This is a genomic window from Exiguobacterium sp. SH5S4 (assembly GCF_004337045.1).
In the GTDB taxonomy this organism is placed as follows: Bacteria; Bacillota; Bacilli; order Exiguobacteriales; family Exiguobacteriaceae; genus Exiguobacterium; species Exiguobacterium aurantiacum_A.
The window spans coordinates 1-54,167 of the sequence record NZ_SJUQ01000021.1 but is presented as its reverse complement, the minus strand read 5'-3'; the positions used below and the strand labels follow the sequence as shown (position 1 = coordinate 54,167).

Genomic DNA, 54,167 nt, shown 5'->3' with positions numbered 1-54,167 from the left:
TCATTCCGCCGACTTCCCCCCGGAGGGTTCCGTCGATTTCCTGCGCTCGACTTGCATGTATTAGGCACGCCGCCAGCGTTCGTCCTGAGCCAGGATCAAACTCTCCAAAGAATTTGATATAGCTCTTGAAAATGACGAAGCTTGCGCTTCAATCAAAACTTGTAAAACTTTTTTTGCCTCATCGTTCAGTTTTCAAAGTTCGTCAGTTAAGATGGTGGGCCTAAGTGGACTCGAACCACCGACCTCACGCTTATCAGGCGTGCGCTCTAACCGGCTGAGCTATAGGCCCATAATGAAAATGGTGCACCCTGAGAGATTCGAACTCCCGGCCTTTAGATTCGTAGTCTAACGCTCTATCCAGCTGAGCTAAGGGTGCATGGTGCGGTCGAGAGGACTTGAACCTCCACGGTGTTAACCACCACTAGGCCCTCAACCTAGCGCGTCTACCGATTCCGCCACGACCGCAGCGTATTAAATGTTACGAGGAATAAAAATGGTGAGCCATGCAGGGCTCGAACCTGCGACCCTCTGATTAAAAGTCAGATGCTCTACCAACTGAGCTAATGGCTCAAATATAAGCTGGGCTGGAAGGGATCGAACCTTCGCATGTTGGAATCAAAATCCAATGCCTTACCACTTGGCTACAGCCCAACGTAAATGGCGGTCTTGACGGGATTTGAACCCGCGATCTCCTGCGTGACAGGCAGGCATGTTGACCCCTACACCACAAGACCAGTATACGCGCTTAAATTTGAAATGGTGGAGGATGACGGGATCGAACCGCCGACCCCCTGCTTGTAAGGCAGGTGCTCTCCCAGCTGAGCTAATCCTCCAAAATGGTGACCCGTACGGGAATCGAACCCGTGTTACCGCCGTGAAAGGGCGGTGTCTTAACCGCTTGACCAACGGGCCATTTGTTTAATTGGTGTTTTCTAAAAAGTAAATGGCGGAGACGGAGGGATTCGAACCCTCGCACCGGTTTCCCAGCCTACTCCCTTAGCAGGGGAGCCCCTTATAGCCGCTTGGGTACGTCTCCAAAATAAAATGGCTCCGCAAGTAGGATTTGAACCTACGACCTACCGGTTAACAGCCGGTTGCTCTACCACTGAGCTATTGCGGAACGTTGCTTGAATTTTTCAAAGTAACGATTTAAATTGTAACCGCAAACCCGAAACGTGTCAATCACTTTTTTAGAAAAGCTTTAATTTTTCATGCCGCGCTCTTGGCGACTCCTATAAGATATCACGGTCAAAAACGACCGTCAACACTTTTCAATAAAAAAAGTTGAGCAAAATGAAACCACTTTGCTCAACTCCGACTTTCTTCTTACCTAAATATCGATTTATTGTTTTTTGGGCTCTAGCATCGTCAGGCTGATCCGGCCCCGGTTGGCATCGACTTGCTCGATCCAGACGGTAACGATGTCCCCGACCGCGACCACGTCGAGTGGATGCTTGACGTAACGGTTCGACAGCTTCGAGATGTGGACGAGCCCGTCCTGCTTGACCCCGATATCGACGAACGCCCCGAAGTCGATGACGTTGCGGACAGTCCCTTGAAACTCCATCCCGACCTGCAAGTCTTCTAAGTTCATGACATCCGTCCGTAAGAGCGGCTTTTGAATATCCTCACGTGGGTCACGGCCCGGTTTGGCGAGCGACTTCAAGATGTCTTCGACCGTCGGCAGTCCCGCCTCAAGCGTTTCGCTGAGCACTCGTGCGTCGACCGATTTCAACCGATCTCGCAACTCGGCCGTACCGACCGCCGCTTTCGAGACACCGAGTTCTTTCAATAGAGACAACGCCAACTTGTAACTCTCTGGGTGAATCTCAGTTTGGTCGAGTACATCGCTCCCGTTCGTGATGCGAAGGAAGCCAGCTGCTTGTTCATACGCCTTCGCCCCAAGCCGCGGCACTTTCTTAATTTCTTTCCGCGTATTGAAACGACCAAACTCATCACGATACACGACGATATTTTTTGCCGTCGTCTTATTGAGACCCGATACATAAGTGAGCAGTGACTCGGAAGCCCGGTTCACATCGACACCGACCATGTTGACGACGCTCTCGACGACGAACTCGAGTGAGCCTTTCAATTTGTTTTGACTGACATCGTGCTGGTACTGTCCGACCCCGACTGATTGCGGGTCGACTTTCACAAGCTCGGCCATCGCATCTTGGATCCGGCGGGCGATCGATACAGCCGAACGTTCTTCGACTTTCAACTCCGGGAACTCAGATCGCGCAATCTCGGAAGCCGAGTACACGCTGGCCCCGGCTTCATTGACGATCGCGTACGCGACCTCACGCTCGGCCGTCTTCAGCCAGTTCGAGACAAATTGCTCGGTCTCACGTGAAGCGGTCCCGTTGCCGATGACGATGACAGAGATCGGATAGCGTTTGATGAGAGATGAGAGTACTTTTTCCGAACCGGCCACGTCATGCTTCGGCGCCGTCGGATAGAACACGCCAACTTCTTCAACTTTCCCGGTCTCGTTGACGACAGCCCACTTGCAGCCGGTCCGGTAGGCCGGGTCGATGCCGAGCACGACGACTTCACGGAGTGGCGGCTGCATATAGAGCTGCTTCAAGTTCTTTGCGAATACGTCGATGGCTTGTTCTTCAGCCGTCTCGGTCAATGAACTGCGGATTTCGCGTTCGATGGCCGGGAAGACCGATTTCTTAAACGCATCCTTTATAGCGAGCGTCACAACATCCCGTTTCTCGGTCGGAAGACGATCGAACTTACTGAGTGCTCGTTTCAAGAACAACGTCTCGTCAAAGACAAGCTTCACTTGGAGCACGTCGGTCCGCTCGCCCCGGTTCAACGCGAGGATACGGTGCGGCACGATGCCGACTACTTTCTCCTCGTAGTCGTAATACTGGGCGAACACTTCTTTCTCGTCTTCTGCCGTCTTTTTCTTTTGTGAACGGAGGAGCGCCTCGTTCCGCACTTTCGTCCGTAGCGTCTGCCGGAGAGCTGCCTCTTCCCCCCACTCTTCCCCGATGATTGCTTGCACGAACGGAAGCGCCTCTTCTAGCGCCAGTTCACCCGTGAGTCCCTCCGCTTGTTGTATCGAATAAGCAGATGCTTCCCGGAACCAGTCCGCGAGCGGCTGCAGCCCTTTCTCTCGTCCTTGCTCGGCTTTCGTCCGGCGCTTCGGACGATACGGCAAGTAGATGTCGTCGACTTGTTGGAGACTCGTCGCGACCTCGATGGCTCGCGTCAGTTCCGGCGTTGCCTTCTCGAGTTCTTCGAGCTTTGCGAGGACGTCTGTTTTCCGTTTTTGGAGACTCTCTTCATATTGGAGTGAGTCGAGGATCGCTTTGATCTCCACTTCGTCCAAATTCCCCGTCATCTCTTTTCGGTAGCGGGCCATGAACGGGATCGTCGCTCCGTCCGACGCAAGTTGTTGTACCGTCTCGATTTGACTCGTCTTCAGCTTTAATTCGTTCGCAATCTTCGTAATCAATCGAATCACTTCCTTTTCTCTTCTCTATTGAAGTGTAGCAAACTCTGTAGAAGACGACAAAAAAACGATGACCGTTTAGTCATCGTTTGAGAATACTTCGTTGAGTGGGACTTTGATGGCCTCACGCAATTTCTCGAGCGCGCGTCGCTGTAGACGTGACACGTGCATTTGGGAAATTCCGAGGAGTTCACCCGTCTCTTTTTGACTCATGTTTTTATAGTAAGCACATTCTAAAATCGCTTGTTCCCGCTCATTCAAGACGCTGAACGCCTTTTCGAGAATGAGGCGCTGGTCGACCGACTCATACCCACGCTCTTGGCTGCCGACGAGGTCGAGCAGTGTGACCGTGCTACCTTCATTGTCCGCTTCGATCGAACTGTCGACCGAGAGCGCTTGGTAGCTTTTGCCCATTTCGAGCGTTTCGAGAATTTCTTCATCGGAAACGCCAAGGTAGTCGGCGATCTCATCGATGCGCGGTGACCGTTGAAGTTCTGTCGTCAGCTCTTCGACCGTCTTCTTGATTTTCGGTCCAAGCTCCTTGATCCGGCGCGGTACGTGGACGCTCCACGTCTTGTCACGGATGAAACGCTTGATTTCACCAATGATTGTTGGAACGGCGAACGATTCGAAACTGCGTCCGAACTCCGGGTCGAAACGGCGAAGTGCGGCGAGCAACCCGATCATCCCGACTTGCACGAGATCATCATGAATGGCCCGGCCACGCGAGAATTTCCGAGCGAGCGCTTCAACAAGGTCTGAGTATCGGTTGATGAGGAGCATCTGGACTTCTTCGTTTTGATCGTCCTGTTGATAGCGCTCAATCCACTCTAATACTTCATCATCACTGTGATGGCGTTGTTGAGATTTTGCTGGCACTCTGATCCACCTCGTCCCTGTTAAGGAGTTTCGTCATTGTCACTTTGACACCGTTGTCCTTGTTGATCGAGACGTTATCCATTAACGCTTCAATGAGGAAAAGACCGAGTCCTCCTTCGTGAAGCGATTCGATTTCCGCCGTCTCCTCGACCGGAGCTGCTTGGCGTTTCACGTCGTCCGCGAACGTCTTGCCCGAGTCTTCGATCGTCATCTCGAGGCGGTCGTCGTGGACACCGCACGTGAGCTTCACTTCACCATCTTGGTCTTCATAAGCGTGCTGAACAGCGTTGCCACATGCTTCCGAGACCGCGATTTTAATGTCCTCGATCTCATCATACGTATATCCCATACGGTTAGCGATTCCTGAGACGACTAAACGGACCACCCCGACATATTCCGGTTTGGCCGGGAACGTCATCACCGTCTGTTCGATGTTACTCATTTCGTGCCACCTCTTACGTTTGTATTGATCGACAATAACTTGTCTAGGCCTGTCAATTCAAAGAGACGGTTGACGCGATCGGTAACGCCGACGAGCGACAACTCTTTCTCGTTACGTTTGGCAATTTTAAGTGCGCCGACGAAGACGCCGAGACCTGTTGAGTCCATATAGTCGACTTCATCCAAATGAACGATAACATCTTGTTCCGTAATCGCCGGGTGCAAGACTTCTTTCAATTTTGGTGCGGTATATGTGTCTACCTCTCCAGAAACGTAAAGGTGTAATTGTTCTCCAATGACTTGCTCGCGAATCGCTAAATCCATTGTATATTCCCTCCTAATGTTACGCATAGAAAAATTGAGTACAATTAATAACAATTCCCTTATTTCAGGATTTAAACCCACTTTTATCGATTTTTTTGAAAAAAAACCGATACCCATGTACCGGTTTAGTTATATGTAAGCTAGAGCGGGATTAATCCCATACTGATCTCTAGCGCTCGGTCAACTTTGTGCATCGTCTCATCATCGAGATGAGTGACTTTATCCGTCAGACGACGCTTATCAATCGTTCGAATCTGTTCAAGCAAAATCACGGAGTCTCGTTCGAGGCCGTGCTTGACTTGATATACTTCCACATGAGTCGGCAGTTTTGCTTTCTGGATCTGAGCCGTAATCGCAGCGACAATGACGGTCGGGCTAAAGCGATTGCCGATATCGTTTTGAATGACGAGAACCGGACGAACTCCACCTTGCTCTGAACCGACTACGGGCGACAGATTCGCATAAAACACGTCACCACGCTTTACGATCACTCCGCTCACACCCCGCTTACTTGACGTAAGAGAGCATGTTCGGCTTCCGTCTCAATCATCAGCATCTCTTCTGCCATATTCAAATTAAACGCGGCCATCTCTTGATAGCCTTTCGCCAATTCTTCACGCAGTGCTTGTTGTCGATCAGCAATTTCCTTGGACAAGTACGTCACTACATCGTTCAATGACAGTGATTCACGATCTTTCATCGAAATCGGACTCACATGCTGCGAGAACCGATTTGGAACGGATACTAAAGAACCCGCAGTTCGCTGTTTCAACATCTTGCACCTCCAGAATCGTTTCGGTGATTGGCGGAATTTTTCCCGCGTTCTTTATCAATATAACACGCAAGAATGGGAAAATATAGAGATTTCACGAAAGAATTCAGATAATTTCACACGCTTTATGATTTACACGTAGCGCCGTGGCAACCGGCTCGTCAATTGACAAACGACCTCGTAATTGATGGTCCCGAGGTGCGCCGCGAGTTCATCGATGGCGACCGGACCGCCGATTAATGTGACAACGGTGCCGACCGGGAACTCGTGCGGAAGGCGGATCATGAACCGGTCCATGCAGACCCGTCCGACGATCGGGCAGCGAACGCCCTCGACGTCGACTTCGAAGCCGCTTGCCTTGCGAATCCAGCCGTCGGCATAACCGACCGGTACCGTCCCAATCCATTCTTCGGCCGTCGTCGTGTACGTCGCACCGTAGCTGACCGTCTGTCCGGCTTCAAGCGTCTTCACTTGCATGAGTCGACTCTTCAATGTAAACGCCGGTTTCAAGAACGCATACGACGACGCCATCTCGCTCGATGGGTATAACCCGTACAGCGCGATGCCGACACGGACAAGGTTATAGGGAACATCTTCTCCTGCCATCCGGATCGCCCCGGCCGAGTTCGATGTATGAATGTAGCGGAAGCGCGGGATGAGTCCGTCGATCAACTGACTGAACCGCTTTTGTTGCTCGTAATAGAGCGGGCTGTCCGGTTCGTCGGCCGTCGCGAAGTGTGTATAAATCCCTTCGACGTCAAAGCGGTCGTCGGCTGCGTCGAGAAGTGCGTCAAGTTCGGCCCGTGTCCGCAAGCCGAGACGTCCCATGCCCGTGTCGATTTTGACGTGGACGGTGAGCGGACGGTTGGTCACATACGTGCTCGCCTCACGTAACCAGTCGGCCGAGAACACGGAGAGCGTCACATCATGCTCGGCCGCGACTCCGGCGTATTCCGGGAACTGTGCTTCCATGACGAGAATCGGGGCGGTGATACCGGCGTCTCGAAGCTCGATTGCTTCTTCGAGCAAGGCGACTCCAAGCATCGTCGCCCCGTTCGCGAGTGCGATGTTCGCGACCTCGACGGCCCCGTGCCCATAGGCGTTCGCTTTTACGACCGCCATGAGCGCTTGCGGGATACGTTTTTTGATTTCGATGATGTTGTGGGCGATCGCCGCCCGGTCGATTTCAATCCAACTTGGACGAAACATGGTGATCCCCCTCTTCAATGATGACTTGTGCGATGGCGTACCGTTCGCTATGGCTAATGCTTACATGAATCCGGCCCGGGTGAGGCGCCGTCATATGCGGGCGTCCCGTCTCGTCGGGCAATACTTCGATCTGTTGCCACGACAAGCCGCGGGCGATGCCCGTCCCGACCGCTTTCGCGTAGGCTTCTTTCGCCGCGAACCGTCCGGCGACGAACTCGATTCGGCGTTCGTCTGAATACGTGAGGGCAAACCCGCGCTCTGCCTCTGTCAGCAACCGATTTATAAAGCGAGGTTGTTCGATCGAGCGAGCGATCCGTTCTAGCTCGACGATATCGATTCCGATTCCCGCAATCATAGGACACTCGCTCCTTTCCTTTTTCACTCGTTTCCTTATACAATTAAGAAAAGAGGTGATGCTATGTTTAGTCGTACTGAGAATGTTCAAACGTTCGTACGGGCGTATCCGCTCGTAACGCTGTTCATTGTAATCCAACTGCTCGTGTTTGTCATCGGTTCTTTAGTGCCCGACCTCCGTATCGTCGCGCTCGGAGGGTCGTTCCATCTCGCGCTCGCCCAAGGCGAGTGGTACCGTCTTGTGACAGCCAACTTCATTCACTTAGATCTCGGTCATTTGCTGTTCAACTCGTTCGCGCTCATCATTTTCGGACCCGCCATGGAACGCATGGTCGGTCATGTGAAGTTCGCCGTGTTCTATATCGTGGCGGGTGCGCTCGCCAACTTGCTGACGTTCTTCACGGTGAGTGAACTGTTCTACTTGCAAGCCGGTGCTTCCGGTGCGATTTTAGCGATTCTCGGCTTCTACGTGTTCATCGGCCGCTTCCGCCGTACGCTCATCTACAGTCAGGACGCCAGACTCGTCTATATCTTCGTCGCCATCAGCGCCGTGTTCACGCTCATCGGAGCGAACGTGTCACTTTGGGGACACGTGTACGGCTTCTTGGCCGGGTTCTTGCTCGCGATCCCGCTCTCTCGATTCACGGTGCCTTACTCGCGTCCGCTCCGTTACGGGAAGTACAAGCAGCGGAAGTACGCTCCGCCCGTCGTCCATTCGAGCAACAGTAAATGGATTTTCTACGTCATTATCGGGCTCGCCGTTTTCGGCTTGTTGGCACAGTTCTTATGAAAAAATGGCCAAGCGCTCAGCGCTTGGCCATTTGAGTTAGATCTGGTTTTTATGACGTGCGTCTTGGAGCGCGTCGACCAAGTCTTTGACGTCTTCGACGAGGTTTTGGATCGTATCTTGGTTTTCTTCGTACAACGCCTTCAAGTCCATGACGCGATCTTTCAAGCTGCTTTTCGATGAGGCTTGGAGCCCGACCGAGTGTGATTGCGTCGACGTGTCCGTCGACTTGAGTCGTGCTTTCATCCCTTTAAGCTGTTTGATCTGCTGATCGCGTGTCTCTTTGTGGAGCAGCGATGCGCTGGCACCGATGATGGCACCTGCCGCCAAACCCATCCAGAAGTAGTTCTTGTTCATAAAAAAATCCTCCCCTAACGTGACGTTATGTTTATTATAGGTTATCCGGTTCACTGACGACATAGTGTTTTATGATTGGACCGGCCCCTTTTTGTTCGACGGCTTCTTTCAACCGTTCTTGAAACAGTAAGTAGTCGGTCGAATCGCGAAACCGATTTCCTTCTTCAGTGAATTGAATGATGACAATCCCATGGTTGTCGTCCGGGTCAACGCCGAGCCGATACGCGGCAAATCCGTTGTGCCCAGACCCGAGACGGGACTTTTCTTTCAGCAATCGGTGGAACAAGAGCGACCGGGCGTTCGAGTCGACCGGGATGTTCGCATAGATGATATTCCCTGTCGCCGCGAATTGTCCTGCCGCTTCTTCGATTTGGAACGTCTTCCCGCTTTGGAACGGGGACTTGTCCCCTTCGGCAAGCAAGATTGTCTCGTTGCCGCTCGCGACGACGACGCCCGGTTCCTTGCGCAACCGGTCGGCGACACTGCCTGAGGCGAACGTCATAAACAGTTTAGACAAGTTCCTCACAGCCTTTCGCGAGCATGATGTCCTTCTCTGTGATGCCTCCTTCATCGTGTGTCGACACGGTGATCGTGACGTTGCGATACTCGATTAATATGTTCGGATGATGGTTGAGCGTCTCGGCCATATCGGCAACGAGATGAACGAATTGGATCGCCTCCGGAAACGTCTCGAGGCGATACGTTTTCTGTAGCTCCCCTTCGACGACTTCCCAGCCCGGTAATCGTGACAACTGTTCAGACAGTTCGGTCGATGACAAAATCATCAGCTGATTCCCCTTTCGATTGCAGTTCCTCTTACACTTACTACCCGACCAAGCTCGAAAATAATCTTTTTCGCATGCCGTAAAATGATTTAGAATAAGAAAGATAGCCAAATCATTCTTCACAAGAGAGAGGAGACTTCCCATGCGGGCATTGATCGTCATTGATTATACGTTTGATTTTATCGCAGACACGGGTCGTTTGACTTGCGGGAAACCCGGGCAAGACATAGAAGAACGAATCGTCCAGTTGATTGAAGAATTTTCAACAGAGGACTACGTCGTCGTCGCGAACGACGTCCATGACGCCGACGACACGTATCATCCTGAAACGACGTTGTTCCCCCCCCACAACATTCGGGGCACGGAAGGTCGCGAGTTGTACGGTGCCGTCAAAACTGCCGCCGAACGCGCCGACTATTGGATCGACAAGACGCGTTATAGCGCCTTTGCAGGCACAGACCTTGACCTTCGCCTACGTGAGCGCGGCATCCATGAAGTCCATCTCGTCGGTGTATGCACCGACATCTGTGTGCTCCATACGGCCGTTGATGCGTACAACCTCGGATACAAGATCGTCGTCCATGCGGATGCGGTTCAAAGCTTTAACCCGATTGGTCACGATTGGGCGCTCGAACATTTTGTCACGACCCTCGGAGCAACTGTGACCGGGAAGTGACGCCAAACAGAAAGGAAACTACAATGTTACATCGCAACTTAGCACTCCATACCGACCTTTACCTCCCACGCTGGATGTATATTTATTGGAAACAAGGCCGTCATAACGAAAAAGTCGTCTTCGACCTCTACTACCGCTCGAATCCGTTCAGCGGCGGTTACGTCGTCTTCGCCGGCTTGCAAAATATCGTGCACTATTTAGAGAACGTCTCGTTCACGGAAGCCGATATCGCTTATTTGAAAGAACAGCTCGGGTTCGAGGACGAGTTCGGCGACGTCCTCCGCAACTTCAAGTTCACCGGTTCCCTCTATAGTGTGCGCGAAGGTGAGATCATCTTCCCGCACGAACAAGTCGTCCGGATCGAGTCGACGATCTTCGAGGCGAAGCTGTTCCAGACGGCGCTCCTCAACATCGCCAACCATGAGTCACTCATTGCCTCGAAGTACGCCCGAATCCGTCAAGCCGCACCGAATGAGACGTTGCTTGAAGGTGGAGCCCGCCGTGCCCAAGGCGTCGACGCCGCCTACTACGGGACGCGCGCCGCTTACATCGCCGGCTTTGATGTGACGAGTCTCGTTTCGGCAGGACGGGATTTCGATGTCCCGACCGGAGGTACGATGGAGCACGCCGACATCCAGTTCCATGATGAAGAACTCGAGGCGTTCCGAACGTTTGCCGAGATGTATCCGGACAACACGAGCCTGTTGATCGACACGTACGACACGCTCAAATCCGGTCTCCCGAACGCCATCACGGTCGGAAAAGAACTCGAGGCGAAAGGACATCGCTTGAAATCGGTCCGTCTCGACTCGGGTGACCTTGCCTACTTGTCAAAACGGGCCCGGAAAGCATTGAACGCGGCCGGTCTCGACTACGTCAAAATCGTCGTCTCAGGTGACCTCGACGAGTACGTCATCCAAGACTTGCGGATGCAAGGCGCCGAAGCCGACACGTTCCTCGTCGGGACGCGCGGGATCACGGCTTACGAACAGCCGGCCCTCGGGATGGTGTACAAGCTCGTCGCCCGTGAAGGGGCCGACGGCGAGTTGAAACCGGTCATCAAAGTGTCGTCCTCAAAAGTGAAGACGACGACCCCGCACAAGAAAGAACTTTACCGGATTATCGATAACGAGACCGGCAAGTTCAAAGGGGATTATATCGCGCTCGCCGACGAACCGGTCGAGACGTATACGGAGATTGACTTGATCGACGTGCGTGACCCGGCGTTCCGGATCAAGACGCGCAACTTCAGCGTCAAACGTCTGCTCGAACCGATCTTCCTGGATGGGAAGCGCGTGTACGACTTGCCGAGTGCGAAAGACATCCGCCAGTATCACCATGAGCAGATGAACGGGCTGTGGGAAGAGTACAAGCGACTTCGCCTGCCGGAAGTGTATGCGGTCACGTTCAGCAAGCCGCTGTGGGACTTAAAACTCGAAATGATCCGTCAAACACGGATTCCAAAATAAACAAAAGGTTACAGGGAGCAGTTCAGCGTCCCCGTAACCTTTTGTTTATGCCGTCGTCATTTCGTGCGCATGGAGTTTATCTTCTTTTCTCCGAAAGTAAAGTGCGATCGAAAGGGAAATCAAAATCAAGATGAAATAGATGGTCCGCTGCCAAAACGTCGCCTCCGTGTCCCCCTGGAATAAGGCGATGATATAGTCACTCCCACTCACGAAGAACAGTCCCGCGAGCAAAAGAAAGATGCGATACCCGGCTCGACTCCGTTCTTGCTTTACTTTGAAGAAAAGGACACCGTAATAACCGATTGCCAGAATCGTGATATATCCGATTATGCCAACAATCCAACTCATTCTGATGCCTCCTTATCCTCTGATATTTACGTCGCTTCTCCGTTATCGTAACACAATCTTCGAATCAGACTATGTTAAGATGAGTTAAAGAAAACGTGGAAGGGATCGATATGATGAAAACGTTCCGTCTGGTCCAAGTCCGCCTCGTCCAAGACGAGTACGGCAACGAGTTGAACCTCCCGATCGAGCTGCTCGACGGGTTGATCATCTCGAAAGAACATGATAATGAATGGCTCCTCGAAATGCTCGTCCCGACCGAATTTGCCGTCATGCTCCACCACTATTTGAACAAGCGGATCCTTCTTTTAGCAGAGGCGGTCATCACCTCGGCCAATAACCGTCCCGCGGCCATCGCGATGACGTTCACGAGCGAGCGTTCGCTGTCGAACCATCACACGTTCGTCGCCGAAGGGTTGATGCTCCTGCCAAAACAAGATCCGACAAAACAAGTTCTCGACTCCTTGATCTCAGAAGGGGTGGCGGACGCCGATCTCAAACCGTCGTTCTTTGAAAAACAAGTCGAGCAGCAACAGTCGTTCAGCCGCTCTGCCTTCACCCAGCTCGTCAAGACAGGATCGTTCGAATAAGCGAACGGTCTTGTTTTTCTTTCCCCGTTTTTGTAAACGGCTCAACCAAAAAAGACGAAGAATTTTCTTCGCCTTTAGATATAGATGAAAAACAAGATGAGCATCATCGTCATCCCGATGACTTTGAGCACGGTGCTACCAAGGAAAGCAAGCACCGTCCCGACGCCGATGCTCCACGCCTCGCGCGTCGTTTTGCCGAGCGTGAGCTCAGCTAAAAACGCAAAGATGAACGGGAAGATGAGTACGCCGACGAGCGGGAAGATGAACGGTCCTGCGATCAAACCGATGGTCGCGCCCCACTTCGTCCGTTCCGAGCCGCCGCGCTTGTCGACCGTCGCCCGTGTGACGATATAGTCGACCGCAAACAAGAAAATCAAGAACAGGATTTGCCAGAGCCAAAACGTCCATGTGAGCGGTTCAAACGAGAACCCGAATCCGTAAATTACATAACCGATGAATAAGAACAGCACGCTCGGGATGACCGGATAGATCAATCCCGCGAACGCGACAACAAATGATGCGATGATGAAAATCCAGAGCAATGTCGTCATGAGTTTCTCCTCACTTCGTGACGATCTCGTTCGTAATATGATCGGCGATGTTCACGGCCTTTACGACGAACTGATCTTCACGATGTTCGATATAGTTCGAGCAGGCGTTGCGCATGGCATGGCGGAACGTGTACGTGTCATCGACCGCCGATAGGGCGGCTTTGATCGCATGCGAATGGCAGACGACGATAATCCGCTTCCCTTGATGCGCCTCGACAAGATGTTCCATCCCTTCAAGCACCCGGGCCCGCATCTCGTCTTCTGACTCAAGACCCGGAACCCGTTCCTGATCGTCCGCTTGAACGGCCTCGTAAATGCCAGGCACCGGTTTGCCTGACGCATGGCCGAACTCACGCTCGATGAACCGTTCGTCTTGAATGATCTCGCCCGGACTGATGCCACACGCCTCTGCGATGTAATGGGCCGTATCGATTGCTCGCGTGAGCGGGCTCGCGACGATCACGTCCCAGTTCTCTTGACTTAAAAAAGCCGCGCTCTCTTCGGCTTGGCGATGTCCAAGCGCGTTGAGCGGGATATCTTCCCGTCCTTGAATGATTTCTTGAAAATTCCAATCTGTCTGACCATGTCGGACTAAACAAAGTTCCGTCACACTCTTCACTCCTTCGTAATCGTTAAATCTTTTCCAATCGTAACATCTTTCTAAAAAAGCGCAACGTCACGTCAAGGCATCATCGATGAAACGATCGATGCGGGCCATGAGCTGTGTTTCTTTAATCGGATTATCGGATTGGAGAAAACTTGCAAGCGAGTGGGTACCGTTCGGGAACGAGATGAGCTGGACGTTCGCCCCGACCTCACTGGCGTGCTCGACGAAATGGAGCGCCTGCCCGAACGGGACAATCGGATCTTTTTTACCGTGCAAGATGAGAATCGGCGGCGCGTCGTCATACAAATGTGTGACCGGTGAACATTTTACCATCAATTCGCGCCACGCCTCGCGACTGCCCTCGTAAAACTTTAAGTGCGCGAGCCACGTCTGGATGAACTTGAACAACAGGAAGTTCGTCGGCGGATACAGCGCGATGACCCCTTTCACCGAGGGTACGTCGTCACCGAGTTCACCTGTGAACTGTTTACTCCGGTCGAGCGCCGTCGCGAGGACGAGCGCCGCACCCGCCGAGTCGCCCCAGCCGATCAATTGATCGATGTCGAGGTTGAGGAGCCCGTCATGTTGTTTCAAATAACAGAGCGCGTCGGACACGTCGATGATGTTATCCGGGAAATAGACCCCGTCCTCGAACAGTCGATAGTCGACGCTGACGATGGCGAACCCTTTTGCCAAGAAATGATCGAGGAGCGGATGGAACAACGTCACCATGCCTCGGCCGCCGCGGACGAACGCGCCACCGTGCGCGTAGACGGCGACAGGGAACGGTCCAGCGCCCGGCGGGTAGTACACATCGAATTGGAGCGGTTGGTCGTTAATGATCTTATACGTATGGGTCCGTCGTTTGCGTATAGACGGGCGAACCGGCATCTCCGGTTCTTGCCATCTAACGAGCGAACCGTATTGATTCCAAACGCTTGCCCCGGCCGCGGTCGCCGCCGCTAACGCAGCGCCCCCAACAAACCAAGCGGTCTCCTTTCTCATACACATCTACTCCTCGCTCTTTTTTTAATCATATTCCCTTTTTCTTTAAAAACCATCCATCGGAAGTCGGACTTGACGTGTTCTTGACTGACCCCTATAATATTAAACGCAGTTACAGAACGTAACCGTTACGGTTTAATAGTTGATAAATGGTTGATATAAGATGAGAGGCGGAATAATACATGAACAAGAAATTTTTGAGCGTCGCCGCGGCCGGGACACTTTTACTCGGCGGTTGTGCCAACAACGAAGAGAGCAATGCTACAAATGCTACAGACGAATCGAGCGATCAGTTGACGGTATACGCGTCGACATTTGCTTTAAAATCGATTGCTGAAGAAATCGGGGGCGACCGTGTGAGCGTCGAGATGGTGATCCCGCCAGGCGCTGATCCACATACGTACGAGCCGACGTCAAAACAGATGACACAGATTGCAGAGGCTGATTTATTTCTCACAATCGGTCATGACTTTGAACCATACGTAGCTTCTATGGAGAAGAGTCTTGCAAGTGAAGACGTCACGTTCGTGAAGACAGCGGAAGATGTCACACTCCTCTCGGCTGACGAAACGGTTCATGTACATGGTGAAGACGAGCACGCCCACGAAGAAGACGAGCATGCCCACGAAGAAGACGAGCATGCTCACGAGGAAGATGGACATGGACATGGAGAAGATGAACATACGGAAGAAGAAGCAGGCCACAGCGAGGACGACGGTCACGATCACGGCCAATACGACCCGCACGTCTGGCTCGATCCGATGAACGCCGTCTCGATGGCAGAAGCGGTTGAGGCGTCGTTCGCCGAGCAAGCGCCTGACTATAAAGACGAATTCGCGGATCGGTTGAGCGCATTCAAAGACGAAGCCGACGCGCTAGATGCCGAGCTGCAAGCAGCCGTCGACGGAGGTTCGAAGTCAGAGCTCCTCGTGACGCATGCAGCTTATGGCTACTTGGCGGAACGATACGGTTTCGAACAACTTCCGATCGCCGGTCTCACGCCGTCTGAAGAACCGTCACAGCAAGCGTTGAAGCGTGTCATCGAAGAGGCAAAGCTTCATGACTTGAAATACATCGCGTTCGAGGATACGGTGACACCAAAAGTGGCCGAAGTCGTCAAAAATGAAATCGGCGCTGAAGCGGTGACGATTTACAACCTTGAATCGGTCACGAAAGAACAGATGGACCAAAGCTATTTCGACTTGATGCGCGAGAACGTCAAAGCGCTTGAAATCGCATTGAAATGAGACAACGCTCGATGCATCCGCATCGAGCGTTTTTTATACTTCTGATTGTCGGTCGATTTGTCTCAACCTTATCCAAACGATACTAGTTACGAAAATCGGAACAGCGGTCATCGTCGCTTGCAACAAAGTGTCTGAGATTACGTTTGTCGGATGTAAATACTCAACGAGAAGCACACAAGCTCCAATCAACAAAGTTCCGACTCCAAACAGTTTAAGGAGAGATGCTCGTGGATGACGAGTCTCCATGAATAGAGCGCTATTAATTACGGCGAAACACAAATTAATATAAAACAAAGCGTAGAAAGCGATCGAAGCCGGACTATTATACGAAGCCCCAGTCAAAAGTACATATCCCCAAAACAGTAAAAATAGTAGCACCGTGACTAGATTGACACGTCCGATTCGTTTGAGACCCGCTCGATAGGCAAACACCGGACTAAGTATGCAAAAAACGAGTGCCGCACTTGCAAAAAAAACATTCACCAACATACACCGCCTAGTTTTTTCAATATTATACCATTCGGATGGTGTCATTCATAATAAATCAACACGAGCTCATCCCGCAAGCTCGCCTCGTCACAGAAGCGCTTCAACAGCGTCCACTTGAGCCAAATATCATCGAGACTGTCGCGATTCACTAGCGCCATCTCTCCGACATCTTCTTTTTCGAAGGCGTTCATTGCGTCTTTGACGATGTGAAGCAGCTGCGGCGTCAAAATCCCGACGACGACCGCTTGCTTCTCATTGACGACCAACTCTTCCCCGATGACGGCCATCTCCAAGTTATACGTGTCATTCCCGTCGATGTACACCTCGATTTGACCGAGTATTTGTTGAAATCGTTCAATATTTGGGAGCGTCAACGTCTCGTACGTGTCACGGTGTTGCTCGTGCACGTGAAGCAACCAGTCTAGAATCATCTCCGGGTCTTGACCGAACGAGACCCATACTTCTGGGGAAATGCGTATATAATGTGTCGTCTCCATGATTGAACGCCCCCCTTTTCTTCAGTTTACCCTTCTTTCAGACGCAAAAAAACCGCCTACGTATATTCGTAGACGGTTTGTTGCTTATGAACGGAACGTACCCGTTTTGACTTCTTTTTCCTCGGTCTCCCAAGCTTCCAAATATTCACGACCAGGCAGGTCTTCAATCGAGTCGGCATAAAACACCGGATCGTCTCCTTGACGGCGTTGCTCCAAATAATCGTCGAGCACGAGCCGCGCGACTTTCGCGAGACGGAAAATCGCATACAAGTTGACGAGCGCCATGAGTCCCATGAACACGTCGGCGATCGACCAGACGAGTCCGGCCGAACGGACAGCTCCGAAGAGGACCATCCCGACGACACCGATGCGGTAGAGCGTGACATAAATCTTTTTATTCGAGATGAACTGGATGTTCGTCTCACCGTAGTAGTAGTTTCCTAGAATCGAGCTGAACGCGAACAAGAAGATCGCGATCGTCAGGAACGATGTCGCCATCGGACCGACCTCAGCCGCGAGCGCTGCTTGTGTCAATTCGACACCTGCGAACGATTCCGACCCGGCCACACCTGACAACAAGATGATCATCGCTGTCGACGTACAGATAAGAAGCGTGTCGACGAAGACACTGAACGATTGAATCAAACCTTGTTTGACCGGATGCGATACTTCAGCAGTCGCTGCCGCGTTCGGAGCCGACCCCATACCCGCTTCGTTCGAGAACAGACCGCGACGGATCCCTTGAAGGACCATCGCCCCGATCGCTCCGCCGAACAATTGCTCGAGACCGAGCACACCTTCAGAGAAGATGAGACTGAACACGCTCGGCAATAGCGAAGCATTTGAAACCATGATCCATAGAGCGAGCAAGATGTAACCGCCGGCCATGATTGGAACGATGATACTTGATAACACCGCGATCGACTGGATTCCGCCGAAGATGACAATTCCTGTGATGGCAGCCAACACGAGACCGACCGTTGTCGGACTGACCCCGAACTGGTTGCTCATCGAAAGCGAAATCGTGTTCGATTGAACCGAGTTGAAGGCGAAACCGAACGAGAACGTGATGAGGATGGCGAACAAGATGCCGAGCCAGCGTTGTCCGAGGGCGCGTTCCATGTAGTAGGCCGGTCCCCCGCGCCACGAGCGTCCGTCACGTATTTTATACACTTGAGCGAGCGTGCTCTCGACGAACGCCGAGGCGGACCCGACTAAAGCGATGATCCACATCCAGAAGACAGCTCCCGGACCACCGAGTGCGATCGCTGTCGCGACACCGGCGATGTTCCCTGTTCCGACGCGGGCTGCCGTCCCGATGGCGAACGCTTGGAACGAAGACACTTGTCCTTTTTCACGTTTCATGCCTTCTTTGAACAAGAGGCGGAACATTTCAGGAAGCATGCGGAACTGAACGAACCCCATGCGAATCGTGAAGTAAAGGCCTAACGCGACAAGAACGACGATGAGCACCGACGACCAGAGCAGGTCGTTCGCTTGCCCAACAAATTTTTCGATTATATTCTCCATCTTCAATCCTCCAAATGTATGTTTAATCATAAGTAAAAGTTATGTCAACTTTCTTAACATGATTAGAATTATAGGAAAAGTGTGCGCAGAATGCAATCTTTTTCAGCAATTTTCAATTTTCCCCTCCAAACAATAGAAAGAGCGACCGGCACATGGCCGGTCGCTCTGACTGCTTGATTCACTTAGATGAACAGGTTCAAGTTGCCGCCTTCAGCTGCCCCGAGGTATGCTGCCACACCGCCGAGGTTGATGCCGTCGATCAACTCTTCTTCCTTGATTCCCATGACGTCCATCGACATCGTACAAGCGACCATCTTGACGCCTGCTTCTTGTGCCGATTTAATCATTTGGTCAAGTGATGGCACGTTTTTATCGCTCATCACTTTCTTCATCATCTTCTGGCCAACCCCACCGAAGTTCATGTTCGAGAGCGGAAGTTCTCCAGCATGTGAAGGCATCATCATGCCGAACATCTTCTCGAGACCTTGCTTCTTCACGTCAGGTGCGTCTGGTTTACGAATGACGTTCAATCCCCAGAATGTGAAGAACATCGTCACTTCTTTCCCCATTGCCGCCGCGCCTTGAGCGATGATGAACGAGGCGAGGGCACGGTCGAGATCTCCGCTGAAGACGACCATCGAAGCGCCGTCGCCGGCTGGTGCTCCTGCTTGAGCAACCGCAGGGCCGTTGCCTTTTTGAAGGATCGCTTCGACGCGACCGTTCACGAACTGTTTCGAGACGAGTTTATTGCCCGTCTTTTTCGCCCATGCTTCGATATCTGCGAAGAAACCAGGATCGCTTGCGAGGACGCGGAGCGTCTCGCCTTCGCCGAGCTCTGCCACTTTTTTATTTACTTCTAAGATCGGGCCCGGGCATTGAAGACCACACGTATCAAGGAAAATCGGTTCTCCGACTGGTTCATTCGTCATTGCGGGTGGTGCCTCCTTCGTTGCTGTCGCAGCAGTCTCATCTGCCGTTTTAACTGTCTCAAGCGCGTCAAAATCACGTCGTACTTGTGACCACGTCTTGTAGCCACCGCTCAAGTTTTTCACTTTAAAGCCGTTTTGGCGCAAGATGCGTGAAGCCAGGTAGCCACGAAGGCCGACTTGACACGTCACGTAGATCGTCTCGTCTTTACTATAGTTGTCCAAGTTGTCACGGAGCGAGTTGAGCGGGATGTTGATCGACCCAGGAATTTTCCCGAGCTCATGCTCAGACTCGTCACGGACGTCAAGGAGTGTCGCACCGTTCTCGACCAATGCGTCAATCTCGTCCCAATGCACGACTTCGTTGTCACCGAGGATGACGTTCGAAGCGACGTAACCGATCATGTTGACCGGATCTTTCGCCGAGCTGAACGGCGGTGCGTAGCTAAGTTCAAGGTCTGGCAGATCGAGGACCGTCAAACCACCTTTGATTGCTGTCGCGATGACGTCGATTCGTTTATCGACACCGTTCATCCCGACACCTTGAGCACCATAGATTTCACCCGTCGTCGGATGGAACAACAGTTTGAGTGAAACTGGCGTCGATCCTGGGTAATAGCCTGCGTGTGAACCTGGGTGCACGTGGACGGCTTCAAACTCTTTACCGGCCGCTCTCAAACGTTTCTCGTTCCATCCTGTCGAAGCGACAGTCATGTCGAACACTTTTGCAATCCCGGTACCCATCGTCCCGTTGTACTTCACGTCGCGGCCGTTGATGATGTCGGCAACGAGGCGTCCTTGACGGTTGGCTGGCCATGCAAGCGGAACGACCGTTGGCTCTTTGAAGATATAGTCGAGTACTTCGACCGCGTCCCCGATTGCATAGATGCTCGGGTCCGACGTGAGCATCTTCTCGTTGACACGAATTGCGCCACGTGTACCCGTCTCAAGACCGGCTTCTCGGGCGATCGTCGATTCCGGAATGACTCCGATCGACATGATCACCATATCCGTTTCAATGACACGGCCGCTCGTCAAATGAATCTTCTTCCCTTGATCAGAGAACGACGATACGCCGTCTGACAATTGGAGATCGACGCCGTGGAGACGCATATGTTCATGGATTGGTGCGACCATCTCACGATCGAGCGGTGTCATGACTTGATCCGCCATTTCGACGAGCGTCACGTCCACGCCGCGTTCGCGTAAGTTTTCAGCCATCTCGATCCCGATGAAGCCGCCTCCGATGACCGTCGCGTGTTTCGGTGCTTTATCATCGACGTAGCTGCGGATTTTATCTGTATCCGGAATATTACGGAGCGTGAAGATATCTTCCGCTTCCTCGATTCCAGGAATGTTCGGACGAATCGGTTTCGCTCCAGGCGACAAGATGAGTACGTCGTATGACTCATCGTACGTTTCACCCGTCTGGACGTGTTTCACCGTCACCGTCTTCTCAGCGCGGTTGATTTTTGTCACTTCCGTCAAGTTGCGGATATCGAGTTGGAACCGTTGATGCATGCCCTCAACTGTTTGGACAAGCAATTTTTGACGGTCTTGAATCACGTCACCGATGTAATATGGAAGACCACAGTTTGCGAATGAGATATATTCGCCACGGTCGAACATGACGATTTGATTTTCTTCATTTAAACGACGGAGACGTGCGGCTGCCGAAGCACCACCTGCTACCCCACCGACAATTACGATTTTTTTACTCATTGTTCATTTCCTCCTTGGACGACTTCACCAGGCCAGCTCATCAAGCCGTCTTCTATATTGACCACTTTATAACCTTTTGCTTCCATTTGCCAAGTAGCTTGCGTGCTACGAGCGCCCGAACGACAGAGCACGATGTACTCTTGGTCTGTGTCGAGCGTATCAATCCACTCCGTTATTTCAGAGAGCGGGTAATTCGCCGCCCCCGCGATGTGTGCTTCTTGAAACTCGTCGCGTTCACGCACGTCGACGATGTTTACAGGGACTTCAAAGTCCATTTGACGTTTTAAAGCCGATGCTTTCATCTTTGTTTCCCCATCCTTTTTATCAATAGTTCCTTCACGTATTCATGATCAGCTTGGTAGCGGGCGTCCGATAAACTTTGTGATTTATTGAACAATTCGCTTCCACGTCATTAATATACCCCCTATGGTATGTGATTGCAAGGGAAATGTTTGACGAATCGGCAAACAATCGATTTTTTCGGCTAAAACGTTGTTGCTCGACACATACTCCCCCACGTATTAAGATGAGACTACACAATACTAGTTGGGCTACTGAACGATTCGAATATAGAGGTGAAACTTATGGAACAGTATCAATACGACACGAAAGTGTTGAACCGCATGAAACGGGTCGAAGGCCAGATCCGGGCCATCATCCGCATGATGGAAGAAGGCAAAGAGTGTCGCGACGTCGTGACACAACTGAGTGCGGCTCGATCGGCACTCGACCGCGCCTCGACGATCATCGTCGCCAAGAACTTGGAGCAGTGCATTATCACGGCGCAACAAGATGGCGAAGATACGTCGGAAACGGTGGAAGAAGCCATCAAAATGTTGATGAAACGCTAGTTCCCCTTGCTTTCCCCTCTCAAATGGGGGAAAGTTAGAGTAACGACTTTTAAGGGGGATTTCTTTGTGAACTTCGAAGAAAAAGTAGAATCATTCAAAGCGCTCGTCGCAGAACGCAACATGACGTTCAAAGAGAGCGAGACCGAAACACACGTCACGTTTTTAACGCGTGAAACGACTAAATCTGGGGCCCAGCCCGTTATGATTATCGCCTTCAACAAAAAGACGACTGACGCCGAGCTATATGCCGCGACAGTGACGCACGTTCCGGACTACGTCGAAGACCTACCGATCCTCAACGCACTGAACGAGTTCAACCAAGAGTTCAAGTACTTCCGTTGCGTGCTCGACAGCGACCGTGACGTCACGCTCGCTTCAACACTCGACCTCGACCTCGGCTTCTCACCAGAGATCATCCTGCAACATTCGTTCATGATGTTCCAAGCAGCCGACGAAGTGAACGAGTACATGCAAAAACTGTACACGCAAGTTCAATAATTTTGAGCCACAAGACAAAAAAAGACGATCACCCCAATATGAATGGGATGATCGTCTTTTTTTGTTCAATCATGCGCTGTCTCTCGTAGCTAAGTCACGAGGAGAAGTCGCTTTATACCACTGATAACAGAGAATGATGATTAATAGAAGGTCGACCAAATCTCCGCCGTAATACATCCACATCGCCCCAGCCTCTGCTTCCTCTCTTGGCACCCCATTTGGCGGACTCGCATAAATCATTTTTGCCAATATCTTATGTCCTGCCAACGCTGCAATCAATACAAGCGATCGATATACGTAGCTGTATCGGTGTGGCGTGACGTCCACATAAATCAATGAGATTGTAAACAAATATCCTGCTAAAAACACATGTAGATGAATCACCATATATAAAAGAATCGATTGATGCATCAAGGAATACAAATCCGTCATATAGAGCAGATAAAGTCCTCCGATGTTAAGAACGGAAGCCGTGGCCGGATTCGTGAAGAATTGAAGTGGCCGACTTTTTAATACGCGTGTCACTCTTCTCGCGGCACGTACATTGAGCGTCCGTAACAGTAACGTCATCGGGGCGGACAAGGCGAGACACAGCGGCGCCAACATACCGAGCAATAGATGACCAATCATATGTCCGACAAAATTGGTATGTGCAAACGTAGCCAACGGTCCAACCAAAACAAGTCCTACACAAACAATACCGACCCACCATAAGCCGTAGCGATATAGCGGCCACGGTTTATATGTCCGACTCGTGAAAATTCCGGCAAACGAATAAGCAAAGAGAGCCATCAGCAACAAAATCGTGACCGCTGCCTCATAACCGCCACTTGCCGTCTGGACATGGGAGTGCATCCTCGTTTAGCCTCCTTCTCTCACGAGTATCTTCCGCTTCTGTGTTTGGTGAAAGAGCACTAAACCACCTATGAGGATGACGAGGGCCGTCGCATTCCACACGAGGTCATATGGAAAAATCTCGACGCCGTAACGAATTTGATGAATTCTCAACAGTTTATGATGAACGATCCCATCGTAGAGTTGAAAAAAACCAACGCCGATCAAGACGCCGCTAATCCATCGCTTCATCCAAAACGATTTTCTTCGACGTAGGTCCGCCAGTAGGAACAAGGAAGCTACGGTCGCAAACCAACTGAACGCATGAAACAGACCGTCTGAGAATAAGCCGACCGCGGGCGTCGATTTATCGTAGAAATGATGCCAAGCCAACAATTGATGAAATACCGTCTCATCTATAAATGCAATCAGGCCCAATCCGAACAGAAATCCCGAACCAAGGTTACGGAACGCGTATGCATACGGACTACCTTCCATGTTTCGGCACCTCCAAATTAATAACAAAGTTTTCGGACATATTTCGATTCCCTTTTGTTTACTTATGAAACGTTTAGTTCGTTTTTTCGTATGAATGAAAGAAGGAGGGATTTTGATGTTAACTCGTTACACCCGTTACCTCGATTCGTTCGAAGCCATCAAAACGGCGACGAAGTGGGCACTCACTGACGACTTCCGCCGTTTGATGGCCGTCAACTACGCCATCCATGACACCCCGTTCGACCCAAATCGGTTTGAACAGGCGCAGGCGGCCGTCAAACAGAAAACCGGCTTGTTCTCCAAATTTCGCGGTAGCAACAACCTCGTCTGGTTATCGTTTCTCGACGCCAAGTATGAAGACGTCGGCCCCGCGATTGACGAAGCACTTCGTCTCGACACGCTGCTCGACCGAAAACATTTCCGTTTCAGCGCGCTGCGGCCGTTCCTCGCGAGCCAGTTGATCAACGTCGACGAACCGGAACGCAAGCTCGATGAGGCAAGCGCCCTCTATCAAGCATTTAAACGCCAGCATCCGTGGCTCACGAGTGAAGAGGATCTGCTGTCGGCGCTCGTCCTCGTGCAAGCGTTCGACGATCACACTGAACTGAACGAGCGCATCGAATCGTATTACGAGGCGCTGAAAGTCCAGTTACCACGCTCGAACGAACTGCAGCTCGTGTCGCATTTACTCACGTTCAGCAAATTGGACCGAGACGACGCCGTCGCTCGCTTCTTAGACTGGCGCACCCGCCTGCAAAACCAACAGCTTACCGTCAAGAGCGAGCAGCTGCCATCGCTCGCCTTGCTCTCAATCGTCTCGGCACCGAACGACCAGGACGAACAAGCGATTCTCGACATCACGAACGCTGAAAAAGAGCAGCAACGCTGGTTCAACACGCACGGACTCAACGTCGCCATCCAACTCGTCGCCGCTGAACATATTACCGAAGATGCGAGCGACTTGCTGCTCAACGGGACGTTCGCCCATTTGCTGGCGATGCAACAAGCGGCCTCGGCGGCAGCGACTGTCGCCATCATCGCGAGCACCTCGTCAAGCGACTAAAAAAGAAGGGTTGCCCCTTCTACGTGTAAAGATATGCGCTCAAACAAATTAAAACGAACACCGAGTTCACGATCTCAAAGATCCCGATTTTCATGACCGGGATCTTTTTGCCGTAGAAAACGATCGCCCGGACGAGGCTCGGCGCGTATGCGAGCGCGAGCAGCGGATAGCCGAACGCGATGAACGCTGCGACGAGCATGAGGTGATACCCCCACGAGATGTTCCGGTACAACGCGCTCTTCTTCTCCCGAATCATCGTCTTGACGTAAAAGATACTGCCGAGGAAATACAAGTATGGCAAGATGAACAGCCAGACGATCGTCGTGCCCAACGTCTGCGCACCCAAGTAATAGCTCGCCATCCCACCGATACAAAATGACGTGACGGCACTGACGTCGTTCCAGACGTTGCGCTCGTCTTTGATTTTGGCGAAATAGGCGTTGACGAGACCGAACGGGATCATCGCGAGGACGAACCAGACGAGACGCCACTCGGTGATGAACACCGGAATGGCAGCGACTGTCGCAATCACGAGATACGTCACGACCGTCCGCAACAATTCATTCGACTTCTTCCGTTGCTTCACGTATTGGAACAAGAAAAACGTGCCCATGTAGACGAACAACCAAGCGATGGCGAACGGTAAGTGCGCGAGTGTCCATCCTCCGACGATGCCGCCGAGTAAGAACGGTAAAATAAGCATCGACCAGGCGCCGTGCTGTTTTGGAATCATCCATTTCATGTGACTCACTCCTTCTATAATCAGTTTAGAAGAACGGCGTGGGGAAAACTGTGACAAATTTTACAAAACAAAAAACGATCTCAGGCGAGATCGTTTTTTGGTGTTAGTTTGGTCACACTTGGTATGGCTACTTCGACAGCGTCTTCCGTCAACATCTTCGTGACGACACGACCCGCGATTGAGACCGCGATGAGCGTGTAGAGCGCGTTCGAGAGCGGCAAGTAGATGAGCGAGATCGCAAGAACAACCACATCGAAGGCGATGAGAATCGTTCCGACCGATACGCCGGACCACTTTGACAGACCGAGTGCGAATAAATCGTCGCCTCCGGTCGCTCCACCTGACTTCAAGACGAGACCGAGACCGTAGCCGGTCACAATCCCACTCGCAATCGCAGCAAACAGTGTCGCCGGCCAGACCTGGATGTCAAACGTCAACAGGTCGAGTCGATCCCACATCGCATAGCTGAGCGAAAGTGACGCCGCGGCAAGCACGGCTTGTCCGACGAAGCGCCAGCCTTTCCACCAAAGAGCGATTAAAAAGAAGGGGATGTCGAGTACGATCATCGAGATCGCCGGATCGATATCAAATAAATAGCGGCCGAGTAATGCTAACCCGACAAAGCCCCCTTCTGCCAAACCAAACTGTTCATTCAAATAATAATAACCGAACGCCATGATCAGCGTTCCGAGCACTATGGTAGCAACTCGTTTCATTCCGATTGTCCTCCCCGTTTTCAACGGAGAGGAGGATCCTCAGTCGTAGCCGCGGTTCCATCTGTTCCATCTCCGATCTTCCGTTTGTTGATTTTTTACATCGATGTTCGTCTGTAAAAACTCAACGCTAGAAGTCCGGCAATTGAAACAGAGGCCATGTCCTCTCGGTGTCCATAAAGACCTTCCTTTCCCAAATTGCGCGTAATCATGAGACTATTTTAACATACTCCCGCGACTATTTCATTAGATGTACATTTAGTGTAGATTACGTTTCGGTAAATCTTTCTTCCCGAACCACCACCAGTTCCAGTCACCGAACAGTTTCATGAGTGACGGGACGAGCAACATCCGGATGATCGTCGCATCGATGAAGATGGCGAGCGCGATACCGACCCCGAGCTGTTTGATCGGGCTGACACCGGTGAAGGCGAACGCACCCGTGACGACGATCATGATGATCGCGGCCGACGTGATGATCTTACTCGTCTTCGCGAGCCCCATCTCAGTCGCGTAGTCGTTATCCCCGGTCTCGCGATAATACTCCTCGATCCGGGAGACGAGGAACACCTCGTAGTCCATCGATAGGCCGAATACGAGTGAGAAGATGAACACCGGCGTCAAAATACTGATCGTCTCGGCATCGTACACGTAACCCGACTCAAAGATGATGACCAATAACCCAAACGTCGCCCCGAGTCCGAGCACGTTCATGATGATCGCCTTGATCGGAATCAAGATCGATCGGAACGCCCACATGAGGATGACCATCGTCGCTAAAATCACGGTCACGACCGCATAGGGGATGCTGTCGTAGATCTCTTCATAAATCTCTTCGTTGAAGGCGGCCGGTCCGCCGACGTCGAAGCCTTGGTCGCGCCAATCGCGGACAAACGCCTGCGCCGCTTTATCACTCGGGGGCACGTCGAAGCTAACGTTGACGAGCGCGAGGTCGGTATTCCCTTCGAGCGTGACGAGACGTTCAAACGCCTCGAGCTGTTCCGGGGCGACTTGAACGAGCTGCTGGAATTCCGCAGCTGTTAAGTTTGATGCGGTCAAGAACGTTGTGACGTTGTCGACGATCGGGTCTTCATTCAACTCGTCTGTGAGTGTTGTCAACTCGTCAAGAATCATCGAGTCGGTCAAATCATTCGTCTCAAACAACAGCACCGCATCGGTCGACGTCTCGCCGAACACATCGTCCCACCGCTCGAGGGCGGCCCGTGATTCGTACGACGTCGGGAGCGCGTCGGCGTTCGGGATGTTCAGTTCTAAATCGCGGACGAACCAAAGGCTCGGCAACAAGAGCAACAACGCGACGAGCGTCATCACGACCGGACGCTTCATGACGAACCGGGCCAACTTTTGCCAGCGTACTTCAGAGCGCGTCTCGTTCGTTCTGATGAGACGTCCTTTATTGATGGCATCGCCGACGATATAGAGCGCCGACGGCAAGAGCGTGAGCGCCGACAAGACGGCGCCCGCGACCGCAATCAAGGCGCCGAGCGCGATCGCTTGAAACACATCGACTTGAATGAACAACAGTCCGGCGAGCCCGACGAAGACGCACAGTCCTGAGAACAGGATCGAGCGTCCTGCCGTCGCGACCGTCCGGACGATGGCCGCTTCCCGTGACAGTCCTTTGGCGAGTTCTTCACGGTAGCGGTTGACGAGCAAGAGCGAGAAGTCGATCCCGAGCGCAATCGCGATCATCGCGACGGCGTTCAATACGAAAATCGACAGCTCCATCGTCTGCGTGAAGAAGAAGAGCGAGCCCGCCGCGACGATGAACGTGATCAGTCCAACGAATAAGGGCATGAAAGCGGCGAGCGGTGTCCCGAAGACGAGCAAGAGGACGACGAGCGCGACCGGGATCCCGATCAATTCGGCCCGGATTAAGTCATTTTTCGATGCCTCGTTCAAATCTTGGGCAAAGACTGGCTCCCCGGTCAACCGGACTTCTGTATCCGTATCTCGAATCAATTCATTACGGACATCGGCGATCGCCGCCTCGGCCGCCTCCTGGTCCTCGAACTCGAGCACGAAGTACGCGGCGTCACCCGAGCGTGCGTCCGGGTTCTCTTCTGGCGTGATGACGCCGTCGACACCTGAAACAGATTCGAGTCGTGTTTTTTGTTCGGCCATGACCGTCTCTAAGTCACCGCCTTCAAGCAAGACGATCATCGACGCGCCGGCCCGGTCGAACCGATCGTTCAACGTGTCCTCTACTTGCGCGAAGCGGCCGTCTTGAACCGCAAATCCGTTTCCTCGCAATTCCCCAGGCAACTGCAATCCGAAGTAAATCGAGACCGCTAATAACACGGTCCACACGGCGACCACCCAAAAGCGCCACCGAACCAAATTTTTACCTAACCGTTCCATCCACGTCCACCCCTCTCCATCTAAGAAGACTGTTCCCGTTTCGCACGAGTTTCATCAAGTCTTCGCAAAAAAATCCTGAACCGTGAGTTCGGTCCAGGAACGTCAACGCTCGAACACTTGTAGCCAACTATGGCAAAATCGTCGAGGCGTCGATAACACGACGAGGCGGTCTCCCGACTCATCAAGCAACATCACTTTCAATAATTCACTTTCGGCACATACGTCAGAAGCAAACAGTTGACGGTCACGCTTGAACAGCTGGAACGACGTCGTCGACGTAATCGCTGTCGTCGCACCGACCTGGTCGACGATGACCGTATCATAATCGCCGCCGTAAGGAATCGTCCATCGTTCACCCGCTTCGACCTGCTCGACCATGAATTGCTGATTCAATTCATCGTAAAGCGTGACGAGGCCCGGGGCTGTGAACCGCTCAAAATCATAAATCGGATGATATGCTAACTCGATGATGGCGCCAAACTCTGGAGTCTCCTCATAGCGGCTATAGCGGAACGTGTGGTCGGTCATGTTTAGCGCCACGATGTCAGATTCCGCCGAGTAGAGAAATAAATCGTCTCCTCGCCAATGACATAAATTGCTGAACCAATCGTCATGAAACGTTTTTGGGATTGGGTGACACTCCATCATGCCTTGCTTTAAATCAATGACTCCATACGTTTGCATGTCTCGGAATAGCGCGACGGCTTTTTTTCCATGTGGTTCAATATATAGTGCGCACGGTGCCCATTTCCACTCGAGTTCCCATCTGATTTGGAACGTCTCGTCGAAAAAGACAAATCCGGTTTGCGCCAAATACAACATCCATCCTCCACCGACGCGCTCTAACCATTCAACCGTCTGATGAAACTGATAGTCTGCTACTTGTTTGTACATTTGATCACTTCCTAGTTTCAGCTTAGCAACGACCGAACGGTTTTTCGATTTTGAATGTGTTCACACGACACATTCTCATTCGGTCCGTTTTTGCTGTATACTGGCTGTAGCAAACCTGAACTTAGAAAGGAGAAACCACATGCGCCCACTACAATTGTCTCCCGAGACGGCGGTCGAGCTTGCCAAAAAGTTGAACGTACCGCTTGAAGAACTCATGCATATGCCAAAACATATCCTCGTTCGAAAGATGATGGAGCTTGAAGCATCCAAGACCGAGCCGAACGAAGAAAAGGAGACGGAATGACGTCTCCTTTTTTTGTTACCCTTGTTTGTTCTTCCGTTTTTTCGCAACGTACCAGAGTCCAAGGATGGCAAGCGCAGCCCCACCGGCGACAGCGTACTTGCTGTAATCCGGACGGCGTTCTGTCACGACGAGCGTCGATAGCGGCGCGACGATGAGGTGCCGGTCTTCGACGAGTCGTGGCGCCGTCAAGTTGACGGTATGGTCTTCGACATGAACTTCGAACTTTCCAGCTGGCAGCTTCACGTCGACCGGTACTTCGAGTCCGTTATGGTAGACGAGATGACGCTCGACATAACCGTCGACTTGACGATGAAGTTCGTAGGCGATCACTCCTTCTTCTTCGTCAAAGAAACGTAAATGTTTGCGAATCTGTTCGGTGTTCTCGAGACGGAACAACGGATACTGTTTGCGCAAGTTGATCAAGCCTTTCACATATTCGACGCTCGGCGTCTCATGCTCGGCCCGGGTCCAGTCCAACCGGTTGATGACCTCGCCCGATTTGAAACTGTTCTCATTCCCGTCTTTCGTGCGGAAAAACTCTTGACCGCTATGAAGGAGCGGAATACCTTGACTGAGCAGGACGATCGTCGTCGCAAGACGGTGACGGCGGCGGCGCGTCGTCTCGTCGTCGTCAGGACTAGCGGCGGCCAGTTTGTCCCAAAGCGTCAAGTTGTCATGGCATTCGACGTAGTTGACGACTTGGTTCGGCTCGTCGGCGAAGCTTTGACTCGTGACCGCACCGGCGATCCCGCGTTTCACGTCAGCCGTCAGCTCGGCGTTGCCGCTAATCCAGCCCGGCAAGTCTTCGATGAACACGTCACCACGGATTCCGTCCCGGATCGCATCGTTGAACTGGGCGATCCGTGGCATTTTATGGGCGTTGTGTTGGTTCGCTTTTTTGCGAACTGCCAGTGGTGTATCGAGATCCCAGCCTTCTCCGGTGACGAGGATCGATGGGTCGATCCGATCGAGTGCTTTGCGGACTTGGTTCATCGTCTTGACGTCATGCAGCCCCATCAAATCGAAGCGGAAGCCGTCGATCATGAACTCTTTGGCCCAATACGAGACACATTCGACGATCAGTTTGCGCATCATCGCCCGCTCTGACGCCGTATCGTTGCCGCACTCCGAACCGTCGGCGAGCGTCCCGTCCTCGTGCAACCGATAATAGTAGTCCGGCACGAACTGGCCGAGCGGTGTCGTCAAGGCGTCATACGTATGGTTGAACACAACGTCCATGATGACGCGGATCCCGCGGTCATGGAGCGCTTGAATCATCGCCTTCAATTCAAGGATCCGGGCGGCCGGATCATCCGCTGTCGAGGCGTACGAACCTTCGACCGCGAAATAATGGACCGGGTCATAGCCCCAGTTATAGTTTGACTCGCTTTCACGCGACTCGTTGACCGAACCGTAGTCAAAGAACGGCATGAGTTGAAGGTGGGTCACGCCGAGCGCCGTTATGTAGTCGAGCGCTGTCGGGTATCCGTTTTTCGTCTTCGTACCGGCCTCGGTCATCCCGAGGAATTTACCACGGTGCATGACGCCGCTGTCCGGATGGCTCGTCAAATCTCTCACATGCGCCTCATAAATGACTGCTTCTTGCGAAGAGTGGAAGAGCGGACGTTCTTTGACCCAATGGTCTGGGTTGATTGAAGACGGGTCGAGCAGGCAGCCCCGTTTCCCATTGACGCCGACGACTTTCGCATACGGATCGAGTGATTCGATGCGTTTTCCGTCAACGACAGCCTCGAACACGTAAAACTGACCTTCGAATTGCGCCCGGTCAAGTTCGACCATCCATGTCCCTTTTTCAGCCCGTTCGAGCTCGATGCGGTCAAACTTACGCGCCCGCGCCGTACGATAAAGCTTCACTGTCATTTGCTCGGCTACTGGTGACCACACCCGCAGACGGATGAGTTCACTTTTAAACGTCACCCCAAGGTCTTTTCCATGATATGCAACGTGATCCAAGTCTACATTTGTCTGTCTATCGATTGTATGTTCCATCGTTTCACTCCTTCACTGCTTCAAATCTGCTATCATTATAACAAAACCCATACAAAGGATGGATGAAACATGGCAAAAGACAATTCTTTTGATATCGTGTCAGAAATGAACCTCGAAGAAGTGAAAAACGCGATCCAAATCGCCGAAAAAGAAATTTTGAACCGTTATGACTTTAAAGGATCGAAGAGTGAGATGTCACTCGATAGCGGCGACCTCGTCCTCATCTCGGATGACGACTACAAACTTGAGCAGTTAAAAGACGTCATGATCTCGAAGTTGATCAAGCGCGGCGTACCGACGAAAAACCTCGACTACCAAAAAATTGAGCGCGCACTCGGCGGTACCGTCCGTCAACGTGTCAAATTGAAGAGCGGGATCGATAAAGACGATGCTAAGAAGATCAATAACGCCATCAAAGAGTCGAAGTTGAAAGTGAAATCGCAAATTCAAGACGATCAGATTCGCGTGACGGCCAAGTCGCGTGACGACCTGCAAGCGGTCATGCAACTCGTCCGTGAGCTCGAGCTATCGGTCGATGCCCAGTTCACGAACTACCGATGAAACTCGCAATCATCAGTGACCCGCACGGTTCGTTTGATGATTTGGAAACCGTCCTCGAGGCGGTCAGGCGCGAGACCGCGCACATCCTCTGCCTCGGCGACTTGTACGAGTGCCATATCGGCAAAAAACGGCGCAACGAACGGTTTCATGACGTCTCCGACGTTATGACGTTTGACGAGCAGTACGAAGCACTCTTGACGTTCCCGAGCCTGCGCGGCAACCAAGAAGAACGGATTGACGAAGTGCTCATCGTGTCGCACCCTGTCAAGACCCGCATCTCATTATTGCCTGAACAGACGACGCTCGATGAGGCGCTGTTCTTACACGGCCATCAAATCAAGTGGAGCGCTGACTGGGAGCCACTCGTCGAAAAAGGCAAGTACCCGCTCGTCTTTATCGGGCATAGTCATATTCCGGGCATCTATCGGAAAGGCCGCTCGATTCCCTGGGAAATCGGGACACCGTTCAAGTTGAAGAAGAAGCGCTACGTCATCAACGTCGGCGCCGTCATCTTCGACCGGGAATGGTGTCTATATGATACGAAGACGCGAACCGTCACGCGGATGAAGGCGTGACACGACAAAAGGGACCTTTCGCAGGTCCCTTTTGTCGTGCTTACATTTCTTCTGGAGCTTGGACACCGATCAAACGGAGTCCTTCCGTCAAGACGATCGTCACGGCTTTGACGAGCGCGAGACGCGATTGTTTGCCCGCATCTTCTTCAAGCACACGGACGTGGCCGTAATACTTGTTGAACGCTTGCGCCAAATCGAGGACGTAACGGCTGATGATCGACGGCTCACGGCGCTCATGGGCACGCGTGATGACGTGTGGGAACGCGTTGAGCATCGTCACGACGCCCCACGTGTGGTCGTCGTCCGCACCTGCGAACGTTGAACCGTCGTAGTTGCCTTTACGGAGGAGCGAGTTCGCCCGTGCGTTCGTGTACTGCACGTAAGGTCCCGTCTCCCCTTCGAACTTGAGCATGCTATCGAGGTCGAACTCGATGTTGTTGATGCGCTCGTTCTTCAAATCGTGGAAGATGACGGCGCCGACTCCGACCATGCGAGCCACGTTCTCTGCGTTTGGAAGCTCAGGGTTCTTCTGTTCGATGTTCGCTTGCGCTTTCTCGATCGCTTCTTTCAATACTTCTTCAAGCAGGACGATGCGGCCTTTACGTGTCGACATCTTCTTCCCTTCTTGCAAGATCAAGCCGAACGGCACGTGGTGCATGCCGTCGACGAAGTCGTAACCGAGCTTGCGGAGTACCGAGAACAACTGTTTGAAGTGGAGTGCCTGCTCACCACCGACGACGTAGTTCGCTTGGACGAAGTTGTACGTCTCATGACGATAGACGGCCGCAGCCAAGTCGCGTGTCGCGTAAAGCGTCGCGCCGTCTTTCTTTGTGATCAGGCAAGGTGGCAAGTTCTCGTCTTCAAGCGAGACGACCATCGCCCCTTCACTCTCGACGAGCAGGTTCTTCTCTTCGAGCATGGCGACGATTCGGTCCATCTTGTCGTTGTAGAACGCTTCACCGTGTAAGCTGTCAAACTCGACACCGAGGAGATCGTATACTTTTTGGAACTCTTTGAGCGACTCGTCACGGAACCACGTCCACAGTTCGGTCGCTTCAACGTTACCGTCCTCGAGCTTTTTGAACCAAGCACGGCCCTCGTCTTCAAGCTCAGGCTGAGTTTTCACTTCTTCATGGAAGTGAACGTATAGCTTTAAGAGCTCAGCAATCGGATTTGCCCGGACCGCTTCCTCATCGCCCCACTTCTTATAAGCGACCATGAGTTTCCCGAATTGTGTACCCCAGTCGCCGAGGTGGTTGACACCGACGACGTTATAGCCGTTTTTGCGAGCGATCTGGTTGATGGCGTTACCGATGACCGTCGAGCGCAAGTGTCCCATCGAGAACGGTTTGGCGATGTTCGGTGACGAGAAGTCCGTGACAATCGTCTCGTTGCGTGTCGCATGCGTCGCGTAATCCGCTTGCTCGTCGAGAACCGTGTTAATGATTTCCTGCGAGACGACGTCACGGCTCAAGAAGACGTTCACATATGGACCGGCCGCTTCAACTTTTGTGAACAGTTCGTCGTTCAATTCACCAGCGATGTCAGTCGCAATCATGACCGGCGCTTTCCGGTACGCCTTGGCGAGTTGGAAGCATGGGAACGCGAGATCCCCGTGCGCCTCATGTTTTGGTTTTTCAATCAATGCCTCAATCTGGTCGAGCGTGAGTTCGTCACCGATGACACGTGACAGAGCCTCCGCATACTTGCGTTCATAACTCATGTAAATTTCCTCCTTCAAATCTAGTCATAAAAAAAACGCCCTTTGCACAGATGCAAAGAGACGGGTTGGCCCGCGGTACCACTCTTCTTGCCTGTTTTACACAGACCACTTTAACGGTGATAACGGGGGCCCCCCGGCTACGCCTACTCGCTTCGGATAGCATCTCAAAAGTGCGTTTCGCGATGTTTGTCAGCCTAGGCTCTCACCAATCCCTAGGTCGCTTTGTTGACTAAACGATCGTTACTCTCTTTTTCATCGACTTTCGTCTATGTGGTTGAAAAGCAACTTCATTATAGAGGATATTTGATGTAGACTCAATGCTAGAATTCAGCCATTATGATGAATAGGCAGGACTTGGGCGCAACCGTGCCGAATCTCCTACCATACATATGAGAAGACTTTTCCCACACAGGAGGGAACTATGAATCATTTTCGCAAAATGTCCGTCCTCGGTTGGAGCATTTGGAGTTTGATCGTTTTACTGACCATCACCTTGTTTACAACCGGTGTCCTTGATGTTCCGGCGATCGAGCCGCTTCCGTTCATCTTGATTGCGCTGCTCGTCATCATTTTCCAAATGGACTCGATTGAACGGAAAGGCGTCTATTTCACGTTTTCAGAAAGCATCGTCCTCATCATCTTTTTATTCTTTGATTTTGAGACGGCGCTCCTCGTCAACCAAATCGGACTCCTCGTCTTTCAGTTCGCCAACTTAAAACCGCGCGTCGCGCTCCGCCGCTTCCGGTTCACTTATCCTTGGAACGCGATCACGTCATTTTTAGAAATCGCCATCCCGGCAAGTGTTTACTTGGCACTCGGCGGTGAGACCGGTCTTGGCTTCTATTCGCAGGATTCGTTCGTTCCGCTCATCGGTCTGATCAGCGCCATCATTTTGAACACGGTCGTTCAAAAGTATCAAGTCGGCTGGTGGTTCCGCGTCGATATCCCGGTCCGTGATTTTCTGAATATCGCTTTTTACACGTACATCGTCAGTTTCGTCTTCATCCTTGCCGCGTCGTTCTTCCGTGAGACGAACTTGCTCGTCGTCAGTAGCATCGCGGCCGCCCTCACGTTCTTTATTAAGCGGTTGATGATCCAAAAAGGGCGCCAAGACGCGTTCAAGTCATTGATCGAACAGTACGATGAAGCGAAAGAGGCCGTCTCCCTGTCTCAAAGCGAGGCCCAGGCGATTGAAGTGTTCTTGAGTCAATGTGAGCGCCTCAACCAATATGATAAAGGGTTTGTCGAGTTCGTCCTGTTCGACCGAACGCTCTATTTCGATTTGTTGACGCGACAGCCGATCGACCGTCCGATCGTCTTCGACTTGATTGAAGCGCGCCATCCACACGCCAAGTCTGTCGATTATGAGATGCGCTTCGAATGGGACGCAGCGTTGTCAGAAGCGTTTCATGACGATTACCACAGCTTCATCTCGGTCCAGTCAGAAGAGATTGACGGGATCCGCACACGCATCGTCATGATCGGTGAACACGTCTATGGCTATCCGCCCATCATTCAAAACGAGATGATGAAACTGTTGAAGTCGTTCAACCGAACAATCAGCCGTTGCCACGAACGCGACCGCCTATACACGGAAAGCCGCACCGATAGCTTGACGCTGCTCGCCAACGCGCGCGCGTTCTACGAGTATGGGATTCAACAAATCTCGGACGGCTCGATGTACCCGATCTCAGTCGCGATGCTCGACATCGACTTCTTTAAAAAAATCAATGACACGCACGGTCACCAAGTCGGAGACAGCGTGCTCCAAGAGTTCGGACGGCGAATTCGGCAAGTGCTCCGGACCGATGACTTTGCGGCCCGTTACGGGGGCGAGGAGTTCATCTTGCTGCTCAATCATTGCGACGTCGACCAAGCCGTCGATATCGCCGAACGGATTCGACAGAAGATTGAAGATAAGCCGTTCCGTGTCGATGGGGTCGATATTCCCGTGACCGCCTCGATCGGCGTCGATACGATTCAAGCGTTCGGCGACAAACGGCTTGATGATACGATTCGTAACGCTGACCGGGCCCTTTACGTCGGCGGCAAGTACGCCGGTCGTAACCGCGTCGCCCATTATAATTTTTTGACGACATGACTTCCCCCCGCGTCCATTGGCGCAGGGGGATTTCTGTTGACAACCCGATTTGAAACAGGTACGTTAGAAAACGTGTCTAACAACTACATCATGACGACTTTTTATCAAGAGAGACGGAGGGACTGGCCCTTAGATGTCTCGGCAGCGGGTAACCCGTGCCAAATCCAGCGAGCGTTCTGCTCGAAAGATGAAAAGGGTGTCTCTTACAGAGAGCCTTTTTCGGAAGGCTCTCTTTTTCTATTCTATGAAATGAGGTGAATCGATTGGAACAACCAACAGCTAACAAATGGGCGCTCTTGCCCTTGCTCGTCTTCCTCGTCTTCTTTATCGGGGCAGGTATTTATTATGGTGACTTTTACAAGTTCCCGGTGCTGATCGCGGCGTTGATCGCTTTAATTGTCGCCGCGATGATGACGAAAGGAAGCGTCACACAGACCGTCGAACGTATCGCCCAAGGCGCCGGTAATCCAGGTATCTTGATCATGATATTCATCTTCCTGCTCGCTGGCGCGTTCTCGAACGTCGCCGGTGCAATCGGTGCGATTGACGCGACGGTCAATGCGGCGTTGACGTTCCTGCCGCCGTCACTCTTACTGAGCGGATTGTTCGTCATCGCTGCCTTCATCTCGATGGCGATGGGCACATCGACCGGTACGATTGCCGCGCTCGCCCCGATCGCGCTCGGCATCCATCAAGAGAGCGGGGTCAATATCGCGATCGCGGCCGCGGCCGTTGTCGGCGGGGCCATGTTCGGAGACAACTTGTCATTCATCTCAGATACGACAATCGCCGCCGTCCGGACACAGCGGACGAACATGCGTGACAAGTTCCGGACCAACTTTTGGATCGTGCTCCCGGCCGCAATCATCACGACCGTCCTGTTAGCCGTTCTCTCAAGTGGAGAATCGACGATTGAAGTGGCCGCGTTCGAATGGTACAAATTGATTCCGTATCTCGCCGTCATCGTCCTCGCCTTGACCGGACTGAACGTCATCCTCGTTTTGCTCGGCGGCATCGCGCTCGCTGGCATCATCGGACTGATTGACGGAAGCTTGGCCGTCACGTCTTACGTCACGGCGATGGCCGACGGTATGATGGGCATGGCCGAGATCTCGCTCTTGACGTTATTCATGGGCGGACTCGTCGGGCTCATCTCGCATAACGGTGGACTCACCTATTTACGAGACGCACTCACGTCACGGATTCAGCGCCGGGCTGGTGCGGAATGGAGCATCGCCGGGCTCGTCAGTGCGACGAACGTCGCGACGGCGAACAATACGATCTCGATTCTCGTAGCAGGCCCGCTTGCCGCGAATATCGCCGATACGTATGACATCGAACGGAAAAAGTCAGCGAGCGTACTCGACATCTTCTCGTGCGGGGTACAAGGACTTCTGCCTTACGGGGCGCAGCTCCTCATCGCCGCCGAGTTGACGAACACGGCGTCCCCCGCCCTCGTCCCGTATATGTTCTATCCGTTCCTCCTGTTCATTTGCGGAGGCTTGGCGATCGTCTTCAACTTCCCACGTTTCAAAAAAACCAACTAAGCAAAAATCCTCGAAGGCGGCCGCCTTCGAGGATTTTTATGTTCTTGCTTCACGTTTACGTTTGAGCTCTTCGTTCCGTTTTTTGAAAGCGCGCCGTTTGAGAAGTTCTTCGAGACCGCGACTGATCGCCCACAATACGAGCAAGAGCAGGCCGAGCATCGATAAGCGGAACGGGCTTTGGATGAACTCTTGCCACTGATCACCGATGACCGAGAAGATGATGACGACGAGCAGTTTCCCGAATCCGGCCGCCAATACGAACGTTCGGAGCGGCATTTGAATCAAGGCGAGTAAGTACGTGATCAAACTGACCGGGATGAACGGCAACGAATATAAGAATCCGAGCGAGATTGGACTCATATGGTTGATGCGATCGAGCCAATAGACACCCTGTTTATGTTTTTCGAGCCAACGCGTCATCGGTTTGCGGAACACGTATCGGACGGCGGCGAACACGAGGAGCGTCCCTGCCAAACTGCCGATCCATGACAAGAGAACACCAAGCCAGAAGCCATACGTGGCAGCGTTCGCCGAGATGATCAAGACGAGCGGGAGAAACGGGAAAATCGCTTCTAGGAACGGGGCTCCGAGTCCAGCCCAAGGACCTCCCGGCAGTCCTTGGAGCCATTCGATGATGTTCAATATATATTGTTGTAGTGATGTGAGCATCTCAGTTTCCACCTTCGGCTTTCGTTACTACCTTTTACCCGAATTCGTTCAAGAGGACGCATCCCCCTGCCCTCCTCAAAAAAAAATAAAAAGTATTTGCGAAATTTCACTGTGATATCTATCATATAATAATGGACTTGTGGTTGCAGGCAAGTTCATTCGTCGAACGACACAACCCAACGTTCGTTTTCCTGCAAAAAACTGAACACAGGGGAGCAATAACATGGAAACAAAACCAATGCGGGTCTTACTGTACTATAAGTACGTCAACATCGAGGACCCAGAAACACTGACACAACAACACCTCAAGTATTGTAAGGACCTCGGGATCAAAGGACGTATCTTGATTTCTTCCGAAGGAATCAACGGGACGTGCTCGGGCACTTGGGAACAAACCGAACAGTACATGAACGACTTGAAAGCCGATCCATACTTCAGCGACATCGAGTTCAAAATCGATGAAGTCGAAGAGCATGCTTTCAAGAAAATCTTTGTCCGTCACAAACAAGAGCTCGTGACGTGGCGCTTTGATGGCGAGTTCGACGTGCCTAAACAACACGGTGCGTATCTCGAACCGGAAGAATGGAAAGAGATGATGAATCGCGATGATGTCGTCATCCTCGACGTTCGTAACAACTACGAGTACGATCTTGGTCACTTCAAAAATGCGATCAAAATCGACGTAGAGGCTTCTCGTTACATGCCAGACTGGCTCGAGGAGAACAAAGACCTCTACGAAGGGAAAACACTTCTCACGTACTGTACCGGAGGCGTCCGTTGCGAGAAATTTACCGCATATATGCGTGACCAAGGTCACGACAACATCTTCCACTTAAAAGGCGGCGTCGCCATGTACGGCAAGGACGAAGCGACGCAAGGTGAAAACTGGGACGGCGAGCTTTACGTCTTTGACGAGCGCATCAACGTCCCGGTCAACACGGTCAATCCGTCAGTCGTTTCAGCGTGTATGCACTGCGGAACGAAGACGACCCGTTACGTTAATTGTGCCAACCCGGAGTGCAATAAACAACACTTCTGTTGTGAAGAGTGTGAGCCGAAACAGATGCGTTCATGCTCGAAAGAGTGTCAGGAGCATCCACGCAACCGCTTTATCATCGAGAACATCGCGGAAAAACTTCAAGAGACTGAAGGCGTCGTCGGGTAACAAAAATCGACCGAATAGCGTCGCGGGCATTTGCCCGCGACGCTATTTTTGACAGAAACTTTACGTCTAGCGCGGCATGGAATCGGGTATAGTGTAGATACTATTGTCAGACAGGAAGTGACTGAATTGCTCTTTAACGAACCGTTACTCGCCGCAATACTGGCCTGGTTTATCGCACAGGCGGCCAAACTTGTGACCGAACTCATTCGAACACGTGACTTTGAACTTGAAATTATGTTCGCCTCAGGCGGAATGCCAAGTTCCCATACCTCGACCGTCGTCGCGCTCGCGACCGCGATTGGCCGGGCTGAAGGCCTCGACTCGAGCATGTTCGCCCTCGCGCTCACGTTTGCGACGATCGTCATGTACGACGCGACCGGCGTCCGTCAAGCCGTCGGTTTCCAAGCCCGTCTATTGAACGACTATTTTAAAGGGATCAAGCACGACACACCGATCTTGAACGAACTCGTCGGCCATACACCGTACCAAGTCATCGTCGGCGCATTGCTCGGCCTCGTCGTCGGACTATTTTTCCCCATGTAAACGATACACACGTTCAGGCATGTCGTTCCCCTCTCAAAAACTGTCCATCTTTTTGTGAACTTTCACAACAGAGACGGTATAGTGATAGAGAGGAGGAATCGACATGCCTTTTTTACAGAAATCATATGAATCGCTCGACACACTCGCCGAAGCGATCGGGCAAGCGATCCGCGCACCGATCACGATCGAAAATCGCCACCATCAGCTACTCGCCTATAGCACGCATCCCGACTCGACCGACCCGGCCCGGATCGCGACCATCATCGGCCGCCGTGTCCCGGAAGCCGTCATCGAAGATTTGTGGGAAAGCGGTATCCTGCAAGAGCTGATCGACCGAGACGAGCCTGTCGTCATCCCGGCCCGGATGGCCATCGGTCTCAGCGAGCGCGCCGCCGTCGTCATCAAGCAGCAAGAAGACGTGCTCGGCTACATTTGGAGCCTGGCCCAGACGACCCCGTTCTCCGAGCAGGAACTCACCGTCTTGAAGGACGGGGCAAATATCGCCAAGAAACTGCTCATGACGATCGCCATGCACGAACGTCGCATCGATGCCGAACTCGAGCGTTTCTTTTTAGAAGTGCTCGCTTCGCCATACCTCGCTCCCGCACATCGGGAACGCTTGAACGAACTTGCCCCAATCGCCGTCGCGAATCGCCTGACGATCATCGACTGCTTGCAGCCGATCACTCCGCAATTCGCTGAGCGGTTATTTTATGCGCTTGCGACACAAGAAGCGATCGAGGTCGTCCTTCACGCCATCGACGGCCAACAGCTGCTCGTCTGGCACTATATGAAGTCCGAGCTATCTGAAGAAGAGGCCGCCCTCCTCCAGTGGGCCGACCGCTTCGAGACCCAGCTTCAAGACAAGTTCACTGACGCCGAACCTCGCCTCGGGATTAGCCGTCGTTTCTTCGAGAGCGATACGCTCTATGCCGCGACCGAGGAAGCGAGACGGGTCACATCGCTACGCCGGAAGTTCCCGTTCGAGCTCGCTAGTGCCCGGGCGTTCGAGCAGATCGGCATCTATCAACTCGTCCCCGATTTGTCCCGACGGATCGGCCTGCGCCTCGAGACGCACCCGACGATCGAACGGTTGCAGGCGTATGACCAAGTCCACCACACCGAACTCGTGACGACGCTTGAATGGTATTTCTATTTTGACGGGAACGTCAAACGAGTCGCCGCCCACCTCCATATCCATCCGAACACGGTCTTGTATCGGATTCGACGGATCGAAGAACTGACGAGCATCACCCAAGTCTCGCTCCCGGAACGGGCTGCTATTTATTTAGCGATCAAGGCCGGACAATATCGTCAAGACGACTGACCCCCACTTTGTGAAAAATCACAAAGTGGGGGTTGCCGTTTTTAGAATCCATGCTAAAGACAGCGATTTCACTTGGGTCTATACTAGAGGTGTGAACAGATTGTGTCAGCAGATAGAAAGGGGAACTACACATGAAAATCGGGGTATTGAAAGAGATTAAAAATAACGAAAACCGCGTCGCGTTGACGCCGATGGGTGCATCCGTCTTGACGGAACTCGGACACGAGGTGCTCGTCGAGACGGGGGCCGGTATCGGGAGCGGCTTCACGAATATGGAGTACATCGACGCTGGGGCAAGCATCGTCGATTCAGCACAGGACGTTTGGGGAGACGTTGAACTCGCCTTGAAAGTAAAAGAACCACAGCCGTCAGAGTATCAATATTTCCGTCCAGACCTCACGCTCTTCACGTATTTACATTTAGCGGCCGAACCTGAACTCACGAAAGCGCTCGTCAATTCAGGCATGACCGCCATCGCCTACGAGACGGTCGAAGTCGACCGTACGCTTCCGCTGCTCACACCGATGAGCGAAGTCGCAGGACGGATGGCTGCTCAAATCGGGGCGCAAATTTTAGAAAAACCGCATGGCGGCAAAGGGATCCTCTTGTCAGGTCTTCCCGGGGTGCCTCGTGCGAACGTCACCGTCATCGGGGGCGGTGTCGTCGGAATGAACGCGGCCCGCATCGCCATCGGTCTCGGAGCCAACGTGACCATCATGGACATCAGTCCGGCTCGTCTCCGCCAAATCGACGACCAGTTCGGGAACACGATCAACACGCTCATCTCGAACCGCTATAATATCGCGAAGCAAGTCGCCGAGAGCGACCTCGTCATCGGTGCCGTCCTCATCCCGGGCGCGAAAGCACCTAAACTCGTCACGAAAGAGATGGTGCAACAAATGTCACCGGGGTCAGTCATCGTTGATGTCGCCATCGACCAAGGCGGGATCTGTGAGACGATCGATCATATTACGACGCATGACGCGCCGACGTACGAACGCTACGGTGTGCAGCACTATGCCGTCGCCAACATGCCAGGGGCGGTCCCGCGCACGTCGACGCTCGGTTTGACGAACGCGACGATGCCTTATATCGTCGAGTGCGCTCAAAAAGGAATCTTCCCGGCGCTTCGCGAAAATGCAGCGCTCCTCAAAGGGTTGAACGTCATCGACGGTACGGTCACATACGAAGCCGTCGCCCGTGACCTCGGCTACACGTTCGTACCAGCCTCTGAAGCCGTCACGAAGCAGCTCCACGCGTAATCGAACACATCCGAAATATGCGGACAGAAAGACGCCCGAACGGAAAATCCCGTTCGGGCGTCTTGCGTATGTTTATGCGTTTTCGACGGCGATGTCTTCACCGATGATTTTCACTTCAGGTTCAAGTTCGATCTCAAACTTCTGTTTGACCGTCGCTTGGACGTGACGAATGAGCGAGATGTATTCAGTCGCTGTCGCCTGATTGATATTGACGATGAAGCCCGCGTGCTTGAGTGATACTTCCGCCCCGCCGATGCGCTTGCCTTGCAGTCCGCAATCTTGAATCAGTTTACCGGCAAAGTAACCGGGCGGGCGCTTGAACACACTGCCGCATGACGGATATTCAAGTGGTTGTTTCGATTCACGCTTATGCGTCAAATCGTCCATTACGTCTTTGATCGCTTCATAACCGAGCGGATCGAGTTCGAACGTCGCCTCTAAGACGATCAAGCCTTCTTTCGAAACTCGGCTCGTTCGATAATCGAGGTCAAGCTCATCTTTCGAGAGCGTGAGCAGTTCGCCGTCTGGCGTCAAAACGACCGCACTCGCGATTACGTCTTTCGTCTCGCCGCCGTAGGCACCCGCGTTCATGTAAACAGCGCCTCCGACCGTTCCCGGAATACCGCATGCGAACTCCAGTCCAGACAGCTCTTCAGTGAGCGCCTGGCGCGACACGTCGATGATGGCCGCTCCTGCTTGGGCGATGATCCGGTTGCCGTCACGGCGAACCGTGTTCAATTCGTTCAAATTCAAGACGATGCCACGCAGGCCGCCGTCTCGAACGATCAAGTTGGACCCGAAACCGAGAATCATGAATGGTACGTTCTCGCGATGGGCGAGCTCGAGGACGGCTTGAACTTCTTCATACGTGTGTGGAGCTACGAAATAATCCGCTTTCCCTCCCAATTTTGTATATGTGTGTGCTGACAGCGGCTCGTCTTGCTTGAAGCGCTCGGCCGGGATGATTGTGAGTAGTTGGTCTAAAAAGCTCATGCGTTGCCTCAATCCTTTACGGTCTATTTTATTAGTGCCGCAAGCGAAAAAGTTCGCCTCGGACACGTTGCTGAATGGTTTCAGTACGAAACACAGTATACAAATGTTTACCGAGAGTGACAAGCAACGTTTTCTTTACAATCTAGCAAATAGTTTACAACAATAATGATGTCGCGACGGCGACGACAATCGGGATTGTGAAATTATCCCAGTCTCGATACGAAATCGCTTCTGTCAGCGTCGCTATGATGGAAATGATAAACCCATAAGTTACCACTTGCCACATCGGAATACCTTTCCACAAAAACAATAAAAAGAGTACCACGTACGAACTTAAGAACATGGCCATGCTGCCTTGGAACGATCGCTTTTGCCCATACAGGTCATAGATCACCGTCCCATATTTTCGTCCAATGAGGGCTGCTAAGCCGTCTCCCCATGCCAATACGAGCGAACCCGCTAAAAAGGCGAGCGGTTCCGTCTCGAAAAAGAAGAACAAGATGACGAGGAGTGCGATCGGATAATAGACGGTCCCGAGCGATTTCCGCTCGGTCTGATGGACCGGAGACGGGCTCTTATATAGAAGCCACGCGTTTGCGAACGTAAAGAACACGAGCGGTATGGCAGCGATGTACCATGTGTCCATCAACCAGACGGCGAGCAATGACCAATGCCCGACTGCAATATGTACACTCTTTCGAATTGTCTCATCCGTCCAGCCGAGGCGCTTGCCAATCTGTTCGAGACCGACAAGAAACACCAGGACAATGACGATGGACAGAATAGAACTGACCCATTCATTCATCGTGGGACCACCTTTATGTGCGATTTTTATACGTACTCATTATACCTTAATCAAGCCAGAACCTAGCTTCCTTTTCAAACATTTGGTAGAATGAGGTCAAATGACTGTATAGCCTGCGAACGAAGTCGGCTATAGAAAGGATGCCTGTATGCGCGACGCAAATTCGATTCAAACGTTGGCTGATTGCCTTCACTATATGCGGGTTGGTGACGTCGATCGGGCCATCTCACTTTTTCCTGAAGAAGTGCGTGAGCATTTCCCGAAAGAGCTTCGTAAAATCCATTTGTTTCATATTGAAAAGAACGGATTGTCGATCAATCAAATCGTGGCTTTGGCCAACACACTGACCGGAGAGCATTTGTCCGCGACGACGATTCAAAACTGGACGAAACGCGAAGTTCGTAAAATCATCGGTGTCCCCCGGGTCGGTAAAAAATATTCGCTACAACAGGCTGCGATCATTTATTTGCTCGACGACTTGAAGCATCTGTTTTCGCTCGAAGAGACGAGCTCGCTGCTCGCACTCATCTTCAACAATCCCGACCGCGACGAGGACGACCTCATCTCCCCGATCGACTTCTACCGCTTGTACGCGGAGTATGCCAAGTCGACGAGCCCGATCGAGATGTTAGATACTCGTGCGAAGCGTTCGATTGAGAAGATGGGACACACCCATCCGAACATCATGCACGTTCTGAAGCTATGCTTGTACGCGCACCGCGTGACGACACTCGAGATCGAGGCCAAACACTATTTAAGCCGCTTCATTTGAGCCAATCAAATGAAGCTTTTTTTGTGGAACGCAAAAAAAAACACCAGTCGCAGTGACTGGTGTTCGTCATATTGGTTAGACTGACATGGCGACCGGCATCCGTGATTTGACCGTCAACGTCTTCAAAACTGACAACAACTCGAACATCGAGAGCTGATCCGCCTCTTTCGTCAAACAGAAAGAATCGTCATCTTGTTTGCGAAGTTCCGCCACAAGTTTCCCAGCTTTATCGCGAACACTGAACTTGTAGCGTTCGACGTCGTATTGAATCGTGTAGAGACCGCGTTCATAGACGTTGTATTCACACTTTTTCCCGAATAACGAGAACTTGTCTTTTAATTGACCAATCGCTTGCCCGTCATGGTTCATGACGACCCACTTTTGACAGTTCGGGATGTACTTCCCGTGAGCGATTTGTCGACCGGACAAGTTGTGCACTTGGACATTGCCCTCCGCGTTGCGGTGAACAGATCCGATTGCATCATTTGTTTCGTCATAAATGGTCGCCTCGCCTTGCGTAAAGACACAACCTTTTACATAAATTAATTTGCGCACCGCTTTTTCCTCCTACTACGTTCCAACCTCGATTTTTGTGTTTGTTCGGTTGGTCATTCTGTGAAACCCCAATTTAGTTTCTAGTAGTCGTGTTTCTCTGTTCAACTACTACATATTTCATATGACGAAGATGATTATTGCACCGTTTGAGGAAAAAGACAACCCCTTTTTCTTCGACACAATCCGCCAGTCTGTCAAAGCTGTGAACAGGCGCCATTTTAGCACTTAAATCCAGCCTGTTTAAGCAGCTGTTCGAGCTCCGTTCTTGCAATCAGACGAACTTGATTTGGTTCGGCGAGTTCGTATGCACTATCCGTATAGGACGAGTTCGTGACGACCCATCCTTCGTTCGCCCCGTAGTATGGAACGGACGCGGCTACTTGCTGGACCGCTTCGAGTCCGACAACTTTTTCATAGCGTTTTGCTTGGACCGCGATCGACCAGCCGTCCGACGTTTCAAGGAGCAAATCCGCCCCGAAATCACGTGACGCTGGCGTGACCGTCACGGTGTACCCGAGCGCTGTGAATACTTCTTCTAAAAACAGCTCAAACTCACGGCCGTCCATTCGATCAATCCGATCAATCGTCGACAGGCGCATCCGCCAGATGAGCCAAGCAATCCCGAGAGCGAGCACCGTGACGACGCTCCACATCGGTGCTTCGAACCACCATAATCCGGTGGCAATCAATAGGCTAAGCGCCATTCCTTTCACGTCAATCGTCCTCCCTATCGTTTCTTTTATTTACTTTACCGAATCAATGCAGGAAAACAAAGGGGCATCTGTCGAATGTATTCCAAATGTACCCGTTTGATATAAAGAAGGAGGGATCAAACGTTAATGGAGAAAAGGATGTATCTCCAAAACGAACTGCTGCACGCTTTACCTTACGGCGTCGCGTTGATTACGAAGGACGGTACGATCGTTCAGGCGAATCGTCCGTTCATGGAGCAGTTTCCTGAAGACTTACAGACGAAAACGAATATTTTCCACATGGTCAACCAATCACCCCTCACCATGGAATTGTCGCGTCGGATGGAGCAAGGACTTCCTTGGATATACGAGATGCCGACGATTCGCGTCCATGCGATCCCATATGAACATATATACGTTCTCTCCATCGAGCCGCTCCCGCTCGACACGCGGGTCACGGTCCAACATAACGCCTTTGAGGCGATGATGCATACCGAGCTCGACATGGCGATGATCATGACAGATGCCAATCTGCTCATCAATCGCTTCAATAAAGGAGCGACCGAGCTGTTCGGCTATAAACCTCACGAAGTGCTCTATGAGATGACACCGTTCGCCTTGTTCGAGTCGCGAGAACTGAGTGAGAAGCGGACGCATTATCAAGACGAGACGGAGCGCTTGTTGTCGTTCGAACAGATGCTGCGCGTCGCACTCGATCGTGGAGACCGAGAATGGAAGTTTCAGCGTAAAGACCGCACCCATTTCGTCGGCAAACTGTTCATGCAGCCAGTCTATGAACACAATCAAATCATCGGCTTCTTTTTCTTCGTCTTTGATGTCAGTCCTGAAATCGCGCTCAAAGGTGAACTGCTCCATAAAGAGCAGCGCTACCGCATGTTTGCTGAGTCCGTGATTGAAGCTGTCCTGTTTCACGAAGGGGGAACGATTCTTGACGCGAACAAGGCAGCCGAAACGATTTTCCGTATCCCGGCCGAGGACATGGTCGGACGCCAAACGATTGAATTTATCGCGGAAGGCTACCGGGCCGATGTCCTCAGACGGATCCGTAATCACATTCAAACCCCGTACGAAGTCATCGGACGGCGCGAGGACGGTACCTTTTTAGAGATGGAAGTCTATCCGAAAGAAGTGACGTTCCAAGGCCAGACGCTCCGCGTCGCCGTCATGCGCGATATTAGTGACCGTAAAAAAGTCGAGCGCATGCTTGAACGAGAGAAAAATGCGATTGCTCGTCAGCGCGACATCATCCAATCGATTCTGCAAGCATCGAACGAGGCGTTCGTCTTGACCGAATCGAACGGTAGTGTCCTGTTCATGAACGTACATGCCCGGCGCTTACTCGACCTGCCCGGCATCGCTCCGAACAAGATACAGGAACGCATCCCGCTCCTGACGACATTCCGGGGCCGTGACCGCACTGAAATGTTAAAAAAAATCGACCTCTTGCTCGACGGGTCGGCTCGTGAAGTGTCGCTCCGTTTTTCGATTCCGCAACCGAACGATCGCGACGAACAGTATTATGAGATGTACGGAACCGGAATGGACACAAAACGGCAGATTGGGATGGATAGTGGCTTTTTGTTCGTCTTCCGCAACCGGACCGAAGAAGAGCGGATGGACCAAATCAAAAACGAGTTGGTCAGCACCGTCTCACACGAGTTGAGAACACCATTATCTTCTCTATCTGGATACATCGAATTGATGCTGACACGTGACTTGTCGAAGGACAAGCGCGAGCGCTATTTAAAGACGATGGCAAAAGAAGCGAAGCGGTTGACGGACTTGTTGAACGACTTCCTTGATATTCAGCGCATGGAAGATGGCAATCAAGAGTATAAACAAGACCGCTTCGTCCTGAACGAGCTCGTCCGTGAAGTCGTCGAACGCTTCCGCGAGACGACTGACCACTCGATTCATTTCGATGATGCCGACGAGTTGCTCGTTCTCATCGCCGACAAAGACCGGATCGAGCAAGTCATCATCAACTTGCTTTCAAACGCCATCAAGTACTCACCTCACAGTCATGAGATTGAAGTTCGCGTCCGGAAAGAGCACAAGCAAGCCCACGTGTCCGTCCAAGATTTTGGGATTGGGATTCCCGAGCACGCGTTCGAAGAACTGTTCAAAAAATTCTACCGTGTCGACAACTCAGATACGCGTCAAATCGGAGGCACCGGCCTCGGGTTGTCAATCTGTAAGGAGATCATCGAGTCGCACGGCGGCAGCATCGAAGTCGAGTCGAGCGTAGGCGTTGGCTCGACGTTCACGTTCACGTTAGATGTAGCGGAGGAGACGCCATGAACCATTATGCCTTTACCGGTTTCCCAGGATTTTTAGCAGGAAAGCTGATTACCCATCTCGCGACATTGCCGGATCAGATCGGCACGATCTATGCGCTCCATTTACCGGCACAACGACCAGAAGCGCTCGCTTTGAAACAAGAACTGTTAGCCACGACTTCGCTTCAAGACGAGCAGTTAGTGCTTGTTGAAGCCGATATCACACTCCCGGAAGTCATTCTCGACCCGATCATGCGGTCGGTCATCGAACGGGAAGTGAATTATATCTTCCACTTAGCGGCCGCTTATGACTTGAGCATCCCGTATGACGTCGGCTACCGAGTCAACTTGCTCGGGACGAAGCATATGACGGCGTTCGCCAAACGGGCAAAACAGTTAAAGCGATATGTCTATTTTAGTACCGCCTACGTCTCCGGACGCCGCCAAGGGACCGTCTATGAGAACGAGCTATGGCATCGGGTCCAGTTTAAAAACCATTACGAGGCTACGAAGTATGAAGCGGAAGCCATCGTCTCCCGTGAACTCGGCTCGATACCCGCGACGATCATCCGTCCCGGTATCGTCATCGGCCATAGCAAGACCGGAGAGACGAAAAAATTCGATGGCGTCTACTTCGTGTTGAAGTTGATGGACCAGTTGCGTCAAGCAGCGCCGCTCCCGTATATCGGACGGCAAAACATCGAAGTGAACCTCGTGCCGTATGACTACGTGGTCGAAGCGACTGCTTATCTCGCCCACGCCCCAGTCGGTCTAAAGCGCACGTTCCATTTGACCGACCCGTTCCCGCACGGGGCTCGGGAAGTGTACCGTATGATCCATGAAGCGATGTTTGGTCGCTCGCCTCGCGGAACGATTCCCCATTTCGCCGCAGAAACCGGATTTTCCGCTTTGCAGCTATCGGAACGATATGGGGTTCCAAAAGAACTGCTCGCCTATTTTAAGCATCAAGTCCATTTCGACACGACGCAGACGCTCCGAGCGTTAAACGGGACCGGCATCGTTTGCCCGGACTTACAAGACTACTTGCCTGACATCGTCGCCTACTACAACACACACAAAAAGCCCTGACCAGGGCTTTTTGTGTGTCCTCATCCAATTAACAGCTTCTCTTTCGGGTAACGGATCTTCCGGTCCATCTGTCGTGCGACCGTGAACAGAATGGTCAGCGAGCCGACACGGCCGAGGAGCATCATGAACATGATGAACCCTTTCCCGGTGTCATTCAATTCAGCCGTGATGCCGAGCGAGAGACCGACCGTTCCGAAGGCAGACACGGTCTCGAACAAGAGAGCGGTCGCCGGAATATGATCATTCGTCAAAATCGTGAGTGCCGTGATCAACAAAATAAAGAAGAAACTCGAGATGGCGACGACGTATGCTTTCTTGATTTGAAACGCATCAATCGTCCGCTCGAGAATGACCGTTTCTTTTTTACCGGCGATGAACGCCCACATGTCCGCTAAAATGACAGCGACGGTCGTCACTTTGATCCCAGAACCCGTTGATGCCGCCCCGGCCCCGATATACATCAAGATGAGGATTAATCCGATTGATACCGGCGCCATCATCGAGATGTCCACCGTATTGAATCCAGCCGTCCGTGTCGTCACCGCTTGAAAGAATGTGACGTTTAGCGCCTCGCCAATCGGACGGCCGTACAAGCCGCCTTCCACTGATACCCACTCGAACAGCATGAGTCCGAACCAGGCGATCCCGTTGATGACACCAAGCGAAGCAATCATGATTTTCGAATGTAGGGCGAGCCGCTTCCATCGTTTCACCTCGGTCGCGTCGGCAATCGTCGTGAATCCGAGACCACCGATCATCAAGAGCATCGAAATCGTGACGACGATGGCCGTATTTTGCTCGAACTGCATCAAGCTGTCGGGCCATAACGCAAAACCTGCGTTATTAAACGCCGAGACGGCATGGAAAAAGCCATAATACAGTGCTTCGCCGAACCGGTAATCACCCGTGCTGTAAAGTTCGACCGTCAAAAATAACATCCCGATGAATTGGACGATGATGGTCGTGAAGACGATGTTGCGGACGAGGCGGACCGTTCCACCCGGCCCTGACAAGTTGAGCGACTCTTGGAGTAAGATCCGCTGTTTTAAGCCGATTTTTTTACCGAGCACACTGAGCAGCATGAGCGCGACCGTCATGAACCCGAGTCCGCCGATTTGAATCAAGGCGACGATGACGAGCTCGCCGAGCATATTGAACGATGAGCCGATGTCGATCGTCGACAATCCGGTCACCGTGCCTGCTGACGTCGCGATGAACAGGCAATCGATCCAAGAGACCGGTTCGGTTTGGGCGAACGGCATATACAGCAACGTCGCTCCGATCAAGATGGCGAGTAAAAATCCAGTCGCGATAAATCGGGCCGGCTTTTCAAAGACGAGCCGGTATAACGCCTCAATTCGTTTAAGGCGCAACTCCCGTACTGTCAATCGATGTCGCATCTCGCTATCTCCTTCGAATCAAGTTTTCTAAGCATCATCTTACTCCTCGACGTGTAAATTGCCAACTAGAAAAATGTATCGCTAACCCTTCCTATATTTTTTTGGTAATATGGGAGATAGACTTTATGAATATTGAGGAGGTTGAATGAAACCGTGGACCCTAGTACGGTAGATCATTCGCTAAAGGATGTCTCGCGAAGGTTGGAGCGTCAATCACAATGTATGCCCGCCCATCTCTATTTCCAGCTCGAAGAACTGTTGAATTGGTCACTTGATCAAGAAGTTATGAATCAATTGTACGCATTATTAAAAAAATACGATGTGCTAACCGATATAGAGCGTGAAGAACGAAATATCAGCATCCAACTGCTGATTGACGAAAACGGCGCTTAACCATCGGAACGCATTTGCGGGAGACGAGTTAAGTCTCTCGCTTTTTTTATATCTCGCTTTTTTTATATCTCGCTTTTTTTAGAAAGGTGGAAAACATAGACATGGATGTCGTCACTTTAGTCGGACTTTTACTCGGTTTCTTTACGTTAATCGGAGGGATGATTTTGAAAGGAGCGGGGGTCGCTCCGCTGATCAACCCTGCGGCGCTCGTCATTATTTTTGTCGGGACGGCGGCCGCGGTCAGTATCGCCGTTTCGAAAGAACAGCTACAGACGGTACCCCAACTATTTAAGATCTTATTCAAAAAACAAGAACTGCCAAGCAAATCTGGTTTGTTGACGCAATTCGTCGACCTGTCGACGCAGGCACGTAAAGAAGGCCTGCTGTCACTCGAGACGGCACTCGAGCAAGTCGAAGAACCGTTTTTGAAACAAGGCATGATGATGGTCATCGACGGTCAACCGTCTGAATATATCGCCGAAGTGATGTCGCGTGATATCGAGAATATGGAAATACGCCATAAAGCGAACGCTGATGTATTCACGCAAGCAGGCACGTACGCTCCGACGCTCGGTGTACTTGGAGCCGTCATCGGGCTCGTCGCCGCACTAAAAGACTTATCCGATATTGATAAACTCGGCTACGCCATCTCCGCCGCCTTTGTCGCGACGCTGTTCGGGATTTTCAGTGGATATGTTCTTTGGTTCCCGTTTGCCAACAAGTTGAAGCAGTATTCGAAAAGTGAGGTCGTCGTCAAGGAAATGATGATCGAAGGAATTTTGTCGATTCAAGGCGGAGAGTCACCAAAGACGTTAGAAGATAAGTTGGCCGTGTATTTGTCTCCAAAGGAGCGAGCGAACTATGAAGCGCAAAAAGAAGCATGATCATGAAGAACACATCCCGGAAGGCTGGCTCATCCCTTACGCCGACCTGCTGACGTTACTTCTCGCTTTGTTTATCGTGTTGTTCGCCTCAAGTAACGTCGACCAGACGAAGCTCAATAAGATGTCTCAATCGTTCAATCAGGTGTTCTCAGGAGGCACGAGTGTTTTCCAAGCCTCAACGGCGTCAAACAGTGACATTAGCCGAACGGACAAGACAGATACGACCGCCAATCCGCGGACGTATGAGCTGGCCAAACTCGACGAGTTAAAAGAAGAAGTGAATCAGTACATTAAGAAAAATGGATTAGAAGACGAAATCGAGGCGACCATCAATTCAAGTGGGCTCGTCCTGACGATCCAAGACCGGGCTTTGTTCAGCATGGGGGAAGCGACACTCGACGCTGACGCCCGCACGGTCGCCCAGTCAATCAGCGGCATTCTCGAACAAGCCGGGAATCGAGAAATCGTTGTGTCCGGTCATACCGATAACGTGCCGATCAATACGGCTCGTTTCCCGTCGAACTGGGAACTCAGTTCAGCCCGAGCGACTGCGTTCATGCGAGGTCTGTTAACGAATGAGTCGCTCAATCCGAATCAGTTCACGCTCGCAAGCTACGGGGAATATAAGCCGATTGCGACGAACGAAACGGACGCCGGCCGTTCTAAAAATCGCCGTGTCGAAGTATTGATCAAGCCGCTCGTCGACTTATCAGAAGGTTCACCAAAAATGATCGAAACGCTTGTCTTACCATGACGAAAAGCCCACTCTGCGACAGAGGAGGGCACTGAAAAACTTCAAATGATTTTAAGCAGATGAGCGTCGTCCCGGATGGGATGACGCTCATCTGCTTTCATTGCCCTTCGAGCCGCCCTGTCCGGCACGCCGCTTTCCTGGGGGCGGTCAGCGAGCCGCATCGCGACGATGTCGCTGCTGGGTCTCGCCTTGCCCGCTGTTCCCCCGGGAGTCGGCGTGCCCTCGGGGCGACGCTGT

56 protein-coding genes, 10 tRNA genes, 1 rRNA gene, 1 riboswitch and 1 other annotated feature are annotated in these 54,167 nt (G+C 52.0%); of the genes, 23 read left to right on the top strand and 44 right to left on the bottom strand.

Annotated elements, in window-relative coordinates; genetic code table 11:
* The 19 genes from EVJ32_RS11960 to acpS all read right to left on the bottom strand — a co-directional run.
* Nucleotides 1–111 (bottom strand): 16S ribosomal RNA (locus EVJ32_RS11960); the annotation flags it as partial.
* Nucleotides 112–212: 101 nt separating this feature from the next.
* Nucleotides 213–289 (bottom strand) — tRNA-Ile (locus EVJ32_RS11955).
* Nucleotides 290–299: 10 nt separating this feature from the next.
* Nucleotides 300–376: transfer RNA gene (locus tag EVJ32_RS11950), tRNA-Arg, on the bottom strand.
* 1 nt (nucleotide 377) lies between these two features.
* A tRNA-Leu gene (locus tag EVJ32_RS11945) sits at nucleotides 378–465 on the bottom strand.
* A gap of 29 nt (nucleotides 466–494) precedes the next feature.
* Nucleotides 495–570, bottom strand: a tRNA-Lys gene (locus EVJ32_RS11940).
* 9 nt (nucleotides 571–579) lie between these two features.
* Nucleotides 580–651 (bottom strand) — tRNA-Gln (locus EVJ32_RS11935).
* A 7-nt stretch (nucleotides 652–658) separates the two neighbouring features.
* A tRNA-Asp gene (locus tag EVJ32_RS11930) sits at nucleotides 659–734 on the bottom strand.
* Nucleotides 735–757: 23 nt separating this feature from the next.
* Nucleotides 758–833: transfer RNA gene (locus tag EVJ32_RS11925), tRNA-Val, on the bottom strand.
* Nucleotides 834–837: 4 nt separating this feature from the next.
* Nucleotides 838–912 (bottom strand) — tRNA-Glu (locus EVJ32_RS11920).
* 32 nt (nucleotides 913–944) lie between these two features.
* A tRNA-Ser gene (locus EVJ32_RS11915) sits at nucleotides 945–1,036 on the bottom strand.
* A 9-nt stretch (nucleotides 1,037–1,045) separates the two neighbouring features.
* A tRNA-Asn gene (locus EVJ32_RS11910) sits at nucleotides 1,046–1,120 on the bottom strand.
* 222 nt (nucleotides 1,121–1,342) lie between these two features.
* Entirely contained in the window at nucleotides 1,343–3,481 is a 2,139-nt protein-coding gene (locus EVJ32_RS11905; RefSeq protein WP_236639518.1) for a Tex family protein, read from the bottom strand.
* A 66-nt stretch (nucleotides 3,482–3,547) separates the two neighbouring features.
* Nucleotides 3,548–4,348 carry an RNA polymerase sigma factor SigB gene (sigB, locus tag EVJ32_RS11900; RefSeq protein WP_016510526.1) on the bottom strand — a complete coding sequence of 267 codons (801 nt, stop codon included), beginning with the start codon at nucleotides 4,346–4,348 and terminating at the stop codon, nucleotides 3,548–3,550.
* Complete coding sequence (gene rsbW, locus EVJ32_RS11895) at nucleotides 4,314–4,790, bottom strand: anti-sigma B factor RsbW (RefSeq protein ID WP_016510521.1); 477 nt, start codon at nucleotides 4,788–4,790, stop codon at nucleotides 4,314–4,316. Before rsbW ends, sigB begins: the two co-directional genes overlap by 35 nt.
* Complete coding sequence (locus EVJ32_RS11890; RefSeq protein ID WP_016510528.1) at nucleotides 4,787–5,113, bottom strand: STAS domain-containing protein; 327 nt, start codon at nucleotides 5,111–5,113, stop codon at nucleotides 4,787–4,789. Before EVJ32_RS11890 ends, rsbW begins: the two co-directional genes overlap by 4 nt.
* 140 nt (nucleotides 5,114–5,253) lie before the next feature.
* Nucleotides 5,254–5,604: a type II toxin-antitoxin system PemK/MazF family toxin gene (locus EVJ32_RS11885; RefSeq protein WP_016510516.1), complete on the bottom strand. Its 351-nt coding sequence runs from the start codon at nucleotides 5,602–5,604 to the stop codon at nucleotides 5,254–5,256.
* 5 nt (nucleotides 5,605–5,609) lie between these two features.
* Nucleotides 5,610–5,888, bottom strand: coding sequence for a hypothetical protein (locus EVJ32_RS11880; RefSeq protein ID WP_131458590.1), 279 nt, complete (start codon nucleotides 5,886–5,888; stop codon nucleotides 5,610–5,612).
* Nucleotides 5,889–6,017: 129 nt separating this feature from the next.
* Nucleotides 6,018–7,094, bottom strand: a complete 1,077-nt coding sequence (gene alr, locus EVJ32_RS11875; protein ID WP_131458589.1) for an alanine racemase — start codon at nucleotides 7,092–7,094, stop codon at nucleotides 6,018–6,020.
* A complete protein-coding gene (gene acpS, locus EVJ32_RS11870; protein ID WP_131458588.1) occupies nucleotides 7,072–7,449 on the bottom strand; it encodes a holo-ACP synthase in 378 nt (125 codons plus the stop codon). Before acpS ends, alr begins: the two co-directional genes overlap by 23 nt.
* Before the next feature lie 63 nt (nucleotides 7,450–7,512).
* Here acpS and EVJ32_RS11865 point away from each other — a divergent pair, with 63 nt between their 5' ends.
* The gene (locus EVJ32_RS11865) at nucleotides 7,513–8,238 is read left to right on the top strand and encodes a rhomboid family intramembrane serine protease (RefSeq protein WP_131458587.1); all 726 of its coding nucleotides are present in this window, start codon (nucleotides 7,513–7,515) and stop codon (nucleotides 8,236–8,238) included.
* Nucleotides 8,239–8,274: 36 nt separating this feature from the next.
* On the opposite strand, the gene EVJ32_RS11860 is transcribed toward EVJ32_RS11865, so the two are convergent.
* The 3 genes from EVJ32_RS11860 to EVJ32_RS11850 are packed head-to-tail and all read right to left on the bottom strand — an operon-like array spanning nucleotide 8,275 to nucleotide 9,377.
* Nucleotides 8,275–8,592, bottom strand: coding sequence for a hypothetical protein (locus tag EVJ32_RS11860; RefSeq protein WP_131458586.1), 318 nt, complete (start codon nucleotides 8,590–8,592; stop codon nucleotides 8,275–8,277).
* 34 nt (nucleotides 8,593–8,626) lie between these two features.
* Entirely contained in the window at nucleotides 8,627–9,109 is a 483-nt protein-coding gene (locus EVJ32_RS11855; protein WP_236639517.1) for a hypothetical protein, read from the bottom strand.
* The gene (locus tag EVJ32_RS11850) at nucleotides 9,102–9,377 is read right to left on the bottom strand and encodes a 4a-hydroxytetrahydrobiopterin dehydratase (RefSeq protein WP_131458585.1); all 276 of its coding nucleotides are present in this window, start codon (nucleotides 9,375–9,377) and stop codon (nucleotides 9,102–9,104) included. The genes EVJ32_RS11855 and EVJ32_RS11850 overlap by 8 nt, the downstream gene beginning before the upstream one ends.
* 142 nt (nucleotides 9,378–9,519) lie before the next feature.
* Between EVJ32_RS11850 and EVJ32_RS11845 the strand changes: the two genes are divergently transcribed.
* Together EVJ32_RS11845 and EVJ32_RS11840 are read left to right on the top strand one after the other, a co-directional pair.
* On the top strand, nucleotides 9,520–10,053 hold the full coding sequence (locus EVJ32_RS11845; RefSeq protein WP_131458584.1) for a cysteine hydrolase family protein: 534 nt from the start codon (nucleotides 9,520–9,522) through the stop codon (nucleotides 10,051–10,053).
* Nucleotides 10,054–10,076: 23 nt separating this feature from the next.
* Complete coding sequence (locus EVJ32_RS11840) at nucleotides 10,077–11,522, top strand: nicotinate phosphoribosyltransferase (protein ID WP_131458583.1); 1,446 nt, start codon at nucleotides 10,077–10,079, stop codon at nucleotides 11,520–11,522.
* A gap of 45 nt (nucleotides 11,523–11,567) precedes the next feature.
* Here the strand turns inward: EVJ32_RS11840 and EVJ32_RS11835 are convergent, their stop codons facing one another.
* Nucleotides 11,568–11,870 (bottom strand): hypothetical protein, encoded by a 303-nt coding sequence (locus tag EVJ32_RS11835; protein WP_071398906.1) that lies wholly within the window; start codon nucleotides 11,868–11,870, stop codon nucleotides 11,568–11,570.
* A gap of 110 nt (nucleotides 11,871–11,980) precedes the next feature.
* Here EVJ32_RS11835 and EVJ32_RS11830 point away from each other — a divergent pair, with 110 nt between their 5' ends.
* On the top strand, nucleotides 11,981–12,457 hold the full coding sequence (locus tag EVJ32_RS11830) for a YwpF-like family protein (RefSeq protein WP_236639516.1): 477 nt from the start codon (nucleotides 11,981–11,983) through the stop codon (nucleotides 12,455–12,457).
* Between the two features lie 74 nt (nucleotides 12,458–12,531).
* Here the strand turns inward: EVJ32_RS11830 and EVJ32_RS11825 are convergent, their stop codons facing one another.
* The 3 genes from EVJ32_RS11825 to EVJ32_RS11815 all read right to left on the bottom strand — a co-directional run bounded on the left by EVJ32_RS11825 (nucleotide 12,532) and on the right by EVJ32_RS11815 (nucleotide 14,620).
* Complete coding sequence (locus EVJ32_RS11825) at nucleotides 12,532–13,008, bottom strand: DUF456 domain-containing protein (protein ID WP_131458582.1); 477 nt, start codon at nucleotides 13,006–13,008, stop codon at nucleotides 12,532–12,534.
* A gap of 10 nt (nucleotides 13,009–13,018) precedes the next feature.
* A complete protein-coding gene (locus tag EVJ32_RS11820) occupies nucleotides 13,019–13,618 on the bottom strand; it encodes a histidine phosphatase family protein (protein WP_131458581.1) in 600 nt (199 codons plus the stop codon).
* A 66-nt stretch (nucleotides 13,619–13,684) separates the two neighbouring features.
* On the bottom strand, nucleotides 13,685–14,620 hold the full coding sequence (locus EVJ32_RS11815) for an alpha/beta hydrolase (protein ID WP_131458580.1): 936 nt from the start codon (nucleotides 14,618–14,620) through the stop codon (nucleotides 13,685–13,687).
* A gap of 182 nt (nucleotides 14,621–14,802) precedes the next feature.
* On the opposite strand from EVJ32_RS11815, the gene EVJ32_RS11810 reads away from it, so the two are divergent.
* On the top strand, nucleotides 14,803–15,867 hold the full coding sequence (locus EVJ32_RS11810) for a metal ABC transporter solute-binding protein, Zn/Mn family (RefSeq protein ID WP_131458579.1): 1,065 nt from the start codon (nucleotides 14,803–14,805) through the stop codon (nucleotides 15,865–15,867).
* 530 nt (nucleotides 15,868–16,397) lie between these two features.
* On the opposite strand, the gene EVJ32_RS11805 is transcribed toward EVJ32_RS11810, so the two are convergent.
* The 4 genes from EVJ32_RS11805 to EVJ32_RS11790 form a co-directional block, all read right to left on the bottom strand.
* Nucleotides 16,398–16,853 carry a hypothetical protein gene (locus tag EVJ32_RS11805; RefSeq protein WP_016509688.1) on the bottom strand — a complete coding sequence of 152 codons (456 nt, stop codon included), beginning with the start codon at nucleotides 16,851–16,853 and terminating at the stop codon, nucleotides 16,398–16,400.
* An 84-nt stretch (nucleotides 16,854–16,937) separates the two neighbouring features.
* A complete protein-coding gene (locus tag EVJ32_RS11800; RefSeq protein WP_131458578.1) occupies nucleotides 16,938–18,383 on the bottom strand; it encodes an alanine/glycine:cation symporter family protein in 1,446 nt (481 codons plus the stop codon).
* Nucleotides 18,384–18,565: 182 nt separating this feature from the next.
* Entirely contained in the window at nucleotides 18,566–21,031 is a 2,466-nt protein-coding gene (locus EVJ32_RS11795) for a CoA-disulfide reductase (RefSeq protein ID WP_131458577.1), read from the bottom strand.
* Nucleotides 21,028–21,333: a rhodanese-like domain-containing protein gene (locus EVJ32_RS11790; RefSeq protein WP_131458576.1), complete on the bottom strand. Its 306-nt coding sequence runs from the start codon at nucleotides 21,331–21,333 to the stop codon at nucleotides 21,028–21,030. Before EVJ32_RS11790 ends, EVJ32_RS11795 begins: the two co-directional genes overlap by 4 nt.
* A 282-nt stretch (nucleotides 21,334–21,615) precedes the next feature.
* Here EVJ32_RS11790 and EVJ32_RS11785 point away from each other — a divergent pair, with 282 nt between their 5' ends.
* Entirely contained in the window at nucleotides 21,616–21,882 is a 267-nt protein-coding gene (locus EVJ32_RS11785) for a metal-sensitive transcriptional regulator (RefSeq protein ID WP_016509666.1), read from the top strand.
* Between the two features lie 66 nt (nucleotides 21,883–21,948).
* Nucleotides 21,949–22,380, top strand: coding sequence for a type III secretion system chaperone family protein (locus EVJ32_RS11780; RefSeq protein ID WP_016509669.1), 432 nt, complete (start codon nucleotides 21,949–21,951; stop codon nucleotides 22,378–22,380).
* A 69-nt stretch (nucleotides 22,381–22,449) separates the two neighbouring features.
* Here the strand turns inward: EVJ32_RS11780 and EVJ32_RS11775 are convergent, their stop codons facing one another.
* On the bottom strand, nucleotides 22,450–23,235 hold the full coding sequence (locus EVJ32_RS11775; RefSeq protein WP_131458575.1) for a cytochrome c oxidase assembly protein: 786 nt from the start codon (nucleotides 23,233–23,235) through the stop codon (nucleotides 22,450–22,452).
* A gap of 6 nt (nucleotides 23,236–23,241) precedes the next feature.
* The gene (locus EVJ32_RS11770; RefSeq protein ID WP_131458574.1) at nucleotides 23,242–23,712 is read right to left on the bottom strand and encodes a DUF2243 domain-containing protein; all 471 of its coding nucleotides are present in this window, start codon (nucleotides 23,710–23,712) and stop codon (nucleotides 23,242–23,244) included.
* Nucleotides 23,713–23,827: 115 nt separating this feature from the next.
* Here EVJ32_RS11770 and EVJ32_RS11765 point away from each other — a divergent pair, with 115 nt between their 5' ends.
* Complete coding sequence (locus EVJ32_RS11765) at nucleotides 23,828–24,775, top strand: DUF4003 family protein (RefSeq protein WP_236639515.1); 948 nt, start codon at nucleotides 23,828–23,830, stop codon at nucleotides 24,773–24,775.
* Nucleotides 24,776–24,794: 19 nt separating this feature from the next.
* On the opposite strand, the gene EVJ32_RS11760 is transcribed toward EVJ32_RS11765, so the two are convergent.
* From EVJ32_RS11760 to EVJ32_RS11745, 4 genes are all read right to left on the bottom strand, one after another.
* Nucleotides 24,795–25,517 (bottom strand): YwiC-like family protein, encoded by a 723-nt coding sequence (locus tag EVJ32_RS11760; RefSeq protein ID WP_131458572.1) that lies wholly within the window; start codon nucleotides 25,515–25,517, stop codon nucleotides 24,795–24,797.
* 80 nt (nucleotides 25,518–25,597) lie between these two features.
* Nucleotides 25,598–26,233 (bottom strand): YitT family protein, encoded by a 636-nt coding sequence (locus EVJ32_RS11755; RefSeq protein ID WP_070329202.1) that lies wholly within the window; start codon nucleotides 26,231–26,233, stop codon nucleotides 25,598–25,600.
* A 255-nt stretch (nucleotides 26,234–26,488) separates the two neighbouring features.
* A complete protein-coding gene (locus tag EVJ32_RS11750; protein WP_131458571.1) occupies nucleotides 26,489–28,612 on the bottom strand; it encodes an MMPL family transporter in 2,124 nt (707 codons plus the stop codon).
* 102 nt (nucleotides 28,613–28,714) lie between these two features.
* Nucleotides 28,715–29,506 carry a hypothetical protein gene (locus tag EVJ32_RS11745; RefSeq protein ID WP_131458570.1) on the bottom strand — a complete coding sequence of 264 codons (792 nt, stop codon included), beginning with the start codon at nucleotides 29,504–29,506 and terminating at the stop codon, nucleotides 28,715–28,717.
* Between the two features lie 139 nt (nucleotides 29,507–29,645).
* On the opposite strand from EVJ32_RS11745, the gene EVJ32_RS11740 reads away from it, so the two are divergent.
* Nucleotides 29,646–29,810, top strand: coding sequence for a YycC family protein (locus EVJ32_RS11740; RefSeq protein WP_016509685.1), 165 nt, complete (start codon nucleotides 29,646–29,648; stop codon nucleotides 29,808–29,810).
* A gap of 15 nt (nucleotides 29,811–29,825) precedes the next feature.
* Here EVJ32_RS11740 and pulA read toward each other — a convergent pair whose 3' ends face one another.
* On the bottom strand, nucleotides 29,826–31,820 hold the full coding sequence (pulA, locus tag EVJ32_RS11735) for a type I pullulanase (RefSeq protein ID WP_016509680.1): 1,995 nt from the start codon (nucleotides 31,818–31,820) through the stop codon (nucleotides 29,826–29,828).
* A gap of 69 nt (nucleotides 31,821–31,889) precedes the next feature.
* Here pulA and EVJ32_RS11730 point away from each other — a divergent pair, with 69 nt between their 5' ends.
* Together EVJ32_RS11730 and EVJ32_RS11725 are read left to right on the top strand one after the other, a co-directional pair.
* Nucleotides 31,890–32,381, top strand: a complete 492-nt coding sequence (locus EVJ32_RS11730) for a YajQ family cyclic di-GMP-binding protein (RefSeq protein ID WP_131458569.1) — start codon at nucleotides 31,890–31,892, stop codon at nucleotides 32,379–32,381.
* Nucleotides 32,378–32,956, top strand: coding sequence for a metallophosphoesterase family protein (locus tag EVJ32_RS11725; RefSeq protein ID WP_131458568.1), 579 nt, complete (start codon nucleotides 32,378–32,380; stop codon nucleotides 32,954–32,956). The genes EVJ32_RS11730 and EVJ32_RS11725 overlap by 4 nt, the downstream gene beginning before the upstream one ends.
* Nucleotides 32,957–32,996: 40 nt before the next feature.
* On the opposite strand, the gene argS is transcribed toward EVJ32_RS11725, so the two are convergent.
* Entirely contained in the window at nucleotides 32,997–34,679 is a 1,683-nt protein-coding gene (gene argS / locus EVJ32_RS11720) for an arginine--tRNA ligase (RefSeq protein ID WP_131458567.1), read from the bottom strand.
* A gap of 53 nt (nucleotides 34,680–34,732) precedes the next feature.
* Nucleotides 34,733–34,944, bottom strand: a binding site (T-box leader).
* Between the two features lie 156 nt (nucleotides 34,945–35,100).
* Here argS and EVJ32_RS11715 point away from each other — a divergent pair.
* A complete protein-coding gene (locus EVJ32_RS11715; protein ID WP_236634028.1) occupies nucleotides 35,101–36,780 on the top strand; it encodes a GGDEF domain-containing protein in 1,680 nt (559 codons plus the stop codon).
* A gap of 98 nt (nucleotides 36,781–36,878) precedes the next feature.
* Nucleotides 36,879–36,974, top strand: a riboswitch (SAM riboswitch).
* 69 nt (nucleotides 36,975–37,043) lie between these two features.
* Nucleotides 37,044–38,327, top strand: coding sequence for a Na+/H+ antiporter NhaC family protein (locus EVJ32_RS11710; protein ID WP_131458566.1), 1,284 nt, complete (start codon nucleotides 37,044–37,046; stop codon nucleotides 38,325–38,327).
* 36 nt (nucleotides 38,328–38,363) lie between these two features.
* On the opposite strand, the gene EVJ32_RS11705 is transcribed toward EVJ32_RS11710, so the two are convergent.
* Nucleotides 38,364–38,996 (bottom strand): TVP38/TMEM64 family protein, encoded by a 633-nt coding sequence (locus EVJ32_RS11705; protein ID WP_070329195.1) that lies wholly within the window; start codon nucleotides 38,994–38,996, stop codon nucleotides 38,364–38,366.
* A gap of 223 nt (nucleotides 38,997–39,219) precedes the next feature.
* On the opposite strand from EVJ32_RS11705, the gene trhO reads away from it, so the two are divergent.
* The 4 genes from trhO (at nucleotide 39,220) to ald (ending at nucleotide 43,293) form a co-directional block, all read left to right on the top strand.
* The gene (trhO, locus tag EVJ32_RS11700; protein ID WP_131458565.1) at nucleotides 39,220–40,161 is read left to right on the top strand and encodes an oxygen-dependent tRNA uridine(34) hydroxylase TrhO; all 942 of its coding nucleotides are present in this window, start codon (nucleotides 39,220–39,222) and stop codon (nucleotides 40,159–40,161) included.
* A gap of 117 nt (nucleotides 40,162–40,278) precedes the next feature.
* Nucleotides 40,279–40,704 carry a divergent PAP2 family protein gene (locus EVJ32_RS11695; RefSeq protein ID WP_070329193.1) on the top strand — a complete coding sequence of 142 codons (426 nt, stop codon included), beginning with the start codon at nucleotides 40,279–40,281 and terminating at the stop codon, nucleotides 40,702–40,704.
* A 103-nt stretch (nucleotides 40,705–40,807) separates the two neighbouring features.
* Nucleotides 40,808–42,031, top strand: coding sequence for a PucR family transcriptional regulator (locus EVJ32_RS11690; protein ID WP_131458564.1), 1,224 nt, complete (start codon nucleotides 40,808–40,810; stop codon nucleotides 42,029–42,031).
* Between the two features lie 131 nt (nucleotides 42,032–42,162).
* Entirely contained in the window at nucleotides 42,163–43,293 is a 1,131-nt protein-coding gene (gene ald / locus EVJ32_RS11685; RefSeq protein WP_131458563.1) for an alanine dehydrogenase, read from the top strand.
* Between the two features lie 72 nt (nucleotides 43,294–43,365).
* On the opposite strand, the gene murB is transcribed toward ald, so the two are convergent.
* Both murB and EVJ32_RS11675 read right to left on the bottom strand, forming a co-directional pair.
* Entirely contained in the window at nucleotides 43,366–44,286 is a 921-nt protein-coding gene (murB, locus tag EVJ32_RS11680) for a UDP-N-acetylmuramate dehydrogenase (protein ID WP_131458562.1), read from the bottom strand.
* A 154-nt stretch (nucleotides 44,287–44,440) separates the two neighbouring features.
* Nucleotides 44,441–45,091: a diacylglycerol/polyprenol kinase family protein gene (locus tag EVJ32_RS11675; protein ID WP_131458561.1), complete on the bottom strand. Its 651-nt coding sequence runs from the start codon at nucleotides 45,089–45,091 to the stop codon at nucleotides 44,441–44,443.
* 148 nt (nucleotides 45,092–45,239) lie between these two features.
* On the opposite strand from EVJ32_RS11675, the gene EVJ32_RS11670 reads away from it, so the two are divergent.
* The gene (locus EVJ32_RS11670; RefSeq protein ID WP_131458560.1) at nucleotides 45,240–45,863 is read left to right on the top strand and encodes a DUF1836 domain-containing protein; all 624 of its coding nucleotides are present in this window, start codon (nucleotides 45,240–45,242) and stop codon (nucleotides 45,861–45,863) included.
* 75 nt (nucleotides 45,864–45,938) lie between these two features.
* Here the strand turns inward: EVJ32_RS11670 and EVJ32_RS11665 are convergent, their stop codons facing one another.
* Together EVJ32_RS11665 and EVJ32_RS11660 are read right to left on the bottom strand one after the other, a co-directional pair.
* Nucleotides 45,939–46,418 carry an LURP-one-related family protein gene (locus tag EVJ32_RS11665; RefSeq protein ID WP_131441646.1) on the bottom strand — a complete coding sequence of 160 codons (480 nt, stop codon included), beginning with the start codon at nucleotides 46,416–46,418 and terminating at the stop codon, nucleotides 45,939–45,941.
* A 218-nt stretch (nucleotides 46,419–46,636) separates the two neighbouring features.
* A complete protein-coding gene (locus EVJ32_RS11660; RefSeq protein WP_236634041.1) occupies nucleotides 46,637–47,122 on the bottom strand; it encodes a restriction endonuclease in 486 nt (161 codons plus the stop codon).
* Between the two features lie 135 nt (nucleotides 47,123–47,257).
* Here EVJ32_RS11660 and EVJ32_RS11655 point away from each other — a divergent pair, with 135 nt between their 5' ends.
* Complete coding sequence (locus EVJ32_RS11655) at nucleotides 47,258–49,432, top strand: PAS domain-containing sensor histidine kinase (RefSeq protein ID WP_131458558.1); 2,175 nt, start codon at nucleotides 47,258–47,260, stop codon at nucleotides 49,430–49,432.
* Nucleotides 49,429–50,499 carry an SDR family oxidoreductase gene (locus tag EVJ32_RS11650; RefSeq protein ID WP_131458557.1) on the top strand — a complete coding sequence of 357 codons (1,071 nt, stop codon included), beginning with the start codon at nucleotides 49,429–49,431 and terminating at the stop codon, nucleotides 50,497–50,499. Before EVJ32_RS11655 ends, EVJ32_RS11650 begins: the two co-directional genes overlap by 4 nt.
* A 20-nt stretch (nucleotides 50,500–50,519) precedes the next feature.
* Here the strand turns inward: EVJ32_RS11650 and EVJ32_RS11645 are convergent, their stop codons facing one another.
* Nucleotides 50,520–51,899 (bottom strand): TrkH family potassium uptake protein, encoded by a 1,380-nt coding sequence (locus tag EVJ32_RS11645; RefSeq protein ID WP_131458556.1) that lies wholly within the window; start codon nucleotides 51,897–51,899, stop codon nucleotides 50,520–50,522.
* Nucleotides 51,900–52,100: 201 nt separating this feature from the next.
* On the opposite strand from EVJ32_RS11645, the gene EVJ32_RS11640 reads away from it, so the two are divergent.
* The 3 genes from EVJ32_RS11640 (at nucleotide 52,101) to EVJ32_RS11630 (ending at nucleotide 53,930) form a co-directional block, all read left to right on the top strand.
* Nucleotides 52,101–52,292: a hypothetical protein gene (locus tag EVJ32_RS11640; RefSeq protein ID WP_233589722.1), complete on the top strand. Its 192-nt coding sequence runs from the start codon at nucleotides 52,101–52,103 to the stop codon at nucleotides 52,290–52,292.
* A 101-nt stretch (nucleotides 52,293–52,393) separates the two neighbouring features.
* Entirely contained in the window at nucleotides 52,394–53,176 is a 783-nt protein-coding gene (motA, locus tag EVJ32_RS11635) for a flagellar motor stator protein MotA (protein WP_070329182.1), read from the top strand.
* Nucleotides 53,154–53,930, top strand: coding sequence for a flagellar motor protein MotB (locus EVJ32_RS11630; protein ID WP_070329181.1), 777 nt, complete (start codon nucleotides 53,154–53,156; stop codon nucleotides 53,928–53,930). The genes motA and EVJ32_RS11630 overlap by 23 nt, the downstream gene beginning before the upstream one ends.
* The last annotated feature ends 237 nt before the right edge of the window (nucleotides 53,931–54,167 follow it).

Bases quoted from the DNA above. Each gene is read 5' to 3' on its own strand.
- EVJ32_RS11890 (WP_016510528.1), bottom strand. From the start codon at position 5,113: ATGGATTTAGCGATTCGCGAGCAAGTCATTGGAGAACAATTACACCTT.
- EVJ32_RS11690 (WP_131458564.1), top strand. From the start codon at position 40,808: ATGCCTTTTTTACAGAAATCATATGAATCGCTCGACACACTCGCCGAA.
- EVJ32_RS11715 (WP_236634028.1), top strand. From the start codon at position 35,101: ATGAATCATTTTCGCAAAATGTCCGTCCTCGGTTGGAGCATTTGGAGT.
- EVJ32_RS11830 (WP_236639516.1), top strand. From the start codon at position 11,981: ATGATGAAAACGTTCCGTCTGGTCCAAGTCCGCCTCGTCCAAGACGAG.
- EVJ32_RS11795 (WP_131458577.1), bottom strand. From the start codon at position 21,031: ATGAGTAAAAAAATCGTAATTGTCGGTGGGGTAGCAGGTGGTGCTTCG.
- EVJ32_RS11815 (WP_131458580.1), bottom strand. From the start codon at position 14,620: ATGAGAAAGGAGACCGCTTGGTTTGTTGGGGGCGCTGCGTTAGCGGCG.
- EVJ32_RS11860 (WP_131458586.1), bottom strand. From the start codon at position 8,592: ATGAACAAGAACTACTTCTGGATGGGTTTGGCGGCAGGTGCCATCATC.
- EVJ32_RS11630 (WP_070329181.1), top strand. From the start codon at position 53,154: ATGAAGCGCAAAAAGAAGCATGATCATGAAGAACACATCCCGGAAGGC.
- EVJ32_RS11805 (WP_016509688.1), bottom strand. From the start codon at position 16,853: ATGGAGACGACACATTATATACGCATTTCCCCAGAAGTATGGGTCTCG.
- EVJ32_RS11810 (WP_131458579.1), top strand. From the start codon at position 14,803: ATGAACAAGAAATTTTTGAGCGTCGCCGCGGCCGGGACACTTTTACTC.
- EVJ32_RS11765 (WP_236639515.1), top strand. From the start codon at position 23,828: ATGTTAACTCGTTACACCCGTTACCTCGATTCGTTCGAAGCCATCAAA.
- motA (WP_070329182.1), top strand. From the start codon at position 52,394: ATGGATGTCGTCACTTTAGTCGGACTTTTACTCGGTTTCTTTACGTTA.
- EVJ32_RS11865 (WP_131458587.1), top strand. From the start codon at position 7,513: ATGTTTAGTCGTACTGAGAATGTTCAAACGTTCGTACGGGCGTATCCG.
- EVJ32_RS11770 (WP_131458574.1), bottom strand. From the start codon at position 23,712: ATGGAAGGTAGTCCGTATGCATACGCGTTCCGTAACCTTGGTTCGGGA.
- rsbW (WP_016510521.1), bottom strand. From the start codon at position 4,790: ATGAGTAACATCGAACAGACGGTGATGACGTTCCCGGCCAAACCGGAA.
- EVJ32_RS11800 (WP_131458578.1), bottom strand. From the start codon at position 18,383: ATGGAGAATATAATCGAAAAATTTGTTGGGCAAGCGAACGACCTGCTC.
- EVJ32_RS11880 (WP_131458590.1), bottom strand. From the start codon at position 5,888: ATGTTGAAACAGCGAACTGCGGGTTCTTTAGTATCCGTTCCAAATCGG.
- EVJ32_RS11760 (WP_131458572.1), bottom strand. From the start codon at position 25,517: ATGAAATGGATGATTCCAAAACAGCACGGCGCCTGGTCGATGCTTATT.
- pulA (WP_016509680.1), bottom strand. From the start codon at position 31,820: ATGGAACATACAATCGATAGACAGACAAATGTAGACTTGGATCACGTT.
- EVJ32_RS11705 (WP_070329195.1), bottom strand. From the start codon at position 38,996: ATGCTCACATCACTACAACAATATATATTGAACATCATCGAATGGCTC.
- EVJ32_RS11845 (WP_131458584.1), top strand. From the start codon at position 9,520: ATGCGGGCATTGATCGTCATTGATTATACGTTTGATTTTATCGCAGAC.
- argS (WP_131458567.1), bottom strand. From the start codon at position 34,679: ATGAGTTATGAACGCAAGTATGCGGAGGCTCTGTCACGTGTCATCGGT.
- EVJ32_RS11725 (WP_131458568.1), top strand. From the start codon at position 32,378: ATGAAACTCGCAATCATCAGTGACCCGCACGGTTCGTTTGATGATTTG.
- EVJ32_RS11840 (WP_131458583.1), top strand. From the start codon at position 10,077: ATGTTACATCGCAACTTAGCACTCCATACCGACCTTTACCTCCCACGC.
- EVJ32_RS11835 (WP_071398906.1), bottom strand. From the start codon at position 11,870: ATGAGTTGGATTGTTGGCATAATCGGATATATCACGATTCTGGCAATC.
- murB (WP_131458562.1), bottom strand. From the start codon at position 44,286: ATGAGCTTTTTAGACCAACTACTCACAATCATCCCGGCCGAGCGCTTC.
- EVJ32_RS11645 (WP_131458556.1), bottom strand. From the start codon at position 51,899: ATGCGACATCGATTGACAGTACGGGAGTTGCGCCTTAAACGAATTGAG.
- EVJ32_RS11675 (WP_131458561.1), bottom strand. From the start codon at position 45,091: ATGAATGAATGGGTCAGTTCTATTCTGTCCATCGTCATTGTCCTGGTG.
- EVJ32_RS11650 (WP_131458557.1), top strand. From the start codon at position 49,429: ATGAACCATTATGCCTTTACCGGTTTCCCAGGATTTTTAGCAGGAAAG.
- acpS (WP_131458588.1), bottom strand. From the start codon at position 7,449: ATGATTGCGGGAATCGGAATCGATATCGTCGAGCTAGAACGGATCGCT.
- EVJ32_RS11740 (WP_016509685.1), top strand. From the start codon at position 29,646: ATGCGCCCACTACAATTGTCTCCCGAGACGGCGGTCGAGCTTGCCAAA.
- EVJ32_RS11825 (WP_131458582.1), bottom strand. From the start codon at position 13,008: ATGACGACATTGCTCTGGATTTTCATCATCGCATCATTTGTTGTCGCG.
- EVJ32_RS11750 (WP_131458571.1), bottom strand. From the start codon at position 28,612: ATGGAACGGTTAGGTAAAAATTTGGTTCGGTGGCGCTTTTGGGTGGTC.
- EVJ32_RS11670 (WP_131458560.1), top strand. From the start codon at position 45,240: ATGCGCGACGCAAATTCGATTCAAACGTTGGCTGATTGCCTTCACTAT.
- EVJ32_RS11745 (WP_131458570.1), bottom strand. From the start codon at position 29,506: ATGTACAAACAAGTAGCAGACTATCAGTTTCATCAGACGGTTGAATGG.
- EVJ32_RS11785 (WP_016509666.1), top strand. From the start codon at position 21,616: ATGGAACAGTATCAATACGACACGAAAGTGTTGAACCGCATGAAACGG.
- ald (WP_131458563.1), top strand. From the start codon at position 42,163: ATGAAAATCGGGGTATTGAAAGAGATTAAAAATAACGAAAACCGCGTC.
- EVJ32_RS11755 (WP_070329202.1), bottom strand. From the start codon at position 26,233: ATGAAACGAGTTGCTACCATAGTGCTCGGAACGCTGATCATGGCGTTC.
- EVJ32_RS11775 (WP_131458575.1), bottom strand. From the start codon at position 23,235: ATGCACTCCCATGTCCAGACGGCAAGTGGCGGTTATGAGGCAGCGGTC.
- EVJ32_RS11790 (WP_131458576.1), bottom strand. From the start codon at position 21,333: ATGAAAGCATCGGCTTTAAAACGTCAAATGGACTTTGAAGTCCCTGTA.
- EVJ32_RS11850 (WP_131458585.1), bottom strand. From the start codon at position 9,377: ATGATTTTGTCATCGACCGAACTGTCTGAACAGTTGTCACGATTACCG.
- alr (WP_131458589.1), bottom strand. From the start codon at position 7,094: ATGTTTCGTCCAAGTTGGATTGAAATCGACCGGGCGGCGATCGCCCAC.
- EVJ32_RS11730 (WP_131458569.1), top strand. From the start codon at position 31,890: ATGGCAAAAGACAATTCTTTTGATATCGTGTCAGAAATGAACCTCGAA.
- trhO (WP_131458565.1), top strand. From the start codon at position 39,220: ATGGAAACAAAACCAATGCGGGTCTTACTGTACTATAAGTACGTCAAC.
- EVJ32_RS11655 (WP_131458558.1), top strand. From the start codon at position 47,258: ATGGAGAAAAGGATGTATCTCCAAAACGAACTGCTGCACGCTTTACCT.
- EVJ32_RS11660 (WP_236634041.1), bottom strand. From the start codon at position 47,122: ATGGCGCTTAGCCTATTGATTGCCACCGGATTATGGTGGTTCGAAGCA.